Here is a 56,393-nt window from a genome sequence, read left to right on the forward strand (position 1 = left end):
AGAACGTCAGACTCACACCGACGGAATGGCACCTGCTGGAGGTCCTGATCCGCAACCGCGGCCGGATGGTCAGCCAGCGCAGGCTCCTCCAGGAGGTATGGGGTTCCTCGTACGGGACGCAGACCAACTACCTGCGGGTGTACATGGCGCACCTGCGGCGGAAGCTGGAAGCGGACCCGTCGCACCCGCGTCACCTGATCACCGCTCCCGGTATGGGGTACCGCTTCGAGGTGTGAGCGGTACCGGAGTATGTGGAGGCGGGGCGGCCCTCCCGCGTGAGGGCCGCCCCGCACAGAGGCCGGAGGCTCAGCGCTGACCGGGTTTGGAGCCGCGGTTGGCTCCCTTGCGGCGGCGGGCCTTCTTCTTGCGGGAGCGCTTGGACACGGTGGCGTGCCCCTTCAGGCGGTGTGGCCGACGAGGAGGTCGGCGAGCTTGTTGAGGCGCTTGACGGTGCGGTCCTCGGTGGCTGCCGGTGCCGGGGCGACGCGCTCGGAGCGGTCGTAGTACGCGCCGTTGACGATGTCGGTCGCCGGGTCGCAGAGCCGCACGACGTGTCGGGCGCCCTCGGTGGCCGGGGCACCCTCGTGTCCGTAGAGGGGAAGGAGACCGGTCGCGCACACGCCGGGGTTCACGGAGACGGCGGTGACGCGCGGGTCGGCGGCGAAGACGGTCAGGGCCAGCTGCGACTGAGCGTAGGCGGCGAGCCGGGAGCAGCGCCGCAGCCGCTGGGGGTCGTTCCACTGGATGGCGCCGGTGCGGTGGAGCGAGGAGGACACGTTGACGACGCGGCCGCCCGGGTCGCTCGTGAGGGCGGGCTCCAGGAGGTTGGTGAGGAGGTAGTGCGCGAGGAAGTTGACCTGGAAGGCGACCTCGTTGCCGTCGGGCGCGAGCGTGTGGCGCTCGGGTGCGGCGATGGCCGCGTTGTTGACGAGTACGTCGAGGTGCGGGTACTCGCGTACGACGGCGTGCGCCAGGTTCTCGACCTCCTCCAGGCGGACGAAGTCGGCGGCGAGCGGCCGCAGCTGGCCGCTGGCGATGCCGTCGGCGGCGATGAGGCGGTCGGTCGCGGCCTGGGCCTCTTCGGCGGTACGGCCGTGGAGCAGGACGACGGCGCCGCTCCGGGCGAGCAGGCGAGCGGTCTCGTAGCCGATGCCGGCGGTGGCGCCGGTGACGAGGACGGTACGTCCGGACGGGGATGCAGACATGTGGGATTCCTGGAAACGGGCACGGCTGACGCGCCCTGCGCCCCGGCGTCATACAGGGACGTGGGCGGGCTCAGGCCATGCGGTGAAGGTGGGAACGCGTACGGAGCCCCGATGGCCGGAGTCCGTCAGGACGCCGGCGGCGGGTACGCAGAGGACGCGCGGCCGATGTCAGAGGGCCGGGCGGACAGCGGGCGCCGTCGGCTGCACCTGATGAGGTGGCCGATCGTCGTGGCGCGGACCGCTGTTCATGACTCGATCCCACCGCATCGAAGGTGTGGCGGGCAAGCCCGCGGACGCTCTTTGACGACCTTCTGATGCCCGGCGTCAGGCCGGCGTCAAAGATCGATTTCTGAGCGGAAGGAACACGTCAAGGGGCGCTTCCCAGGTCTTTCACCCGGCGCAGACTGATCGTGCGACGGAGCCGGCGACGGGCCGGCGGCACGCGGCGTCGGCGGTGGCCTGAACACCGCGGACGAAGAGCACGGTCCCACCGTGGGGTAAGGGACGGTGCGACCGTGCGCCCGTCAGCTGTCGCGCAACACAGGAGCCGTCCGGCTCTCCGGTGTGGGGATACCGGGGGCCGGACGGCTCGCGTGCGTGGGCGCCCGTACGGAGGATCCGTACGGGGTCAGGTGACCGCCGAGGTCGGGAGTTCCGCGCTGACCGGGGGAGCGCTGCCTGCCACGGGGAGAGTGATGACCATGGTGAGGCCGCCGCCGGGAGTGTCCTCTGCGGTGAGGGTGCCGCCGATGGCTTCCGTGAAGCCCCGGGCGACGGCGAGGCCCAGGCCGACTCCGGCGCCCCGCGGGGCGTCGCCGTGGCGCTGGAAAGGCTCGAAGATACGGTCCTTGGCCTCGTCCGGGACCCCGGGCCCGCGGTCGACGACGCGCAGCTCGACGCGGCTGCCCAGGGCGCTGGCGGACACGTGGACGGGTTGCCCCTCGGGGCTGTACTTCACGGCGTTCTCCACGATGTTGGCGACGGCCCGTTCCAGCAGACCCCGGTCGACGGCGATCATCGGGAGCGTCTCGGAGATGTCCAGGTCGACGCTGTCCTCCGGAACGCCGCCAAGGGCCATCGGGACCACCTCGTCGAGGTCCGTCTCGCGGATCAGTGGGACGACGGTGCCGGTGTTGAGACGGGACATGTCGAGCAGGTTCCCGATGAGGGCGGAGAGGCGGTCGGCGCCGTCCTCGATGCCTTCGAGGAGCTCGGCCTTGTCTTCCTCGGACCATTCGACGTCGGCTGAGCGCAGGGAGGTGACGGAGGCCTTGATGCCGGCGAGTGGGGTCCGCAGGTCGTGGCTGACGGCGGCCAGGAGGGCGGTGCGGATGCGGTTGCCCTCGGCGAGCGCCCGTGACTTCTCGGCCTCGTCGACGAGGCGCTGACGGTCGAGGACCACGGCCGCCTGTGCGGCGAAGGCACCGAGGACGCGGCGGTCCTCGGCGGGCAGGACCCGGCCGGTGAGGGCGAGAGCCATGGTGTCGCCTATGGGCAGGTCCACGTCCGCGTCCTCCGGCCGTCCGACCGGGCTGGTGCCGACGGAAGCCGCCGCGGTCCAGGGGTCGACTTCGCTGGTGCGCTCCAGGAGGGTGACCGACTGCATGGCGAAGGTCTCGCGCAGGCGCTCCAGGAGGGCGTCGAGGGAGTTCTCGCCGCGCAGGACGCTGCCGGCGAGGAAGGAGAGGATCTCGGACTCGGCGCGCAGCCGGGCGGCCTGGTGGGTACGCCGGGCGGCCAGGTCGACCACCGAGGCGACGGACACCGCCACACCGACGAAGATCGCTATGGCGACGATGTTCTTCGGGTCGGAGATGGTGAACTCGTGCAGCGGCGGGGTGAAGAAGTAGTTCAGCAACAGGGAGCCGAACGCTGCCGAGGCCAGTGCGGGGAGCAGCCCGCCGAGCAGGGCCGCCGCGACCGTGAAGGTCAGGAAGAGCAGCATGTCGTTGGCCAGGCCCAGGTCCGGCACGACCAGGTTGAGCAGGACGGCGAGCAGCGCGGGCCCGGCGATGCCGGTGAGCCAGCCCCAGATGATGCGGGAGCGGCCGAGGCGCGCGCCCCGTGTGACGGGCAGGGTACGGCGGCCCTTGGCAGCCTCGTCGTGGGTGACGATGTGGACGTCGAGGTCCGGGCCGGATTCGCGGGCGACCGTGGCGCTGACACCGGGGCTGAAGACGGACTGCCACGACCGTCTGCGGCTGACGCCCAGCACGATCTGGGTGGCGTTGCAGCCGCGGGCGAACTCCAGGAGCGCGTCGGGGACGCTGTCGCCTATGACGTGGTGGAAGGTGCCGCCGAGGTCCTCGACCAGCGTCCGCTGGACGGCCAGCTCCTTGGGTGAGGCGGACGTCAGTCCGTCGCTGGCGGCGATGTAGACGGCAAGGACCTCGCCGCCCGCGCCCTTCTCGGCGAGGCGGGCCGCGCGGCGAATGAGGGTACGGCCCTCCGGGCCGCCGGTGAGGCCGACGACGATGCGTTCGCGGGCCTGCCAGGTGGAGCGGATGTTGTGCTCGCCGCGGTACTCCTGGAGGTACTCGTCCACGCGGTCCGCGACCCACAGCAGCGCGAGCTCGCGCAGGGCGGTCAGGTTCCCGGGCCGGAAGTAGTTCGAGAGGGCCGCGTCGACCTTGTCGGGCTTGTAGACGTTGCCGTGCGCCATGCGACGGCGCAGTGCCTGCGGGGACATGTCGACCAGCTCGATCTGGTCGGCGCGCCGCGCCACCTCGTCCGGGACGGTCTCCCGCTGCCGCACCCCGGTGATCGTCTCGACGACGTCGCCCAGCGACTCCAGGTGCTGGATGTTGACGGTGGACACGACGTCGATGCCGGCCTGGAGGAGCTCCTCCACGTCCTGCCACCGCTTGGCGTTGCGGGAGCCGGGGACGTTGGTGTGCGCCAGCTCGTCCACCAGCGCCACTGCGGGGCGCCGCGACAGGATCGCGTCCACGTCCATCTCGGCGAAGGTGGAGCCCCGGTACTCGATCTCGCGCCGCTCGATGAGCTCCAGGCCGTGCAGCATCACCTCGGTGCGGGGCCTGGAGTGGTGCTCGACGAAGCCGACGACGCAGTCGGTGCCCCGCTCGATCCGGCGGTGCGCCTCGGACAGCATGGCGTACGTCTTGCCGACGCCCGGCGCCGCGCCGAGGTAGATGCGGAGCTTGCCGCGTCCCATGTTCCGTCTCTTCTGTGCTGGGGGGTGTGGTGGGGATCAGGGTTCGAAGCGGTACCCCATACCCGGTTCGGTGATCAGGTAGCGGGGGTGGGAGGGGTCCGCTTCCAGTTTGCGCCGGAGCTGGGCCATGTAGACGCGCAGGTAGTTGGTGTTCTCCCCGTACGTCGGCCCCCACACCTCCAGCAGGAGCCGACTCTGTGTGATCAGACGGCCGGGGTGGGTGATCAGGATCTCCAGCAGGTGCCATTCGGTCGGGGTGAGCCGCACGCTGCGCTCACCCCGCCGCACCTTCTTCGCGACCAGGTCGATGGTGAATTCGTCGGTCGTGACGACGGAGACCTCGGTGGCCTGCGAAGCCGCCGGGGCTTCCTGTCTACGGGTGGCCGCCCGGAGGCGGGCCAGGAGCTCGTCCATGCTGAACGGTTTCGTCACGTAGTCGTCGGCGCCGGCGTCCAGGGCCCGGATCTTGTCCTCGGAGGTGTGGCGTGCGGAGAGGACCAGGATGGGGACCTTGCTCCAGCCGCGGACGCCCTTGATGACGTCGATGCCGTCCATGTCGGGCAGGCCGAGGTCCAGCACGATGACGTCCGGCGTGCGCGCCGCCGCGAGCCGCAGGGCCGATCCGCCGTCGCCGGCCTCCTCGACCTCGAACTTGCGCGCCTGGAGGTTGATCCTCAGCGCGCGGACGAGCTGGGGATCGTCCTCCACCACCAGCACCCGGGTCATCGGTGTGCAGCCTTTCCTTCGGTACGGGCACGGCGGGAGCCGGCGGGCCGGTTGCCGGCCCCGGCCGAGGCCGGGGCCGGGGGAAGCGGCGCGCCCCGCAGGCTCCCGGAGACGTGCGTTGTGGAACATCAGCTCTTGGAGAGCGCCTTCAGAGCGATGTTGAGCTCGAGGACGTTGACACGGGGTTCGCCCATGAATCCGAGGACGCGGCCCTGGGTGTGGTCGGCGACGAGCTTGTCGACCTGCTTGACGTCGATTTTGTTCTGCTCGGCGATCCGGTGGACCTGGAGCTTGGCGTACTCGGGGGAGATGTTCGGGTCGAGGCCGGACCCGGAGGAGGTGACGGCGTCGGCGGGGACGTCTTCCGGCTTGACCTGGTGGCCGGCCGTGGAGTTGTCCGCGATGACGGCTTCCTTCGCGGCGACGACCTGGGCGCAGAGGGTGCCCTCCTCCGCGTCCTTGGTGCAGACCCCGTTCACGGCGCCGTTGTCGGCGGAGCGGTTGGTGGCGCCGGAGAGGATCAGCGAGTACTGGGTATTGACGCTGTTGCTGCCCAGGCCGTTCGAGGGGCGCGGCTGGAACCACTTCAGGTCCGGCCGCGCCGCCTCCTCGGCGTCATCCGGATCGTTCTTCGGGAGGATGTACGTCTGCCCGATGAGGGAGGACCCGACGACCTGGCCACCGTTGTCCTTGATCTCGGAGCCGTTGGCCTTGTCGCTGAACAGGGCCTGGGCGATCCCGGTGACGGCGAGGGGATAGATGACGCCGCAGATCACGGTCAGGACGAGGAGGGCGCGCAGGCCCGCCCCGAGCAACCGTGCAGCGTTCCCTACAGAGTTGTTCATCGCAGATCAGCCGATTCCGGGGATGAGGGAGATGAGCAGGTCGATGAGCTTGATGCCGATGAACGGGGCGACGAGGCCGCCGAGTCCGTAGATCCCGATGTTGCGGCGGAGCATCTTGTCGGCGCTGGTGGGCCGGTACTGGACGCCCTTGAGGGCGAGCGGGACCAGGGCGATGATGATCAGCGCGTTGAAGATGACGGCCGAGAGGATCGCGGACTCGGGCGAGGCCAGGCCCATGATGTTGAGCTTGTCCAGGCCCGGGTAGACCACGGCGAACATGGCGGGGATGATCGCGAAGTACTTGGCGACGTCGTTGGCGATGGAGAACGTGGTCAGTGCCCCGCGGGTGATGAGGAGCTGCTTGCCGATCTCGACGATCTCGATGAGTTTGGTGGGGTTGGAGTCGAGGTCCACCATGTTCCCGGCCTCCTTGGCGGCCGAGGTGCCGGTGTTCATCGCGACGCCGACGTCGGCCTGGGCGAGGGCCGGGGCGTCGTTCGTACCGTCTCCGGTCATCGCGACGAGCTTGCCGCCGGCCTGTTCCCGCTTGATGAGGGCCATCTTGTCCTCGGGCGTGGCCTCGGCGAGGAAGTCGTCGACGCCTGCCTCTTCGGCGATGGCCTTCGCCGTCAGCGGGTTGTCGCCCGTGATCATGACCGTCTTGATGCCCATGCGGCGCAGTTCCTCGAACCGCTCGCGCATGCCCTCCTTGACCACGTCCTTGAGGTGAATGACGCCCAGCACGCGAGCGCCCTTGATGTCCTTCACGGCGACGAGCAGCGGCGTGCCGCCGGCCTCGGAGATCTTGTTGGCCAGAGTGTCGGCGTCGTCGGAGACCTGACCACCCTGCTCCCGGACCCAGGTGATGACAGAACCGGCCGCGCCCTTGCGGGTCTGCTTCCCGTCCACGTCCACGCCCGACATACGGGTCTGGGCGGTGAAGGCGATCCACTCGGCGTGCGCCAGCTCGCCCTGGTGGCGCTCGCGCAGCCCGTATTTCTCCTTCGCCAGGACCACGATCGACCGGCCCTCGGGCGTCTCGTCCGCGAGGGACGACAGCTGGGCGGCGTCCGCCAGTTCCGCCGCCGTGGTGCCCGTGACCGGGACGAACTCGGACGCCTGGCGGTTGCCGAGGGTGATGGTGCCGGTCTTGTCGAGCAGCAGCGTCGACACGTCTCCGGCGGCTTCCACCGCACGACCGCTCATCGCGAGGACGTTGCGCTGGACGAGCCGGTCCATTCCCGCGATGCCGATCGCGGACAGCAGCGCGCCGATCGTGGTCGGGATCAGGCAGACCAGCAGGGCGGTCAGCACGATCATCGACTGCTCGGCGCCCGCGTAGATCGCGAACGGCTGGAGGGTGACGACGGCCAGCAGGAAGACGATCGTGAGGGACGCGAGGAGGATGTTCAGCGCGATCTCGTTGGGCGTCTTCTGCCTGGCGGCGCCCTCCACGAGCGCGATCATCCGGTCGATGAAGGTCTCGCCGGGCTTCGTCGTGATCTTGACGACGATCCGGTCGGAGAGCACCTTCGTGCCACCGGTCACGGCCGAGCGGTCGCCGCCCGACTCCCGGATCACCGGCGCGGACTCGCCGGTGATGGCCGACTCGTCGACCGACGCGACGCCTTCCACGACGTCCCCGTCACCGGGGATGACGTCCCCGGCTTCGCAGACCACCAGATCGCCGATGCTCAGCTCGGCTCCCGGGACCTGCTCCTCGCTCCGGCCGTCCTCGGTCAGGCGGCGGGCGACCGAGTCGGTCTTGGCCTTGCGCAGGGTGTCGGCCTGCGCCTTGCCGCGGCCTTCGGCGACGGCTTCTGCGAGGTTGGCGAAGATGGTGGTGAGCCACAGCCAGGCGGTGATGGCCCAGCCGAACCAGTCGCCCGGGTCCCTGACCGCCAGTACGGTCGTCACGACCGAGCCGATCAGTACGACGAACATGACCGGGGACTTGATCATGATGCGGGGGTCGAGCTTGCGCACGGCGTCCGGGAAGGACTTCAGCAGCTGCTTGGGGTCGAAGAGGCCGCCGCCGACCCGTCCGGCGCCCGTCTTGTGGCCGGTGGGTACGTCCTGGTGCGGAGCCCTGGTGGGCGTGGCGGTGCTCATGAGGCGAGCCCTTCGGCGAGCGGACCCAGCGCCAGCGCCGGGAAGTAGGTCAGTCCGGTGATGATGAGGATCGTTCCGACGAGCAGGCCCGCGTAGAGCGGCTTGTCGGTGCGCAGGGTGCCCGCGGTCTCGGGGACGGGCTTCTGCTCGGCGAGCGAGCCGGCGAGGGCCAGGACGAACACCATGGGCAGGAAGCGGCCCAGCAGCATGGCGATGCCGATGGTGCTGTTGAACCACTGTGTGTCGGCGTTCAGGCCCGCGAAGGCCGAGCCGTTGTTGTTGGCACCAGAGGTGTAGGCGTAGAGGATCTCGGAGAATCCGTGTGCCCCGGTGTTGGTCATCGAGTTCGCCGGGGTGTCCAGCGCCATCGCGGCGGCCGTGAAGCCGAGGACGAGGGCGGGGGTGATGAGGATGTAGCAGGCGGCGAGCTTGATCTGCCGGGTGCCGATCTTCTTGCCGAGGTATTCGGGGGTGCGGCCGACCATCAGGCCGGCGATGAAGACGGCGATGATCGCCATGATCAGCATGCCGTAGAGGCCGGAGCCGACGCCGCCGGGGGCGATCTCGCCGAGCTGCATGCCCAGCATCGCGATGCCGCCGCCGAGCCCGGTGTAGGACGAGTGGAAGGAGTTCACCGCACCGGTGGAGGTGAGGGTGGTGGCGACGGCGAAGATCGACGATCCGCCGATGCCGAAGCGCGTCTCCTTGCCCTCCATAGCCCCGCCCGCGACGTCCAGCGCCGGGCCGTGGTGGGCGAACTCGGTCCACATCATCAGGCCGGTGAACGCGATCCAGATGATGCCCATGGTGGCGAGGATCGCGTAGCCCTGGCGCAGGTTGCCGACCATCCGGCCGAAGGTGCGGGTCAGCGCGAAGGGGATGAGCAGGATCAGGAAGATCTCGAAGAGGTTGGAGAAGGGGGTGGGGTTCTCGAAGGGGTGGGCGGAGTTGGCGTTGAAGTAGCCGCCGCCGTTCGTGCCGAGTTCCTTGATGACCTCCTGCGAGGCGACCGCGCCGGCGTTCCACTGCTGCGAGCCGCCCATGAACTGGCCGACCTCGTGGATGCCGGCGAAGTTCTGGATGACGCCGCACGCGACGAGGATCACCGCGCCGATCACGGAGAGGGGAAGAAGGATGCGGACGGTGCCGCGGACCAGGTCGGACCAGAAGTTGCCGAGTTCGCCGGTGCGGGAGCGGGAGAAGCCCCGTACGAGGGCCACCGCGACGGCCATGCCGACGGCGGCGGAGACGAAGTTCTGTACCGCCAGGCCGCCGGTCTGTACGACGTGGCCCATGGCCTGCTCGCCGTAGTACGACTGCCAGTTGGTGTTGGCCACGAACGACGCGGCGGTGTTGAAGGCCTGGTCCGGGTCGATCGACACGAAGCCGAGCGAGCCCGGGAGGCTGCCTTGCAGTCGCTGGAGTCCGTAGAGGAACAGGACGCTCACGGCGGAGAAGGCGAGGACGGCGCGCAGGTAGGCGGGCCAGCGCATCTCGGCCGAGGGGTTGGCGCCGATGGCTTTGTAGATCCACTTCTCCGGCTTGTAGTGCTTTTCGGAGGAGTAGACGCGGGCCATGTAGTCGCCCAGCGGGCGGTAGGCCAGCGCGAGGGCGGCTATCAGCGCGAGCAGCTGGAGCACTCCAGCGGTTACGGGGCTCATGGCAGTGCTCAGAACCTCTCCGGGTACACGAGGGCGAGGACGAGGTAACCGAGCAGGGAGACGGCGACCAGCAGGCCGACGATGTTCTCGATCGTCACAGCTTGGTCACCCCCCGGGCGATAAGGGCCACCAGCGCGAATATCGCGACCGTGGTGACGACGAAGGCCAGATCGGCCATCGCGAGCTCCTGGATGAAGAAGGAAGTAATGAATCGGCCAGATGGCCAATGACGAGACAACCGTGTCTTCACCCCGGCGTTAAGACGCTTTGACGGGGTCCATACGGACGCCGAGGAACTCTTGACGCCGCCCATACGCGAGGGCTGCGAATCGCCGCTCAGCCCTGGTGGGACAGGCCGGCCGTGTCCAGGGCGGCGCCTGCCTGCGCGGCCGGGGCGACGGCCACCAAGCGGGCCTCTTCGGGCGGCAGGGGGTGTCCGGGGACCGGGTCGAGGAGGAAGCGGCCGTAGCAGTGGCCGCCGCCGAAGCCCCGCAGTTCCGTCTGCCCGTCCGGCCACTCGGCGTACTCGGTGATCCGGTCGCCACGGCGCAGCGAGACGATCCATGAGCAGAGCCCCGTTCGTCGCGGAGAGCTCCGTGCGGAACGGCACGAGCGCGAGCGCCACGAGGAAGGGGGCCACGAGCCCCGCGAGCAGAGCGGCGGGGCCATGGAGTCGGTATCCGGACAGGTGATGCCTCCTGTCCGGAGGGCAGAACCTCGGATCAGAACTTCTCGGGCCTGATCAGAGCGGCCACGAGGTAGCCGAGCAGGGCGAGGGCGACGATGAGCCCGACCACGTTTTCCGCGTCCATCCGCTGCTTCTCCTTCGATGTGTGCGATCGGGCTGCGTCGCCCGCCTTCAGCGTGCACCTGGGGGCGCGGGCAGCAACGCACCCTGGCGGGGTCTTGACGCACCTCATACGGCATTCGGGTCCCGGCGTCAGGAGCGCGTGAAGAGTGGGCCGGTGGGCGTATGGATCGCGCCAATCTCCCTGGTCATCCGGCCACGGCATCAGGACGCTGTCCTCACTTTGTCCAACGGAGGAACCAGCGAAGATGGCTCTACACATGCGAAAGCCGGCCACGACAGGACAGGCGCCGAGCACGGAGGAACCCCCTGATACCGGCGTCACGGTGCCCGCCGAGGGGGACCGGCACCGGCTGACCGCGCTCCAGGGCCTGGCCGCGCTGTCGCTGGACGCGATGGCCTCCGTCGCCTACGGGCCCGAGTCGATCGTGCTGGTCCTGGCGGCGGCCGGCGCCTACGGCCTGGGGTTCACCCTCCCCGTCACCCTGGCGATCGCGGCGCTGCTCGCCGTACTGGTGGCCTCGTACCGCCAGGTGATCGCGGCGTTCCCGGACGGCGGCGGCTCGTACGCCGTCGCGAGGAAGCACCTGGGACGCCGTACGAGCCTGGTGGCCGCGGCCTCGCTGATCCTCGACTACGTCCTGAACGTGGCCGTCTCCGTCACCGCCGGAGTCGCCGCGCTGACCTCGGCCTTCCCCGATCTGCACGGGGAACGGGTGTGGATCTGTCCAGCCGTTCTGGTCCTGGTCACGGCGGTGAACCTGCGCGGCGTCGTCGACTCCGCCAAGGCATTCCTCGTCCCGACGGCCGTGTTCGTCGGGTCGATCCTGACCATGGTCGCGGTCGGTCTCTTCCGTGACGGTCCGGTGAGCACCGCCTCCGCCACCGGGCACGCCTCGGCCCTGGGCGAGGGCGCCACCGCGGTCGGCGCGCTCCTGCTGCTGAAGGCCTTCGCGGCCGGCTGCTCCGCCCTGACGGGCGTCGAGGCGGTTGCCAACGCCGTGCCGTCGTTCCGGGCCCCGGCCGCCCGGCGCGCCCAGCGCACCGAGGTCGCCCTCGGCGCTCTGCTCGGCGTCATGCTGATCGGGCTGTCGGTGCTGATCGGCCGCTTCCACCTCCAGCCCGTCGAGGGCGTCACCGTTCTCGCCCAGCTCGCGGACGCCTCGTTCGGGCACAACGCGGCTTTCTACGTGGTCCAGTTCGCGACCATGGTGCTGCTGGCCCTGGCCGCGAACACCTCCTTCGGCGGGCTCCCGGTGCTCATGAGCCTGCTCGCCCGCGACAACTACCTGCCGCACGTCTTCGCCCTCAAGGCAGACCGCCAAGTGCACCGCCACGGGGTCGTGTGGCTGGCGCTCGTGTCAGCCGCCCTGCTCGTGTTCTCCGGAGGCGACACCAACACCCTCGTCCCGCTCTTCGCGATCGGTGTCTTCGTCGGCTTCACCATCTGCCAGATCGGCATGGTCCGGCACTGGCACGGCGAGCGCCCCAAGGGCTGGCGGGCCAAGGCCGCCCTCAACGCCTTCGGCGCGCTGCTGACCGGTGTCTCCGCAGTCGTGGTCACCGCCACCAAGTTCACCGAAGGCGCCTGGCTGATCGTCCTCGCCCTGCCGCTGCTCGTCCTCGGCTTCGGACGCGTCCGCCGGGCCTACGCGCAGATCGGCGAACGCCTGGAACTCGGCCGGATCCCGCAGCCGCCCCACAGCTCCCGCTCCCTGGTCGTCGTACCCGTCTCCGGGCTTTCCCGGCTCACCTGCCAGGCGCTCACCGCCGCCCGCTCGCTCGGCGACGACGTCGTCGCCGTGACCGTCACGCACTGCGCTCCGGAGGACCGGCAGGCAGCCGAAGCGCTCCGCCGGGACTGGGAGCTGTGGAAGCCCGGAGTCGAGCTGACCGAGATCACCTCGCAGAGCCGCTCGCTCGGCCGGCCCGTGTCGGCCTACGTGCGCGAACTGGCCCGGACGCACCCGGACGCCCAGGTGACCGTCCTCATCCCGGAGACCGAACCCGCCCACCTGTGGCAGCGGATGCTCCAGAACCAGCGAGGCTCCGTCGTCGCCCACGCCGTACGCCGCGACACCGACGCAGTCATCTGCCGACTGCGCTTCCGCATCACCGACGACGCACGCCGGCCTGCGTCGACGCGCCCTTGACGGCGACCTGACGCGCCTCGTGCGCCGCCGTCAAGAAGGTGCCAATTCCCCCGCCCGAATGCGGGACCACCCATGAACGGGCGCTAGTTTCCTGTCTGTTGCGCTGCCGGGGACCTCGATCACTCACATGACGGCCGAGGGGGTCCATGCGAGCCAGTCCCCGGCGGCGACACCCTCTCCCGCACCCCGTTGATCTCGTCAGAAGGTCGCTCCATGCCTCCCGCCGCCACGCAGCACGTACCCCCGGGTCCCGGCACACCTCCACGGACGCCGGTCAACCGTCCGTCCCGGAAACGCTCCGGCCAGGTGAACGTACTGGAGCCCGAGCTCCTCGCCACCTCGGCCCGGGAGGCCGTGGCCAAGCTGCACCCGCGCGAACTGGTCAAGAAGCCGGTGCTGTTCGTCGTCGCCGTCGGATCGCTCCTCACCACGCTCTCCGCAGTGATGCACCCCTCCGTCTTCACCTGGGTGATCAGCGTCTGGCTCTGGCTCACCGTCCTCTTCGCCAACCTCGCCGAAGCCGTCGCCGAAGGCCGCGGCCGCGCCCAGGCCGAGTCGCTGCGCAAGGCGCGTACGGACACGGTCGCGCTGCGCCTGAACCACTGGACGTACGGCGCGAACCTGCGCCATGCCGAGACCGAGGCGGTCACCCCGGCCGAGCTCCAGCCCTTCGACTTCGTGCTCGTCGAGGCCGGCGAATCCGTCCCGGCCGACGGCGATGTCGTCGACGGCGCCGCGATGGTGGACGAGTCCGCCGTCACCGGCGAATCGGCCCCGGTCCTGCGGGAGTCGGGCGGCGACCGGTCCTCGGTGACCGGCGGCACGACGGTGCTCTCCGACTCGATCGTCATACGCGTCACCTCACGCCCGGGAAACAGCTTCATCGACCGGATGATCGCCCTGGTCGAGGGCGCGTCCCGGCAGAAGACCCCGAACGAGATCGCGCTGAACATCCTGCTGGCGGCCCTGACCGTGATCTTCATCCTGATCGTGGTCGGCATCCAGCCCATGGCCGCATACGCGGGCGCCGCCCAGTCGACGACCGTGCTGGTCGCCCTCCTCGTCACCCTCATCCCCACCACCATCGGCGCCCTGCTCTCCGCGATCGGCATCGCCGGCATGGACCGCCTCGTCCAGCGCAACGTCATCGCGCTGAGCGGCCGCGCCGTCGAGGCCGCGGGCGACGTGAACACCCTCCTCCTCGACAAGACCGGCACCATCACCCACGGCAACCGCGAGGCAGCCGAGTTCATCCCGCTCCCCGGGACCGACCACACCAAGCTGGCCGACGCCGCCCAGCTGTCCTCCCTCGCCGACGAGACCCCCGAAGGACGGTCCGTCGTCGCCCTGGCCCAGCGGTACGGACTCCAGCCGGCCGCCTCCGAGGACCTCAGCAACCCCCGCTTCACCGAGTTCAGCGCCCGCACCCGGATGAGCGGCGTCAACCTGAGCTGGGACAACGGTGCCGGCTGCGCCATCCGAAAGGGCGCGGTGACGCAGGTCTGCGACTGGGTGGCGGCCCGCGGCGGCACCGTACCCGCGGAGGCCGCCGCATGGTCGGCGGCCGTCTCCGCATCCGGCGGGACCCCGCTGCTGGTCGCGGTCCACGACTGGGACGGCCCGCGCGTCCTCGGCATCATCCACCTGAAGGACGTCGTCAAGGACGGCATCCGGGAGCGCTTCGCGGAACTCCGGGCCATGGGGATCCGTACGGTCATGGTCACGGGGGACAACGAGCTGACGGCCCGCGCCATCGCCGCCGAGGCGGGCGTGGACGAATACCTCGCCGAGGCCACTCCCGAGGACAAGATGGCCCTCATCAAGCGGGAACAGGCCGGCGGCAAACTGGTCGCGATGACCGGAGACGGTACGAACGACGCCCCGGCCCTCGCCCAAGCCGATGTAGGCGTGGCGATGAACACCGGCACCTCGGCCGCGAAGGAGGCCGGGAACATGGTGGACCTCGACTCCAACCCCACCAAGCTCATCGAGATCGTCGAGATCGGCAAGCAACTCCTCATCACCCGGGGCGCCCTGACGACCTTCTCGATCACGAACGACGTCGCGAAGTACTTCGCGATCATTCCGGCCATGTTCACCGCGGCCCACCCCGGGCTCGAAGCCCTCAACATCATGGGCCTGAGCAGCCCGACCTCCGCGATCACCTCGGCGATCATCTTCAACGCGCTGATCATCGTCGCCCTGATCCCGCTCGCCCTGCGCGGTGTCCGCTACAAGCCCGCTTCCGCCCACGACCTCCTGCGCCGCAACCTCGGCGTCTACGGCCTCGGCGGTCTGGTCCTGCCCTTCGTCGGCATCAAGCTCATCGACCTCCTGGTGTCCACCGTTCCCGGCTTGGGCTGACTGTCCGGTCGAGCCCACGGCTCGGCTCCCGACTGGCGCGTCCGCGTTAAGGACGCGTCAGTATTGCCTCAGACCCGTGCAAAAAGGATCTCGCTGCGTACGCTGACTCAGCCGTCGATGCCGATGGCTGATTCTCTGCCGTACGACAGGAGCACCCACGATGGCCACCCCGGCCCGCTCCACGCGCCTGCGCGCGTGGATGCTGGAAGGCTTGACCGCCGAGAACAGTTCGCCCGCCGCCAAGGAGGCGGCGGCCCAGCCCCACGGTCGGCCGTGGTGGCGGGTCATGTGCCTGACGGGCCTCGACTACTTCTCCACCCTCGGCTATCAGCCCGGCATCGCCGCCCTCGCGGCCGGACTGCTGTCGCCTCTGGCCACCATCGTGCTGGTGCTCCTCACCCTCTTCGGCGCGCTGCCGGTCTACCGGCGGGTGGCCGAGGAGAGCCCCCACGGCGAAGGCTCCATCGCGATGCTGGAGCGGCTGCTGACGTTCTGGAAGGGGAAGCTGTTCGTCCTGACCCTGCTCGGGTTCGCGGCAACCGACTTCCTGATCACCATCACGCTCTCGTCCGCCGACGCGACCGCACACTTGGTGGAGAACCCACACCTCACCAGCACCCTGCACGGCCACGAGGTCCTGATCACCCTCATCATGATCGCCCTCCTCGGCGCCGTCTTCCTCAAGGGCTTCAGCGAGGCCATAGGCGTTGCCGTCGTCCTGGTGGCCACCTACCTCAGCCTGAACGTCGTCGTGGTGGCCGTCGGGCTGTGGCAGGTGATGGCCGAACCCCACGTCATCACCGACTGGACGACCGCGCTGACCACCGAGCACGGCAACCCCTTCATGATGATCGCCATCGCGCTCATCGTGTTCCCGAAGCTCGCACTCGGGCTCTCCGGTTTCGAAACGGGCGTCGCGGTCATGCCGCACGTCAAGGGCGACCCCGAAGACACCGTCGAAAAGCCCGCGGGCCGGATCCGGGGCGCCAAGAAGCTGCTGACGACCGCGGCCATCATCATGAGCGTCTTCCTGATCAGCTCCAGCTTCATCACCACGCTCCTCATCCCCGCCGACCAGTTCAAGCCAGGCGGCGAAGCCAACGGCCGCGCCCTCGCCTACCTCGCCCACGAGTACCTGGGCTCCGCCTTCGGCACCATCTACGACATCTCCACGATCCTCATCCTCTGGTTCGCCGGCTCCTCCGCCATGGCCGGCCTGCTCAACCTGATGCCCCGCTACCTGCCCCGCTACGGCATGGCCCCGCACTGGGCCCGGGCCCTGCGCCCCATGGTCATCGTCTTCACCCTGATCGCCTTCCTGGTGACCTGGATCTTCGACGCCGACGTGGACGCGCAGGGTGGTGCGTACGCCACCGGCGTCCTGGTCCTCATCACCTCGGCTGCCGTAGCCGTGACCATCGCGGCCCGTCGGGCGGGGGAGCGCGGCTGGACCATCGGCTTCGGCATCATCTCCGCGGTCTTCATCTACACGACGGCCGTCAACGTCGTGGAGCGCCCCGACGGCGTGAAGATCGGCGCCTGCTTCATCGGCGGCATCATGGCCCTGTCCCTCCTTTCCCGCCTCGCCCGCGTCTTCGAGCTGCGCGTCACCCACGTGGAACTGGACGACATGGCGCAGCGGTTCGTCCGCGACACCGCCAACCGCACCATCCGGTTCATCGCGAACGAGCCCGACAACCGGGACCGTGCCGAGTACCGCGAGAAGGTCGAGCAGATCCGGGCGGACAACGACATCCCACCCGGCGACGACGTCATGTTCGTCGAGGTCACCGTCCTGGACGCATCAGAGTTCGAGTCCGGCATGCGGGTGCGCGGCGAGGTGCTCCACGACCGCTACCGCGTCCTCACCCTGGAGAGCTCCAGCATCCCCAACGCCCTGGCAGCGCTGCTCCTGCACGTCCGGGATGCGACCGGGCAGCGCCCCCACATCTACTTCGAGTGGACCGAGGGCAATCCGATGGCCAACTTCCTCCGCTTCTTCCTCTTCGGCCAGGGCGAGGTCGCCCCGGTCACCCGCGAGGTCATCCGCGAGGCGGAACCCGACCGCACGCGCCGCCCCCACGTCCACGCGGGCTGACCCCGGCCGTCGACGTCAAGATGCCGACAGGGATCGCGCCGGACCCTCGCCAGGGTGGGGGTCCGGCGCGATCCTCACTACGTGACCATCGACTGGCTCCCCGACCGCGGTATCCGCCGGGCGACCCTCACCCTCGGCGCGGCCGGCCTGCCCGTCATTGGCGCCGGGATCCTCTTGGACGCCATGTGGCTGCTGGGCCTGGGCGTCTGGGCGGTGATCGTCGCGATGACGGTCGAGCTCATCTACCGGCCTTGAGGGCTCAGCAGTACGCGGCGTCACCGAGGGCCGGTGCCGGTACCGCGATCCGGCGGGGCGCGGCGGGAATCGTCGAACCGCGGGGTGAGCCGGTCGGTCACCGAGACGACTCCGTCCACCTGCCGGGCCAGCCGCAGAACGACGGGAATCTGGCTGCCTCTTGCCAGGAGGCCGTCCAGGGTGACGAGCCCGTCCACGACGTGCACCTCCACCGCGCCGGAGGCGATACCCATGGTCTCGCCGAGCACGTCCTCGATCAGGCAGCGCCGTATCTCGTGGTCCGGGCGCAGGAACACCCGGAGCAGGTCCCGTCTGGTCACGATGCCGACCAGGCGGCCCTCCTCGTCGACGACAGGGATTCTCTTCACGCCGCGCCGGGTCATGAGGCGGGCGGCTTCCGTGACGGTCTGCTCGGCATGGATGGTGACGGGGGGCGCCGACATGACTTCCCGGGCGGTGTGGTCACCGCGGACGAGGAGATCGGTTCGCGAGACGACCCCGATGACGCGGTCGTCCTCGTCCACGACCGGCAGCCCGCTGATGTCGTGTTCGACGAGCAGCGCGGCCACGTCCGCGGACGGAGTGCGACCGACGACCGATACGACCTCGTCGGTCATCAGGAAGCCGACTTTGGCGTGCCTCATGTGGGGCCCTCCCATCGGCGCCCAGGCGCGCCGTGCGGAGCGCCTCACCAGCCACCATCCGCCCTGCCCTGCCCGCGGCGCGAGGGCCGAACGGTCCTGCGCCCGGACTGACCGGTCCCGGGCACGGTGCCCGGAGTCGCGCCGTCGCCGAAACGCTGCGAGGCCTGCAAGGGACGTTCGGTCCCTTCGCCGGCCCCTGTGGCCCGCTCCTCGCGCCGGCCCTGGTGACAGCCTGGAGGGACACCCTCGACGTTGTTCGGCAGAGGAGGAAGCCATGGAAGGCGCCACTCAAAAGCGTCCGGACCTCGGCTCGGTCGTCGTCGGCGTCGACGGGTCCGAGACCGCGCGGAGGGCCGCATTGTGGGCCGCGGCCGAGGCAGCCCGACGCAACAGCCCGCTGCGCATCTTCTACGCCGCAGATACCGCCGACCGGATCTTCTACCTGTCGGCGGAGACCGCCGAGCGGGTCCACGTGGCCGGCCGGGACCTGCTGGAGGCTACGGCCCGCGCCGTCTCGGAGCGATTTCCGGCGCTTGGCGTCACCACGGAGTACAGCCGCCGGGACCCGGTGTCCGGCCTGCACCGGGTGGCGGCGAAGCACGGCACCACCGTGGTCGGTCACCGGGGGCTGGGCGGCTTCGATTCGCTGCTGCTGGGATCGGTCGGTCTGGGAGTCGCGGCAGGAGCCACGACCCCCGTCATCGTGGTGCGCGGAGGTGGGGAGCATGATCAGAACGCGGTGGTGCTGGCTGCGGTGCGCGACGAATACGACCTCGAATGCGCCCAACACGCCGCCCGCGAAGCCGAGCTGCGCAAGGCGACGCTGCGCCTGCTGACTGTGTGGAACATCCTTCAGTACGCCGGAAGCGTCGTCACCATGCTCGATGATGTCGACGAGTTCGCCGGCCGCCATTTCCGCAGCCTGGAGTCCGTCGCCGCCCGCGTGCGCGAGGAGTTCCCCACACTGACGGTGGACGCGGATGCCGAGAAGAGCGTGTCGGTGGCTTCCGTCCTGGTCGAGGCATCCGGCCACGCCGCCCTGCTCGTCATGGGAGGCCGCCGATCACCCGGTTGCTTCGGGCCCACCCTGGGCCGCGTCACGCACAGCCTCCTGCACCACGCGCACTGTCCCGTCGAGCTCATTCCACGCCACGATGAGGAGCAGGGGAGCGACGCGTCATGACGGCTGCCGCGGAAAGACGGGACATCGGGGAGGGACGTGAAATCGCGGTGGGGATCGACCCCGCCGGAGGGTGGCTCCTGCCCCTTGCCTGGGGAGCCGACGAGGCACACCGCCGCAAGGTCCGGCTCCGCCTGGTCCTGGCCGTACCCCCGCCGTACGACCCCGGCCTGGCCGACGACGACAGCGCGCGGCACAACGCCGTGCGACGGGCCGACTCGGACGCCCTCGAAGAGGCCGCCGCATGGGCGCGTGAGCGTCATCCCGGCACGGATCTGGCGACCGTCTTGCGTGACGGTGATCCGGTACCCGTCCTCTGCGGGACGTCCAGACACGCCCGCATGGTCGTTTTGGGTTCGAGCCGGCTGAACCGGCCGCAGGAGATCTTCAGTGCCTGCTCCGTTGTTCTGCCCGTCACCGCGCAGGCCTCCTGCCCGGTCGTCGTCGTGGGCGCCGGCGGAGGCGGCAGCCGGGAGCCGTCCCATCTCGTCGTCGGAGTCGACGGCAGCGAGTCCTCGAAGATGGCCGTGGCCATGGCCTTTCAGGAGGCCGGCCTCCGCGGCTGCGAGCTGCACGCCGTGTCGGTGTGGCAGCCACCGGTCTATTCGTTCCAGAACGAGACCGCGGCCGTCAGGGCCCAGCACCGCATGCTGACCGACACGATCCGAGGCTGGGTACAGGAGTACGAGGACGTCAAAATCACCGGCGAGGTCCCGACCGGGCACCCGGTCGAATGCCTGGCCGAGGCAGCGGAGCACGCCTCTGCCCTGATCGTGGGCCGCCGGGGCAGGGGCGGCTACTCGGGCATCCGGCTCGGCTCGGTCGCCCACGGGCTCCTGTACCGCGCGGACTGCCCGGTGATCGTCATTCCGGGCGGGTAGACGGGGGCCGCTCAACCGCCGGGGGGCCGCATGCAGTCGAGATCGGCTCGGGCGTCTCGTGCTCACCGCACACGGTCCGGAAAGTGATGGTCAGCCTGGTGGTAGGACTACGCTGAAGTGGGCGGATCCGCAGAGCCCCTTGATGGCGCCGGAGGTGTCCATGGTCGGGGACGATCGCGAGGCGGCGGAGAGCCACATCCCACAGCGCAGCCTGGACGCGCTCCAGGCCCAGATCGCCGACGCACGGGACAGCCGCGACCGGCTGACCGGGCTGCTTGAAGCAGTCATGTCGGTAGGGCAGGAACTGGACCTGCCCCAGGTGCTGCGCGGGATCGTGGAGGCCGCAGTCGTCCTCGTGGACGCGGAGTACGGTGCGCTGGGCGTGGTGGGGGACGAGGAGCGACTCGCCGCGTTCATCCCGGTGGGCATCAGCGACCAGCTCCGGGCGCGGATCGGAGCCCTTCCAGCCGGCCACGGACTGCTGGGCGAGCTGATCAGGCACCCGCAGCCGCTGCGCCTGGCGGACCTGTCGGAACATGCGGCCTCCTCGGGCTTCCCGGAGCACCACCCGCCGATGCGCTCCTTCGCCGGCGTACCGATCCGGATCAGGGACGAGGTGTTCGGCAACCTCTACCTGACGGAGAAGCGCGGCGGCAAGGCTTTCGACGCGGAGGACGAAGGCGTCCTGTTGACCCTGGCGGTCGCCGCCGGCGTCGCCATCGACAACGCCCGCCTTTACGAGGAGGTCCGGCTTCGGGAGCGCTGGCTGGCCGCGAACTCCGACTCCACCAGCGCCCTGTTGTCGGGCTCCTCGGAGACAAAGGTGCTGGAGGGCATGATGGACCGGGCCCGGTCCATCATCTCGGCCGAGATGTGCGTCTTCTACCAGGTCGAGCCCAGCGGCGAGCTGCACGGCTCGCTGGCCCTGGGCGAAGGCGCCGAGGCGCACCGCGGGGTCGTCCTGCCGGGCAGCGAGGGGATCCTCGCGGGTCTGGCCTCGGCGCGGGACGGCCTGATCACCTTCGCGGATGTGGCCACCGATGCCCGGGTCGCGGTCCAACCGGACGTCTGGACGGGATTCGGGCCGGCTGTGGCGGTCACGGTGGGCACCCGGGACATGCTGAGGGGGGTGCTGATGCTGGCACGGCAGACCGGGCGCCCCTCGTTCGCCGCGGCCGAGGTCGCGCCGCTGCCCGGGTTCGCGGGGCAGGCCGCCCTCGCGCTGGAACTGGCCGACCGGCGCCGGGACACCGAGCAGGTCAGCCTGCTCGCGGACCGTGAGCGGATCGCCCGCGACCTGCACGATCTCGCGATTCAGCGCCTCTTCGCGACGGGGATGACCCTGCAGAGCGCCCAGCGGTTCGTGGAGCACCCCGTGGCGTCCGAGCGGCTGGGCCGCTCGATCGACGACCTGGACGAGACGATCAAGATCATCCGTTCCACGATCTTCGGACTCCGTGACCACGAGGCGCACCCGGACCACCCCGCCAGACTCCGGGTCCGCGCGGTCCGGGCCGTGGGCGATGCGGCGGCTGTGCTCGGCTTTGCTCCCGCCCTGCGGATGGAGGGCCTGATCGACACCGATGTGCCGCCCGAGGTCGCCGAGGACGTGGTCGCCGTTCTCGTCGAGGGGCTCGCCAACATTGCCCGGCACGCGCGGGCGGCTCGGGCGGAAGTCGCCATCATCGTTGCAAAAGGCACGCTTGTTGTGACGGTGAGTGATGACGGTGGCGGTATCACGAACGGTGGCAGCTGGAGCGGACTGCGGAATCTGACGGAGCGCGCCGAGAGCCGCGGGGGCAGGCTGTCGGTCGCGCCGCGACCGGACGGCGGCGGAACCTGCCTGGAGTGGCATGTGCCGCTCGGCCCTTCCGGGTGAGCGAAGGCGTCAGCGGCTCGGTTCGTCACGCTCGCGGACCTCGGCGGCGATGACCGCCGCCTGAACGCGCCGCTCCACGCCCAGCTTGGCGAGCAGCCGCGAGATGTGGTTCTTGACCGTCTTTTCCGACAGGAAGAGCCGCTTGCCGATCTGCCGGTTGGTGAGGCCCTCGCCGACGAGCTCCAGGACGGCGCGCTCGCGCTCGGTGAGAACCGCCAGCCGCTGGTCCTCGGGCGGCTTCCCGGCGGTGGGGTCCCGGAGCGAGCGCATGAGGCGCGCGGTCGTGGCCGGGTCGAGCATCGACTGTCCCGTCGCCACCGTGCGGATGGCGGCGACCAGGTCCGAGCCCCTGATCTGCTTCAGGACGTACCCGGCGGCGCCGGCCATGATGGCGTCGAGGAGGGCGTCCTCGTCGTCGAACGACGTGAGCATGAGGCAGGCGATGTCCGGCATGCGTGAGCGCAATTCCCGGCAGACGGTGATGCCGTCGCTGTCGGGCAGCCGGACGTCGAGCACCGCGACGTCCGGCTGCAGAGCCGGCCCCCGGGCCAGCGCCTGCGCGGCCGTCGCCGCCTCGCCCACCACCTCGATGTCGGGCTCGGCGTCCAGGAGATCGTGCAGCCCCCGGCGGACGACCTCGTGGTCGTCGAGGAGGAACACCCGGGTGGGGGCCGGAGCGGCAGCTGGTGCATCGGACATCCGTGCCACACCCTCGGGTCGGGATAGGTCTGAGGTCAATTGTCTCAGATGCTGCTTCCGCTGCCGTGGGGCGCGTACAGGTCGAGGATCCGGATCTGCGCGGAGACGAGCCGGTGGGCGAGCACCTGACCCACCCACTGCCACATCTCGGAGGCGAGCGCGGGATCGTCGTGCATCAGCTCGCGCACGGCGGCGGCGTCGAACTCGTCGGTGCGTACCGGTGTCATGGCCTCGGCGCCGAAGTGCCAGGTGTAGGGGCGGAACAGCCAGGACCATCCGACGAGCTCGCCGGGGCCGACCGTCTCGACGACCGCGGCCTGCCGACCGGGGACATGGACGTCCATGCCGACGCTGCCCGACCGGATGACCCAGAAGTGTCCGGTGTGCCCGCCCTGGTTGAAGAGCCGCGCGCCGGCGGGGAAGTGCGCCTCGTGGGCCAGTGCCAGCAGGCTGCCGCGGTGCTCCGGGGACAGGGCGCGGGTGAAGCGGTCGGGGGAGGAGGTGAGCCGGTGGAGGGAAGAGGCGCTCATGACGGTTCTCCGTTCGGTTCACGCCCACCCTCTGCCGGTGGCGGCCGACGGGGGAAGGGCCGTTCGGTCCCCATTGCGGCCCGGGCGGCCCACCTGCCCCGCCGCCCCGTCCGTCCCGCCTCGGCCGGCGCTCAGTAGGGCCAGGACCAGTCCGCGACTTCCGGCAGGTCGGTTCCGTGGAGGCGGATCCAGTCGTGGTGGCGGATCCGCTGGTCGGACATGCTCTGCCGCAGCCCCGCCGCCCGCCTGGCGAGGCCGGGGACGCGGTCGATGACGTCCATGACGAGCCGGTAGCGGTCGAGGTCGTTGCGGACGACCATGTCGAAGGGGGTGGTGGTCGTGCCGGACTCCTTGTAGCCGCGGACGTGCAGGTTCGGGTGGCCGGTCCGGCGGTAGGCGAGGCGGTGGATCAGCCACGGATAGCCGTGGTAGGCGAAGACGACGGGCCTGTCGGTGGTGAAGAGCGCGTCGTACTCCGTGTCCGTCATCCCGTGGGGATGCTCCTCCCGCGGCATCAGACGGGCGATGTCGACGACGTTGACCACGCGCACGGCCAGCTCCGGCAGGTGCCGGCGCAGCAGGGCCGTGGCGGCGAGCACCTCCAGGGTCGGCACGTCCCCGGCACAGGCGAGCACGACGTCGATCTCGCCGGACCCGTCGCCCGTTCCGGCCCACTCCCAGATACCGGCGCCCCGGGCGACGTGGGTACGCGCTTCGTCCATGGACAGCCAGTCGTGGCAGGGCTGCTTGCCGGCGACGATCACGTTGACCTGGTCGCGGCTGCGCAACGTGTGGTCGGCCACCGCGAGGAGGGTGTTGGCGTCCGGCGGCAGGTAGACGCGCACGACACCCGGGCTCTTGTTGAGGACGTGGTCGACGAATCCGGGGTCCTGGTGGGAGAAGCCGTTGCTGTCCTGGCGCCAGACGTGCGAGGTGAGCAGGTAGTTGAGGGAGGCGACGGGCGCGCGCCAGCTCAGCTCGCGCGCGCTCTTCAGCCACTTGATGTGCTGGCCGACCATCGAGTCGACGATGTGGGCGAAGGCCTCGTACGTGGAGAACAGGCCGTGGCGGCCGGTCAGGAGGTACCCCTCCAGCCAGCCCTGGCAGACGTGCTCGGAGAGGATCTCCATGACCCGGCCGTCGCGGGAGAGGTTCCGGTCGGTGGGCTCCGTCATGCCCTGCCAGGCCTTGCCCGTCACGTCGTACAGGTCGTCGAGGTGGTTGCTCGCCGTCTCGTCCGGCCCGACGACCCGGAAGTCCCGCCGTCCGGCCGTGTCCCTCATGACCTGTGCGAGGTAGCGGCCCAGGACGCGGGTCGGCTCGTGCAGGGTGCTGCCCGGCTTCTCCACGGGGACGGCCCACGCGTCGAGCCCGGGCAGCGGGAGCGAACGCAGCAGCCGGCCGCCGTTGGCGTACGGGCTGGCGCCCAGACGGCGCTCACCCTCCGGTACGCAGGCCAGCACGGAGGGCGCCGGACGGCCGTCCGCCCCGAAGAGCTCCTCGGGCCGGTAGGAACGCATCCAGCGCTCCAGCTGCCTCAGGTGGCCTGGGTCCTCGCGGACGCCGGCGAGCGGCACTTGGTGCGCGCGCCAGGTGCCCTCCACCGGTTGGCCGTCGACGGCCGCGGGACCCGTCCAGCCCTTGGGGGTCCGCAGCACGATCATCGGCCACCGCGCGCGTTCGCCGCCCGGCGCGGTACCCGCGGCCCGGGCTTCCCGCTGGATGGCGTGGATGCGGTCCAGGGCCTGGTCCATGGCTCTGGCCATGGCGGGGTGGACGAGGGCGGGGTCACTGCCGGAGACGTAGAGGGGCTCGTGCCCGTATCCGCGCAGCAGGGCGTCGAGCTCCGCCTCCGGGATACGTGAGAGCACGGTCGGGTTGGCGATCTTGTAGCCGTTGAGGTGCAGGACTGGCAGGACGGCGCCGTCGTGGACCGGGTCCAGGAACTTGTTGGAGTGCCAGGAGGCTGCCAGCGGACCCGTCTCCGCCTCGCCGTCGCCGATGACACAGGCCACCAGCAGCCCGGGACGGTCGAACGCCGCCCCGTACGCGTGGGCCAGCGAGTAGCCGAGCTCGCCGCCCTCATGGACGGACCCCGGTGTTTCCGGGGCGACATGGCTCGGCACGCCGCCGGGGAAGGAGAACTGTCGGAACAGCTCGCGCATCCCGTCCGCGTCGCGGCCGATGTCCGGGTAGGTCTCGCTGTACGTGCCCTCCAGCCAGGAGTTGGCGAGCACGGCGGCCCCGCCGTGGCCGGGCCCCCACACGCACAGGGCATCCAGGGAGCGCTCCTTGATCACCCGGTTGAGGTGGGTGTGGACGAAGTTCAGGCCGGGCGCGGTGCCCCAGTGGCCGAGCAGCCGCGGCTTGATGTGCTCCGGCCGCAGCGGCTCGGCGAGCAGCGGGTTGTCCAGGAGGTAGATCTGGCCGGCGGCCACATAGTTCGCGGCGCGCCAGTGCGCGTCCAGCTCCGCGATTCGGTACGTGGTCATGAGTGCTCCTTCGGACCGCGGGCCGGGGCATGCGTCGGCTGAGCCGATGCCTGACACGCTGCTCGCACGGGCTCGGGGAGGGAAGGGCAGGACCGGCCCCCGCACGGGGGCCGGTCGGCCCCTTCTGCCGGGGCGCGACGGGGCGGAGTGTGGGGCACCCGGTCGTGTGACGGTTGCGAGCCAGGGGTCCGCTGCGGCCACCACGGGCGAGGGCGGGCTACCGCAGGACACGTGGAAGGGTGGCCGATTTGAGGCGGTGCGGGCTATTGACGCGATGCAGGGGCCTGAACCCCAGGAGGCAGGCCAGGTGAACGGAACTGATACCCGGGCACGGCATCATCCGGTGGTCGTCGCACACCGTACGAGCCTGGCGGCCGACGTCCAGCTGCGTGTCGCCGACGCGATCACGAAGTTCGCCGGCTCCATGCCGTTCGTCTATCTCCACGCGGTCGCCTTCACCCTCTGGATGCTGTTCGTGGAGGCCAACCCCTGGCCGATGCTGACGCTCGCCGTTTCCCTGGAGGCGATCTTCCTGTCGACGTTCGTGATGATCGGCCAGAACCGGCAAGCGGCGTTCCAGCAGGCGAAAGCCGACCACGACTTCGTCGAGCAGGAGCTGGAACTCAAGACCAACACGGAACTCACCCGGGCCATCCACGCGATGACCACGGAACTCCACCGTCGCCTGGTACCCGGAACGGCCCAGGAGAGCGGACCCCTCGAACGCTGAAGACGCCGAGGCCCGCACTGCGTGGAAGCAGGCCGGGCGGGCCAGGGGAGGGGGCCGACCGGCCCTGTCCACGGGCCGGCCGCAGGTACAGCCTGAGGTAGACGCCCACGGGACCTCCTGTGCCGGCTTCGACATGGGAAGGGTGTGACGATCATGGGAAAGACCGCAGCAGGATCATCCCCGATCAAGGTCCCCGTTGCCCGCGGCGACCTCGGACGGCGCGTGACCGCCCGCCGCGAAGAGCTGGGAATCACGCGTGAAGAGCTCGCGGAAAGCTGCGGCGCGGCCGCGTCGTACATCGCCTACGTGGAGGAGCGGGCGGCGGCGCCCAGCATGAGCATGCTCGTCAGTCTCGCGGACGGCCTGGGGACCACCGTCTCCGAGCTGACCGGGAGAACGACCGACAGTCCCCCCGGCATGGGAACCGCGATGCGCGATTCCGAGCTGACGGTGCTGAACGAGCCCGAATGCCACCGGCTGATCTCCACCCACGGCATCGGCAGGATCGGATTCTCCGGCCTGGAAGGACTTGCCGTCTTTCCCGTCAACTACGTCGTCGTGGGAGACGAGATCGCGTTCCGCACAGCGGCCAGCTCCCGGCTCGCCGAGGCAGCCGGGACCGAGGTCGCCTTCGAGGTGGACCACATCGACGACGCGATGCGCGAGGGCTGGAGCGTCATGGCCGTCGGTGAACTGTCCGGCGTCACGGACGGCGCGCGCGTCAGCCACCTGTTCTCGGTCGCCCGCTCGCTCCCCTGGGCCGGCGGACCCCGCACGCACTGGATGTCCATCACCCCCACCCGGATCAGCGGCCGCCGCGCGCGATCGGCGTGACGGCGCTGCGTGCCGTCGTGTTCGACACCGACGGCGTCCTGCTCGACTCGGCACGGCTGCACGCCGCGGCCTGGAAGACCGCCTTCGACCACTGTCTGGAAGCCTGGGCCGCGTCAGGGAAGGCACGTCAGCGGCCCTTCGACGCGGACCGTGAGTACCGCCAGTGGGTCGACGGCAAGCCCCGGCTGGACGGAGCGGCCTCCTTCCTGAACTCGCGGGGCATCGACCTGCCGGCCGGCAGTCCCGACAGCGCCCCGGGCACTGACTCGGTCCGGGCGGTCGCGGCGCGCAAGGAGAAGGAGTTCGTCGGCACCCTGGAGGCCGGCGCCGTCGAGGCCTTCGCCGATGTCGCTCCGGCACTCGCCCGACTGCGGGCACACGGCGTGTCCTGCGCCGCCGTGTCGGCCTCGCGGCACGCCCGGCCACTCCTCGGATCAGCCTCTCTCCTGGGATTCTTCGACGTGGTCGTGGACGGCACGGACGCTGCCCGGCTGGGGCTGGCAGGCAAGCCGGACCCCGCCCTGTTCCTCGCCGCGGCAGCACGGCTCGGCGCGGATCCCGCCCGCTGCGCGGTGGTGGAGGACGCCCTCGCGGGTGTCGAAGCAGGCCGGCGCGGCCGCTTCGGCCTCGTCGTCGGCCTCGACCGCACGAAAAGCCCCGTCACCACGCGGGCACTGCGGGACCGCGGGGCGGACCTGGTCGCCGCCGAACTCATCGCCGTCGCCGACACCGTCTGCGGGGCAGGACCGTGACCGCCCCGTGGACCTGGGAGTACGGCCGCTACGAACCCAAAACGGAGCGGCTCGTCGAAGCCCTGTGCACCCTGGGCAACGGCAGGTTCGCCACACGCGGCGCCGCCCCCGAGACCCCGGCGGGCCCCGTCCACTACCCCGCCACCTACGCTGCCGGCTGCTACAACCGGCTCACCTCGCACGTGGCCGGCCAGCAGGTGGACAACGAAGACATGGTCAACCTCCCCGACTGGACGGCGCTGCGGTACCGCTGCATCGCCGACGGCGGACCCGCGGGGGACTGGCTGACGCCCGACGACCCGGGGATGCTGCACTACAAGGTGGTGCTCGACCTGCGCCGCGGGACGCTCACCCGGCACATGCTCTTCGATGACGGCCAGGGCCGCCGTCTCGGCGTCAACCACGTCCGCATCGTGCACATGGGCGACCCGTTCCTCGCAGCCCAACGGACGACGTTCCGCGCGTACGGCTGGAGCGGCACGGTCGAAGTGGAATCAGGACTCGACGGAGCGGTGACCAACGCGGGAGTGGACCGCTACAGCGGGCTCGACGGCCATCACCTCACGGATCACCGGACGGGCTTCGCACCGCACGGCCTGGCCTGGATCGCCTGCCGCACCACCTCCTCCCGCATCGACATCGCCCTCGCCGCCAGGACGGTCACCCGACCCGCCGCACCCGCCGTGACGAGCCGCACCGCGACCGGAACGGTCCAGGCCTTCACGCTGCCCGTGGACCCCGGGCGATCCGCGGTGGTGGTGAAGACCGCAGCCCTGTACACCTCCCTCGACCGGCCCGCCGGGGACCTCGTGGAGCGCGCGATCGAACACGCCTCACAAGCACCTGGATTCCCGGCACTGCTCGCGACACAGCACTCGGCCTGGGAACGGCTCTGGGAAGAAGGCGAGATCAGCGTCTCGGGGGAGAAGGGCCGGATCCTGCGCCTCCACCTCTTCCACGTGCTCCAGACGCTCTCTCCGCACACCGCCGAGCTGGACGTGGGCGTCCCCGCACGGGGGCTGCACGGCGAGGCCTACCGCGGCCACGTCTTCTGGGACGAACTGTTCGTCCTGCCCTACATCACCCTGCACTTCCCCGACGTGGCGCGGGCCCTGCTCATGTACCGCCACCGACGGCTGCCGGCGGCCCGCACCGCCGCCCGGCACGCCGGACAGAGCGGGGCCATGTTCCCCTGGCAGAGCGGAAGCTCCGGCCAGGAGGAGAGCCAGGCCCTGCACCTCAATCCCCGCTCCGGCCGCTGGCTGCCCGACCACTCCCACCTGCAGCGCCACGTCGGCTCCGCGATCGCCCTGAACGTCTGCCGGTACGGACGCGCCACCGGGGACACCGGCTTCATGCACGGCCCGGGCGCCGAACTCCTGCTGGAGATCGCCGCGTTCTGGGCCGGAGCCGCCGTCTACGACACCGGACGAAAGCGGTACCGCATCCGCGGTGTGCTCGGCCCGGACGAGTACCACGACGGCTATCCGGATGCCGCGAGCCCCGGAATCGACGACAACGCCTACACCAACGTGATGGCCGCATGGGTCATCCAGCAGGCACTCGAACTGCTCGACGCGCTGACCCCCGCGCGCCGGACGGAGCTGACCGGCAGCCTCGCCCTGGACCGCACCGCGCTGGAGCGCTGGGACGAGGTGTCCCGCCGTCTGTACGTCCCGTTCCACCGGGGCGTCATCAGCCAGTTCGAGGGATACGGCGACCTTGCCGAGCTGGACTGGGCGGCCTACCGCGCCCGCTACCGCGACGTCCGCCGGCTCGACCGGATCCTCGAGTCCGAAGGCGACACGGCCAACCGCTACCAGGCGTCGAAACAGGCCGACGTCATCATGCTCGGCTACCTCTTCCGGCCCGCCGAGCTGTACGGCCTCTTCGACCGGCTCGGCTACCGGCTCGACGACGCGACATGGCGGGCCACCGTCGCGTACTACCTGCCGCGCACCAGCCACGGATCCACGCTCAGCAGCCTCGTGCACGGCTGGGTACTGGCCCGCCAGAAGGACCCGGACGCCTGGAAGCACTGCGAAGAGGCGCTCCTCGGCGATGTCACCGACATCCAGGGCGGAACCACCGGCGAGGGCATCCACCTGGGCGCCATGGCCGGCACCCTCGACCTGGCGGAACGCGGAGTCACTGGCCTGGAGACCGGCCCCGCAGGCCTGTACGTCGAACCCGTCCCCCTGGGGCAGATCGAGCCCGTCTCCTTCACGCTCTGCCACCGCGGACACCGCGGCGTCCGCATCCGGCTGCTCCCCGGCAGGCTCGGCATCACCGTCCCCGAATCCCTCGAAGGTCCCGTGAACCTCGTGCTGCCCGGGGAACAGGCCGTCGTGGCGGCGGCCGGAGACGAGCACTGGTTCCGTCTTCCGTCGGACTGACCCCCGCACCGCGGAAGTCCCCCTCCCGGACGGGAACGATCCGTGAGGGCCGAACGGCCCCTACAGGCCCCCCCGTGGGCCTACGGGCCCCGCCGTCTCGGACGGCAGTGGAAAGCACCCGGGCGTACCCCGCGCGGGCGGCTCGCAGGAACGACCGAAGGAGGAGCACATGAAAGCGAAAAGGGTTCTGGTCGCCTACGGAAGCAAGCACGGTGCGACCGCCGGGATCGCGGAGCAGATCGGAACCTCGCTGCGCGAGGACGGGATCGACGCGGTCGTGGCCCCCGCCGGCGAAGTCAACGACGTCCGCGGATACGACGGCGTCGTGCTGGGCGGCTCCCTCTACGCGGGGCGGTGGAACGGACGGGCGAGGCGCTGCGCGCAACGCAACCAGCGGCAGCTGAAGCACTGCCCCGTCTGGCTGTTCAGCAGCGGACCGGTGGACTCCTCCGCCGAACAGCAGGACATCCCGCCGGTGCGGGCCGTAGCCCGGCAGATGCGACGGCTCGGCGCCCGCGACCACATCACCTTCGGCGGCAGCATCACGGCCGGTACCCCCGGCCTGTTCGCCCGCGCCCTCGTACGCGAAGGCAAGGGCGGAGACTTCCGCAACCCCGAGCGGATCCAGGCATGGGCCCACCACATCGGTGCCGAGCTCACCGCGGCCGCCGTCGTCCACCTCCGACTTCGGACAATCGAAGCGCACAGCCTGTCCGCGTGGGAACGGGACTGGAAACGAGTGGAACCCGGCTGGTCCGGACGGCTGCCCACCGAATCGGGCGCCGACGACGACTGAGGCCCTGGCGGGCGGAAAGCCCCACCAGGGCCTCAGCCGTTGTCCGGTGTGCAACGCCCCGTCGTGCGGGGGTCACTCGTGGGCGATGACGGCGACGGGCGCGGCGGCGTGGTGCAGGACCGCGTGGGTGATCGCGCCGACGTGGGTGCCGTAGGCGGACCGCCTGATGCGCCTTCCGACCACGACGAGCGCGGCATCCTTGGAGGCGTCCACGAGCTGGATCGCGGGCCGGCCGATACGCACCTCGGGGGTGACTTCCACCGTGGGGTACTTGTCGCGCCAGGGGCGGATCATGTCGGCCACAGCCGTGGCCATCCCGCGCCCGATCTCCTCCTGGGCGCCGAGGCTGAGCACGGAGCCGTAGTCGATGACCGGCGGCGGTGCCCAGCCGTGGAGGACCTTCAGGACGCACCCACGTCGCGATGCCTCATCGAAGGCGAAGGCGAGGAGCGCGTCACAGGGGCGGCCCGTGTCCACGCCCACCACGATCGGGCCGTCGCTACCGACTCCCTTGTCAGGCGTTGCCGGGCCGTGGGCTTCGCGTACGAGGACCACCGGCTGATCGGCTGCCGCAACGGTGTCGGCGCCGACGGACCCGAGGAGGAAGCCGGCGACGGCGCCGAGTCCGCGGGAACCGAGGACCAGCACGTCCGAAGACGCGGCCGCGTGAGCCAACGCTGTGGCCGCAATCCCCGACAGCCGGCTGGAGGTGACTTCCAGATCCGGATACAACCGCTTGATCCCCGCAGATGCTTCACGCAGCAGTCCCTCCGCCCACTGGCGCTGGACCTCGGTGGTCGCGACGGTAAGAGGGGGCCGCTCCAGCCACTCCTCCACGTGGACCAAGGCCAGAGGCACTCCTCGCAAGTCGGCTTCGTGCGCAGCCCATCGGGCCGCCGCGAGGCTTTCGCGTGATCCGTCCAGTCCGGCGGTCACAAGGTGGGTCATGGTGCTCAACTCCCTGAGGTGGCATGTGAGTTCCAGACTCCGCCCCGGACACGGGTTCCGAGAGGGGCCGAGAGGCTCGTTGTGGAGCCGACCGGCCCTTACGGGGCGACGTCCGGGGTGAGCAGCGGCTCTTGACCGCCCTGGTCGAGTCGGAGGGGCGGGTGGTCGTCCGTCATGAGCGCGGCGTACGCGATGACGCGCAGCACCTGGCAGGACGAGGCAGCGGTCGGCCGGGAGGTCAGTCGTGGGCGAGCACGGCGACCGGCGCGGCCGTGTGGTGGAGGACCGCGTGGGCGACCGGCCCGAGGTGTGCGCCCATGGGCGTGCGGCGGATCCGGCGTCCGATGACGACGAGGTCCGCGCCCGCGGTGGCCTGTACGAGCTCCCGTCCCGCTGATCCGATGAACGTCTTCTCCTCAAGCCGCACGTCCGGGAACTTCAGCCGCCACGGCATTAGCATGTCGTCGAGCATCTGGGCGACGGTGCGGTCGACCTCCCGCGCGACCGAGGGCCTGAGGACCGGCGAGTAGCCGGATGCGGAGGGGAGTTTCCAGCCGTGCACCGCCCGCAGCGCGCAGTCGCGGCGTGAGGCTTCCTCGAACGCGAAGGCAAGGACCCTGTCGCAGGCCTGGTGGACATCGACGCCCACGACGATCTCGCCGTACCCGGTGGGGGCAGCGTGCACCCAGCCGTCTCCCGCCCGTACGAGGACGACGGGTGTCTCGGTGGCCGCGAGGGTGGACAGGCTCACGGAGCCGACGATGAACCCCACCACACTGCCCAGCCCGCGGGAGCCGAGGACCAGGAGGCCGGCGTCCCGGGCCTCGGCCGCCAGAGCCGTGGAAGGCCTTCCCGAGAGGCGACGCGTGGAGATCTCCAGACGGGGATACGCCTGCTTCAGCTCGTCGGTGGCGGACGCCAGGACCTCATCCGCCCAGCGGTCGCGCGTCCCGGGATCCCGCTCGGGCACCAGTGTGCCGGAGGACCAGTCCTCGGCGTGGACGATCCGCAGCGGGGCCTGCCGGAGCGTAGCCTCGCGTGCTGCCCAGCGGGCTGCGGAAAGGCTCTCGGGAGTGCCGTCGACTCCGACGGTTACGTGGCGGTTCATGATGGTGGCCTCCTCAGGCTTCGCGGAACACCTCGCTGTCACCAGATGACGGGGCGCGCCCCGCGCTCCGGCGGGATCAGACGGGAACCGTCCGTGCGGCCGTCATCACCGGGCCGACCTGGGTGTGCCTCACCAGCGGACCTCCTGTACGTCGTCTTGCAGGGGCGCGAAAGGCTGGTCAGCACCATCCGTACCAGCCACCATCCGCCCCGGCCGGCGACCGTAACGAGGGCCGAACGGACCTGTGAGGGGGCCGACCGGGTCCGTCTCGCAGACTCACGCCCGCAACCGGGCGCCGGGGAGGGACCAGTCGGCCCGTGAACTGGCCTCTATGGCCCTCCCAGACCATGCGTCCGCGATGCCAGCGTGAGAGGAGAAGCACGATGGCCCTCGATCAGGAGAAACCATGGAAGGCACCACCGCCGGTCCGGAACTCGGGACGGTCGTCGTCGGCGTCGACGGGTCGGAGCCCGCACGCGGGGCAGCCCTGTGGGCAGCGGCCGAAGCCGAACGCAGGCAGACGACCCTGCGCATCGTCCACGCCGCCGACACCGACGGCAGAGCCGTCTACGCATCGGCGGAATCCGTCGAACGGACCCGCGCAGCGGGCCGCGAGCTGCTCCAGGAGACTGCCGCCGCCGTCACGCAACTCCATCCCGATCTGCACGTCACCACGGAGTTCAGCCGCAGCGCACCAGTACCCAGCCTCCACCGGTCCGCCGGCAACCACGGCACCGTCGTCGTCGGCAACCGCGGTCTCGGCGGGTTCACCTCGCTGATGCTCGGCTCCGTCGCCCTCAAGGCCGCAGCCGGCGCCACCACGCCCCTCGCCGTCGTTCGGGGGACGCACCGGGATGTCGAGAGGGGCAGCGTGCTGGCCGGCGTCCGCGACGAACACGACCTCGACTGCGTCCGGTACGCCGCGTGCGAAGCAGAGCTGCGCAAGGCCTCGCTGCGGCTGATGCACGCATGGAACCTGCTCCAGTCCGTCGGCAACGTCGTGAGCATGCTCGACGACGTCGAAGAGATCAGCGAACGCCACGCACACCGCCTGACGGCCATGGCCGACCTGATCCGCGAGGAGTTCCCGGATCTGCACGTCCAGGCGGACGTCGAGCAGAACTTCTCGGTGGCCGGGGCACTCGCCGAGGCGTCCCGGCACGCAGACCTGCTGGTCGTCGGGGGAAGACGCTCCCCGGGCTACATCGGCCGCACGCTCGGGCACGCGACCCACAGCCTCGTGCACCACGCCCACTGCCCCGTGCTGCTCATTCCGCGGCACGCCAACGACCAGGGGAGCGAGTCGTGATCGAGAACATGACAGGCCACGAGATCATCGTCGGCATCGACCCGGTCAGGGACTGGCACATGGCCCTGGCCTGGGCAGCCGACGAGGCACACCGCCGGTCGCTCGGGCTGGGTCTCGCCCTGGCAGTCCCACCGCAACACGACACCCAGCACGTCGACGGAACCGACCACCGCGTCGACCTGCGCCGTTCCGGAGCGGAAATCCTCGAGGCAGCCGCCGCGTGGGCGCGCTCGCGGCACCCCGAACCGGAGGTGTCCACCCACCTGCTCGACGGATTCCCGGCGCCCGCCCTCGGCCGGCTCTCCCACCAGGCGCCCATGGTGGTGCTCGGCTCACGACACCTCAGCCGCACCGAGGAGTTCCTCAGCGCCGGCTCCCTCGTCGTGCCCGTGGTCGCCCAGGCGCACTGCCCGGTCGTCGTCGTGGGCGATGCCGAGCACGTCAGCCAGGAAGCGCCCTACCTGGTGGTCGCAATCGACGGCAGCGAGTCCTCGAAAGCGGCCCTGGCCGTGGCGTTCGAGGAGGCGGACCTACGCGGATGCGCTCTGCGGGCGATCTCGGTGTGGCACCAGCCGCTCCTCTCGTTCCAGGACGAGAACGTCGGGGTGCAGACGCAGCGCCGTGTGCTGTCCGAGACCGTCGCCGGGTGGTCGGAGAAGTACCCCGACGTCGCGCTCACCCACGAAGTGCTGGCCGGTCACCCGGTCGAGGAGCTCGCCGAGGCAGCAGAACACGCCCTGGGTCTGGTTCTGGGCCGACGGGGAAACGGGGGCTACACGGGCATGCGGCTCGGTTCCGTCGTCCACGGACTGCTGCACCGGGCCCACTGCCCGGTCATCACGGTCCCCGTCCCGCGGGGGACCTGATGTCCGCGCCCGCGGCCGGCCAGGCACCCTCGACCACACAGCCGTCCACCGGACTCACCGAGCGCGAGGCCGCACACCTGCTCGCCGAGCACGGCCGCAACGAAGTCGCCGCCCAGCCGGCCACCCCCCTTTACGCGAGGATCCTCGCGCAACTCCGCGACCCCCTCATCATGGTCCTGATCGGCGCGGTCCTGCTCACGATCGCCATCGGCGACCACGCCGACTCCGTCGTCATCGGTCTGGTGATCCTCTTCAACACCACCGTCGGCGTGACCCAGGAGATCCGTGCCGACAACGCGGTGGCCGCCCTCTCGGCCATGTCCGCCCCGGGAGCACGCGTACTGCGAGACAGCACGCCACGTGAAGTCCCGGCCACCGACGTCGTCCCCGGCGACGTGCTTCTCCTCGGCGAAGGCGACATCGTCGCCGCCGACGCCGACCTCACCGAGGCCTCGGCCCTCCTCGTCGACGAGTCCATGATCACCGGCGAGTCCCTCGCGGTGGACAAAGATCCCGGTACGGCCTTGAGCGCCGGAACCGTCGTCGTCCGGGGGAGGGGCGTGGCCACCGTGACGGCAACCGGCGCGGCCAGCGCCCTCGGCCGCATCGCCGCCCTCCTCGACGGGGGGCGCGAGCCGACCCCGCTGCAACACCGCCTCGCCTCCCTCGGCAGGCTGCTTGCCGCCGCCACCCTCGGACTCTGCCTCGTCGTCTTCCTGCTCGGTCTCCTGCAAGGCCTTCCCGTTGGGATCATGGCCGTCACCGCCATCAGCCTCGCGGTCGCCGCGGTACCGGAATCCCTGCCCGCCGTCGTCACCCTCGCCCTCGCACTCGGCGCCCGCCGCATGGCCACCCGCCACGCCCTCGTCCGCCGCCTGCCCGCCGTGGAAACACTCGGCTCGGTGTCGGTCCTCGCCACCGACAAGACCGGCACCCTCACCGAAGGCCGCATGGTGGTCCAGCACGTCTGGACACCCCACTCGACAGCTGACCTCTCCGGCGTCGGCTACGAGCCGAAAGGTGACATCCAGATCGCCAACCGACCCCCGACACGGACCGAATGGGAACCGCTACGCGAACTGCTGACCGCTGCGGCACTCTGCAACGACGCCTCGATCCGGCCCCCGACGGGCCCCGCCCCGCCCGACGACCGCTGGACCGCGATCGGCGATCCCACCGAGGCAGCGCTCCTGACAGCCGCGGCCAAAGCAGGCTGCGCCGCCCAAGCCGACCTCCACGCAAGCCACCCGCGCACGGACGAAGCGCCCTTCGACAGCCTGCGCAAACGCATGACCACCCTGCACACCACGGCCGATGACCGGGTGCTCGTCTGCCTGAAAGGCGCACCCGAGGCGGTCCTGGTCCCCGCCGTCCTCGCCGATGGCACCGGCCTGCTATACACGGCGGAACAGCAGGCCGCGCTGCTGGCAGCACGCGGCTTCCGCGTCCTCGCCATCGCCTCCGGGACACGGGACGCCCTGCCGGACGACGCCGCTCACGCCGAGTCCGGCCTCCACCTGCTCGGCCTGGTCGCCATCAGCGATCCTCCCAAAGCGGAAGCAGCGGGCACCCTCGCCGCCTGCCGGGCCGCAGGCATCACCCCCATCCTCATCACCGGCGACCACCCCGCCACCGCCCGCGCGGTGGCCGCCCAGGTTGGGCTCCTCTCGGGCGGTACCTCGTCCGAGGATGTGGTCACCGGCGCGGACATCGCCGCCGGGCGGGTCGAGGACCTCACCGCCGTCCGGGTGTTCGCGCGTACGAATCCGCAGCAGAAGCTGGACATCGTCGAAGCCTGGCGCTCTCACGGCGCCGTCACCGCGATGACCGGCGACGGCGTGAACGACGGCCCCGCCCTGCGCCAGGCCGACATCGGCGTCGCCATGGGCGCACGCGGCACAGAAGTAGCCCGGCAGGCCGCCGACCTCGTACTCACGGACGACGAACTGTCGACCGTGGTCACAGCCGTCGAGGAGGGACGACGCGTCTACGACAACATCCGCCGCTTTCTCATCTACGGCCTCGCCGGCGGAACCGCCGAGATCCTCGTCATGCTCACCGGCCCCCTCATCGGCCTCCCCCTGCCCCTGCGGGCCGGACAGATCCTCTGGATCAACCTCCTCACCCACGGCCTCACCGGCGTCGCCATGGGCGCCGAACCCGTCTCACCCGGCGCCATGAACAGACCTCCCCGCCCCACCGGACAGCACATCCTCGGAGCCGGCGCCTGGCAGCGACTCCTCCTGCTCGCCACCGTCGTCACCGCCTCCTGCCTCGCGGCAGCCCTCACCGCACGCGCCTGGGACCTGCCTTGGCAGAGCGTGCTCTTCCTCGCCCTGCTCGCCGCCCAGCTCGGAGTCGTCCTGGGCCTTCGAGCCCGTCTCATGACGAGAGAGAACCTGTTCCTCCCCTTGGCCGTCCTCTCCTCCGCACTCCTCGCGGTGGCCGCACTCTACGTACCGGCACTCCGGTCGATCCTGGAAACCGAACCGCTCGACTGGACCGGCATCGGGCTCGCGGCAGCCACAGCCCTGATCGGCTTCATCGCGGCCCGCGTCGCACGGTCAGCGTTCCACAAGCAACCCCGGACACCGCCGCTCACCCACGGCTGAAGCGAAACGGCCTCGGCTGCAGGACTTCGCCTATCAGGCATGGGGAGTCAGAGAGCTCATCAACATGCCAGCTCTGAAGTGCCGCAGTACGGCGCGAGGACAACTGTGACGCCGAACCGGCACCGATGAATGCACCGTAGGCAGGATCGACGCTGCCAACGGCGATCGGGGGAATGGTCAAGACTTGTGGATGAGGAGTGGCTGCCTGCCGGCAGGCGAGTGGACTTGAGTCTCCAGCGTAGAACTACAAGATCACATCAGCCGGGGCGTGTGCTCGTATTAGCGGGGCCCGCTGCCGTGCTGGTGGCGGCCGCCTCGACTCGTGCCCGTTCCGGTCCGGCTCGGCAGCACGGTGGGGCTCTACGCCGGCCCCGACAACCAGCCTCGCGTCCAGCGCCGCCGTGAGGCCGCAGTGACCAAGGCCGCCGCGATACGCCGGGCCCGAGCCGAGAGTGCAGGCCGGAAGGTGGCTGCGCCGCGGCGCCTGAAACAGACGGCGTAACGGCCGATGCCGTCAAAGGCTGGAGCCCTCGTCCTTCAAGCCCCCGCACCCGTCGTCGCCCGGGCCCTTGGCTACCACGACAGGACCACCGTCCACCTCGTCACGGAGGCCGGCGGAACCTGGTGGCGATGCGCCCCCGTTGACCACGCACGGTGACGCCAGGGCCGGCCTCACCGAGTCCAGTTGTGGAAGCGCGCCCGCTTGGGCCCGCACGCACCGTCGGCGAGGGCCTTGTCGTAGCGCCGCTGCACGGCGGCGTCGATCTCGGCCTTCGGCGCCTTCATGGGGACGTAGGCCCCGGAGTAGACGACGCACGATGAATCGTAGACCGGCCACAGCAACCACGACCCGAACGCGACGACGGTGGCCGTCACGGTGAGCACGGCTGCGACTCGGCGGCGTGGCGTGGCGAGAAGACGGAACATCACCAGCGGATGGTACGGAACGACGCGCAGGCAGCGGACGACCGGGGCCTTGCCGGCAACGATGGCACCCTCGGAGACCGCACACGGTGACACCACGACTGACCTCACCGAGGAACACACGGCGCGTCAACATGCGAGCTCACCAGTCCATGGGCTCATGTATGCAGCCGGCACTGACATCCAAGGCGGATGTTCGGTCACACCCGCTCTCTCACTCAGGGAACGAAAGGCCCAGCTCACGCAGGCGGGGCAAGCACACTGCGAGGCATTGCTCCACAGACGCGGCATCGGTTCGCACAAGGACGTCCTCGCGCAACGGCGCTCCACTGGCGACGAAGGTCCAGGGCTTGTCCCTCTCTGTCATCCGCTCAGCGTCGGCCTTGAGCAGCACCGTTACGCCCTGTTCAGCCAGTGCTTCCATCATCGCGACGACGTTCACCGGCACTCTCCCCTCCCCAAGCGCTTCGAACGCGCCATCGGACGAACATACTCACTCCGGGCCGGACCCTGGACACCGCCCGCATTCGACGACACCCCCTGGCGCGGCGCGAATCCCCCTCGCGGAGCGGGCCTCCAACCCGCAGACTTCACACCGCACTTCGTCGACCGCACCCGGCAGCCGTGCGATCGCCCTCGGCGGAGCCGGGCCACGGCTCGCTCGTTCAGGTGACGTCCCTCCTCTCCGCCCCGGCGGGGAGGGGGCCCGGTGCCAGGATGTGGCTCGAAACAGACGTGTGAGCGGCGGGGGATCCACCGAGACCGGGGAGGGGTTCCACCGCGCCGAACAGGGAGGACCGGCGGTGACCGACTCCGTAACGGACGTCCAGGGCCGGACCGTCGGCGCCGTGCTCCTGGTGATCGGCTGGCTGGTCATCGCCTGGGCGCTGACGGCGGCCCACGACGCGGCCTCCGCCGCGTACGCCGGACCGCCGGCCTGTGACGGGCAGCCCATGCGCCCGGGCGACGCGTGCCCCGGCACCGGCTCCCGCAGCGGTACGTACGAGGAGATCGTCAGCCGTGGGACCGTGCACGCGAAGGCGGACGCCTGGAACACCGTCGAGACCGCCGGGTTCGTCGGCGCCGGCCTGGTCTACGCCGGGGCGGCCACCGCCGGGGCCTCCGGCCGGCTGCGGGAGCCGCTGCGCACCGGCCTCGTCCTCGGCGCCGGTACGGTGCCGATGCTGGGCGTCGCCGCGGCCCTCTGGCCGCTCCAGGCCCGGGTGGAGGCGGCGTCGACCGAGCCGGTCGGCTTCTCGGGCGTCCCGGCGGCGGCCCCGACGGCCGCCCTGGTCGTCTTTGCCACGTCGGCCTACCTGGTGACCCTCTGGGCGGGACCCGGCAAGGGTGCGCTCCCGCCGGCGGAGGAACGGCTCGCGGCCCGGCGGCGGGCCGCGACGGCGGCCTTCGACCGGGGCGGGACGGACGACCCCTGGGCCGCCCGGCGGATCACGGATCCGCTCCCGGCGCACTACCCGGTGTTCGTCGTACGCGGCTCACAGGCGCTGGGAGCCGCGCTGTTCGCGGTGTCCTGCCTGCTCGGCGCCGCCCTCCGTACGGGCTCGGCCGACCTGCCCGGCTGGCTCCCCGCCCTCGGCGCAGGTGTCGGCGGGCTGCTCTTCACCGTCCACGGGGTGCGCTTCCCGCGCCGCGGCGCCGGCCCGGTCCGCTGGGGCTACGCGGCGGCCGCCCTGCTCGCCCTCGCCGCCGCGGCGGGCGAACTGGCGGCGCTGTCCGCGGTGACCTGGTCCGGCCTGCTGAACGCCGTCGCCTTCGCCGGCGCGTTCTGGACGCTCGCCTCCTGGTTCGGCACGACCCTGCCGAACCCGCCGGTCGCGGGCCGGATCGTGTACGCCGCCGTGGGCGTCACCCAGCTCCAGACCGCGGCCGTGGTGGCCGCCGCGGCCGGTGCGCCCGCGTCGCCGGTGGCGGCCGAGGTGGCCGCGTACGTCACCACCGTCGTCGTCCTCGCATGGGCCTGCACGTCGTTCGACCGCGCGTCGAAGACGGAGGCCCTCGGCGCGGTGCCCCCGGGCGTCTCCGTCGCCTGCTGTGCCGCTTCGTCGCTGCTGCTGGCCGTCACCGCCTACCGCGCCGCCGTCGCGGACGCGGGGTGGTTCGTGTGGGCGATCGCGGCTGCCAGCGCGCTGGTCGGCGCCGCCCACGCCTACGCGGCGGCCACCCGGGTGGCCGCCGCGGTCCGGTCCTCGCCGTCGAACAGCGGCTGAGCACGGCCAACAGGGCCTGAGGCGCGAGGGGTTGCCTCGACCCCGGTCGAGCCGGATACGGGCCGGGCGGATGCCGCGGGCGTCGGCGGGCGTCGGCGGGCGTCGGCGGGCCGGTCAGGACCGCCCGAAGCGGTCCCTGCGCTCGACCCGGTCCCATCCGGCCGGGGCCGGCGGGCGGGGCACCGTCCGGCCCGCCAGCACCCACTCCCGCTCCAGGCGGTCGTAGATCGGAGAGTCGGACTCGGTCCATGCCGCCCGGAGCGGTCGCGGGCCCCCGGTGGTCGCCCGCGCTGCGAACATCGTCTCCTGCATGCCGGACCAACGATTCCGCTCCCCGGGACGTGGCGGCACGTGACCGTTTCGTCACCACGGCCCGCACCACCCGCCCGCACCGCCCGACCGCCCGCACCGCCCGCCCATGCCGTCCCACGCCGCGCCGCCACGCGCCGCCCGGCACCGTGCGGATCCGTGACAGTCGCCCCGCAGGGCCGTCCGATGGGAGATCATGCAGGCGCCGGGACGATCGCGGGGACCGAAGGGACGCCGATGCCCACCACACCCGACGCCGAAGGGGCCGACCTCGGCGAGCTCGTCGCGCACGCCGCCGCCGGGCAGGGCGGCGCGCTGTGGCGGCTGCGGGACGACGGCCGCCAGCTCGACGCCAACGTGGTCCGGCTGCCTCCCGGGGCCGAAGTCGCCCCCCACACCGAAGCCCACCTCGACGTCCTGCTCGTCGTCGTCGCGGGCGGTGGCCGCCTCAGCCTGGCCGGCGGCGGGCGCGAGGTGCGCCCCGGGTCCGTCGCCGTCCTGCCGCGCGGCGCTCCGCGGGGGCTCGCGGCCGGTCCGGAGGGGCTGGTCTTCCTCACCGCCCACCGGCGCCGGGCCGGGATGGGCATCGGCCGTCGCCCCGGGCCCGACGACGCCGCCCCGTGCGGCCTGCACCTGGTCTGCGGACAGTGCTTCCACCACGCGATCGAGGCCGCGGCACGCTTCTGCAGCCGTTGCGGCACCCCTCTGCCGCGGCGGACGCCGGGCGGCTGACCGGCAGCGACCCGGTGACCGGGACGAGCGTGCGCCTGCGGTGCGCGCCGGCGCACGCCGGAGCGTCAAGAGAATGCTTTCTTCGCGGAATCCCGAGACTTGTGCTGTCCGGGTGGGCTGACGCGAAGCAGGAGAAGTGCCACGATGATCCGTGCTTCAACAGAGTGCCGGGGCGGTGCGTGCGGTAAGCGGCGGCGCAGCGCGCCCTGGCAGCCCTACGCCACGAAGGGGCGGACATCACATGAGCGTTTCACCATTCGTATCGTCCTTAGGCGGCGGTCAGTCCGTGAGCGACGACGACAAGGTGCGGCTCTACTACAGCCGTAAGACCAAGGACATCCTGTACAAGTACGGCCCGGGTCCGCGCGTGCACTTCCACATGGGACTGTTCGCGCCCGGGGCCCACCCGTACACCACCGTGGCCCAGGGTGAACTCAAGCAGCGCATGGTCGACTCGCAGGAGGCGATAGTCGAGCACGCCGCCCGCTCGTGGGGCGCGTACGAGAAGCCTCCGCGCCGGATGCTGGACATCGGCTGCGGCCTCGGCGGCAGTTCCCTCTACTGGGCCCAGGAGCACGGTGCCTCCGTCACCGGGCTGACCATCGCCGCCGAACACGTGCCGATCGTCTCGCGCTTCGCGGCCCAGGCGGGGGTCGGCGACCGCGTCACGCCCGTTCTGAGAGACGTGCACGACCTGGACGAGACGCACGCGTACGACGCCGCCTACGCGAACGAGAGCAGCGGCTACACCGACCGCGCCCGGCTCTTCGAAGTCGTTGCCCGGGCGCTGCGGCCCGGCGGGTGGTTCGGGATCCAGGAGCACTTCGTGGTGCGTCCCGAGACGCGCGCGTTCATCGACGGCTACTACCGGACGCGGCTGGGGACGCGGGCGGAGTACCTGGCCGCCGCCCGGGCGGCCGGATTCGAACTGGAGCAGGACGAGGACGTCACCGACCGGGTGGCGGAGTTCTGGGTGCAGTCCATGGCGTGGAACACCGCCGAACTCGACCGGCTGCGCGCCGGCGCCCCGCCGTCGACCTGGACCGCCGAGCGGCTCGGGGAATCGACGATCGTGCACAGCAAACTCTTCCGGATCTGGCGCGACCACGCGATGGAGACGCGGCTGCTGCGCTTCCGGATCGGAGGCTGAGCCGTGGAGATCGGCAAGCCGGTGCGCCCGTCCCGCCTCGGAGTCGAACTGCCGCCGTTCTACTGCCCCTTGGAGCGTGACCTGGTCCACCCCGACGCCAAGGAGGTGGAGGCCCGGGCGGTCGGGTGGCTCGACGCGTTCGGCCTCTATCCCGACCCGGTCGAGCGCGCCTGGGGACTGGCCACGCACAGCGCCGACTTCTCCTGCCGCATCGTTCCCCGCGGCGACACCGAGGCGGTCCTGCTCTTCACCGAGTGGAACTACTGGGCCAACGCGGTCGACGACTGGCAGGACTCGGGGGCCGCCGAGGTGCGGACGGCCGCGGTCACCGACCACGGCGTACGGCTCCTGCGGACCCTGGAGAACCCCGGCGCGGGGGTCCTGCCGGACGGGCCCGCGACCCGCGCCCTGGCGGACCTGGTGCGGCGCACCCACGCCATGCTCAGCCCGTTCGAGCTCCGCAGGTTCGTCGAGGGGACGCGGGACTGGCTGCTCGGGGCCGCGTGGCAGGCCGCGCAGGCCGAGCGCGGGACGATGCCCGCGCTGAACGACTTCGTCGCCATGGGAGGGCTCGCGAACGGCACCCGTTTCTCCCTGACCTGGTCCGACGTCGCGGGCCGGGTCCGGCTCCCGGCGGACACGCTCCACGGGCCGGCCCTCCAGGCGCTGACCGATGCGGCGGGCTTCGTCGTCAGCGCCGACAACGACCTGTTCTCCTACGACAAGGACGACCACCTGGAGCCGCGGGAGGTGAACCTGGTCAACGTCATCGCGCACGAGCAGCGCTGCCCGCCGGCCGAGGCGGTCGCGCTCGCCGTGGCCCTGCGCGACCGGGTACTGGGTCTCTTCCTCAGGCTGCGGGCCCGGCTCGCCGACGGGGCCGACGAGCCCCTCGCCCGCCATCTGGAGGCGCTGGGCCACTACGTGGCGGGCTGCATCGCCTGGCAGAGCCGGGCGCCCCGGTACGCCAGCCCGCGCAACCGGTACGAACTCCCCGTACCCGGGGCGCGGTTCACGGTCCGGTACGCCGAGGTGCCCAGCCACGCCGGTACCGGGCCGCCGCCGCTGCCGGCGCTCGCCCGGTGGTGGGACCAGGAGCACGCCTGAGGAACGCCGAGGGCCCCGGCCGGCAGCGGCCGGGGCCCTGGGGATCGGAGCCCTCGCGATCCGGGCCGGCGCGGGCCCGGGTTCCGGTCAGCCGAGGCCGATGAGGCGCCGCCACCAGCTGGACTTGCGCCGGTGCTGGGCCGGTACGTGGGCCGGCCCGGTCACGGGCCGCGGCGGGACCGGGACGTGCGCGGGATGGCCGGAGGGCTGCTCCGGGTACGGGTACGGGTACTCGCCCGCGTCCTGGACGGGGCGGGCGGCGAACCGCACCGGCAGCGCCAGCAGGTGACGGGACATCAGGGTGCCGCGCCAGCGCAGGTCGTCCGCGGGGACGGCGAGCTGGAGGTCGGGCAGGCGGTCGAGCAGCACCTCGATGCCGGTGTCCGCGATGGCGCGGCCGATGTCCTGCCCGGGGCACTCGTGCGGTCCGCTGCTGAACGCGAGGTGCGAGCGGTTGCCGTGGACGGACGCGTCGGGGTCGGGGCGGATCTGCGGGTCGGCGTTGCCCGCGGCCAGGCCCAGCAGGACCATGTCCCCGGCCTTGACCTGCTGTCCGCCGAGCAGGGTGTCCCCGGTGGCCCAGCGCCCGATGATCGTGTTGATCGGCGGTTCGTCCCACAGGACCTGTTCGAGTGCGTCGGGCAGGGTCAGGTGGCCGCCGGAGAGGCTGGCGCGGAACCGCCGGTCGGTCAGCACGGTCCGCAGGGTGTTGGCGATCAGGTTGGCGGTGGTCTCGTACGCCGCGATCAGCACCACCCGCAGGTGCATGAGCACCTCGGTGTCGCTCAGGTTCGCGGGGTGCTCCAGCAGCCAGGAGGCGAGGTCGCGGGCCGGCTTGGTCTTCCGCTCGCCGACGAGCTGCTCGAGCGTGGCTGTCACGTACCGGTCGCTCTCCAGGGCCGTCTCGGTTCCCTGCAGCATGTCGCGTGCCGCGTTGACGAGGCGGGGACCGTGCTCGTCGGGCGCTCCGACGAGCTGGGTCATCACCAGCATCGGGAGCTGGTCGGAGAAGGCGGACACCAGGTCGGCGTGCCCGTCGGCGGCGATCCGGTCGACGAGCTGGTTGGCGAAACGGGTCACGTAGCGACGGATGCCGCGCTTGTCGAAGCGCTGCAGCGATTCCACGACCGCCCCGCGCAGCCGCTCGTGGACCGGGCCGTCGGTGAAGTTGCACACCGGCACCCAGGTCACCATGGGGCCCAGCGGGGTGTGGGCGGGGACCCGACCCTCCTTCAAATCCCGCCAGACCCGCGGGTCTCGGGCGAACCGCGTCGGGGTGCGGGCCACGTCCAGGTTCTCGCGGTGGCCGAGGACCAGCCAGGCCGGGAGGTCCCCGCTGACCAGGACCGGGGCCACCGGGCCGTGCTCGGCCCGCAGCTTCTCGTACAGGCCCATCGGGTCGGCTTCCGCCTCCGGCCCGTGCAGCCGGCGCAGGCCTCCCGGGGTCGCCGGGGCGTGGGCCGGGCACTGGGGCGGCGGGATCGGGTTGGTGCTCACATTGCCTCCGGGGTTGCTGCCTGGGAGTGCAGGTAGCGCATGAGGGTCAGCAGGACGTCGCGGGACGAGTCGCGCCGCCTGGCGTCGCAGGCGAGGATCGGGACCGCGGCGGGGAGGTCGAGGGCCTGGCGCAGCTCTTCGACCGGATGCTCGGGCGCGTCGGGGAAGGAGTTGACGGCCACGACGAAGGGCACGCCCCGCTCCTCCAGCCGGCCGATGACGTCGAAGCTGATTTCGAGCCTGCGGGTGTCGAGGAGCACGACCGCGCCGAGGGCGCCCTCGAAGAGGCCGCGCCACAGGAACCAGAAGCGCTCCTGGCCGGGCGTGCCGAAGAGGTAGAGCACCAGCTCGTCGTTGATGCTGATGCGGCCGAAGTCCATGGCCACCGTCGTCGTGGTCTTGCGCGCCACGCCGCTCGTGTCGTCGACACCGACACCCGCCTTGGTCATGGTCTCCTCGGTCGTCAGCGGCTTGATCTCGCTGACCGCACCGACCATGGTCGTCTTGCCGACGCCGAAGCCGCCCACGACGACGACCTTGACGGCGGCGGCCGCCGACTGCGGGAGTATGTCCTCGCTCCGGGGCCCGGCGGGCGCGTCAGAGCTTCTGTAGTCCATCGATCACTGCCTCGATCAGAGCAAGGTCGGGAAGTTGGGCGGCGGGCACCGGCGGTCGCACGAACACCCGCTTTTCGGTGAGCAGGTCGCTGACCAGCACGGTGACCGCGCTCACGGGCAGGCCGGCGTACGCGGAGATCTCGGCCACCGACAGCGGCGCGTGGCACATCCGCAGGATCGCGGCGTGCTCCGGCTGCATCCCGGGCCGGGCCGCGGCCTTCGCCACCACCAGGGTGACGAGGTCGATGCGGGTGGTGCTGGTCGGCCCGCTGCGGCCGCCGGTGATGACGTAGAGCCGTTCCGGGCTGGCTTCCTCCCAGCTGGGCGGCGGCTGCCTCACGCGAGCTGCCCGTCGTGTCGGGGCGGGCTGCTCAGGTGCTCTCCAATCCGGCTCACGAGGGCCCGCATCTGCGCCCCCATCAGGCCGGCGTCCACGCCCTCGTCGGCCAGGACGGCCAGGTAGGACCCGTCGCCCGCGGCCATGAGGTAGAAGAACCCGCCGTCCATCTCGATGACGACCAGGCGCATCCGCCCCTTGGAATGGGGCAGTTCCGCGGCCACGGCCCCGGCCAGGCTCTGCAGGCCCGCGCAGGCCGCCGCCAGGCGGTCGGCCGTGTCCGTCTCGGCTCCGAACTGCGCCACGCACAGGCCGTCGGCGGACAGCACGATCACGTGCCGCGTCTGCGGCACCCCCGCCGCCAGGTCCTTGAGCATCCAGTCCATGCTGCTTCGCTGTGTCATCACTGCTTACGTCCCTTTGGTCGCTGTGCCCGACGGGTCTTCGCCGCCCTGGCCGGGCAGGCCGGACAAACCGCTGTGGAAGGCCTCCAGCCACATGCCGGGAGCCGCGTCCGGCGCGGTCCGCGGCGCCGCGGCGAACGGGGCGTCCGGAGTGTTGGCACGGTCCTTGCGGCGCCGCTGCGGCAGGCCGCCCGCGGTGCGCTCGGCGACCCGTACGGTCTCTTCCTCGACGGCCGGCCGGGACCTGGCGGGCCCCATCGGACCGGCGGCCGGCGCGCGCACCGCGGGATGGTCGGCGGGGTGCTCCCGCGGCGCGGGGGCCGCGGCCCTCGGACCGGAGGAGGCGCCGATGCCGTGGGCCAGACCGGTCGCGGCCGAGGCGCTGGTGATCAGGTCCTGCGGCACGATGAGCACTGCCCGGACCCCGCCGTACGCGGAGGAGCGCAGGGCGACCTGGAAGCCGTACGCCTGCGCCAGGCGGCCGACCACCGCGAGGCCGAGCCGGGGCGTTTCGCCCAGGTCGTTGAGGTCGATGCCGGTCTGGGCCTGGGCGAGCATCTGCTCGGCCCGCTTGCGGGCCTCCTCGCTCATGTTCACCCCGCCGTCCTCGATCTCCACGGCGATGCCGGACTGGACCTCGACGGCCGTCAGGTGGACGCGGGTGTGCGGCGGGGAGTAACGGGTGGCGTTGTCCAGCAGCTCTGCGAGCGCGTGGATCAGCGGCTCCACCACCGGTCCCACGACGGCGACTTCGGAGACCGAGTGGAGTTCCACCCGCTGGTAGTCGATGATCCTCGACATCGCCCCGCGCAGGACGCTGTACAGGGTCACCGCCCTGCTCCACTGGCGGCCGGGGCGGGCCCCGCCCAGGACGGAGATGGAGTCGGCGAGCCGTCCGACGAGGGCGGTGCCGTGGTCCAGGCGCAGCAGGTCGCCGAACACGTCCGGATTGCGGCCGTGCCGGTCCTCCATCTCCCGCATTTCCTGGGCCTGCTGGTGGACGATCGCCTGTACCCGGCGGGCGATGTTCACGAAGGCCCGCTGCGCCGAGTCGCGCAGGTTCTCCTCGGCGTCGACGGCGTCGACGACCCGGGCGAGCACGCTCTGCAGGGCCGCTCTGAACTGTGGGGTCAGGGCGGGGTCGTTGCCCCACCGGTTGCCGTACCCGCCGCGGCCGCCTAGGGAGTTCAGCACCTCTTCGGGGAACTCGCCCTTGCGGAGCCGCTCGATGGCCTCGATCAGTACGACCTCGGACAGGTGCACGGTCTCGGCTTCCTGCCGGGACAGTGCGTGGTGGAGGGCGGCGACCTGGTCGCGCTGTGCCTCCATGGCCCGGCCGCGGCGCAGCGCCTCGCAGAGGGCCACGACGGTGCAGGCGGTCCCGATGGCGACCCAGGCGGTCCGGGAGGGGCCCGAGGAGGTGATGAGGGCCCCGGCGAGGGAGGCGACGGCCACGGCCGCGATCGCGGGCAGGAGCCGGCTTATCCCTGTCTCCGAGCGGGCGGCTTTGCGTCGGAAGTTTTCTTGCGCCATCAAGTTCCTCGAACCGTCGAAAGGGGGGATTCCTATGACCGGTGGGCGAGCATAACGGCGTCCAACTCGCGTTTTCCGGAGTTTCGTTGGAGTTCATCGGACCGGAGGAACGAATACGGGCCATTGTCGACACGCGGATGATTCGCGGTGGCCCCGCACGCTTCGGTGACGGCGGAGAAGTCCGTGGTCCGGGGTGTTTCGATCGAACGCGGGAATTGCATTCGAACGAAATTCCCGAACCATTCCGGCCGCAAGTCGGCCACGCCGGCGGGTCCGGGGTGGTGCGCACGCGCACCGCTTGTGCATACCGGTCCGGCCGGGCGCCGTTCCGTGCCGCGGGACGACGTCGCCACAGGCCGGGGGCCGCCCGCCATGATCCGAAAGACGGCCTGACCCGGGCGCGTGCCGCGGGCCGGCCGGGTCACGCAGTCGGCTGGCCGAGGCCGTCAGGCGGCAGGCCGGGACCCTGCGCCGGGAGGCGGTCGTGCGCCGGGAGGCGGACGACGAGCCGGGCGCCGCGGGCCGCCGGTTCGGCGGTCACCGAGCCGCCGTGGTGGGCCGCCAGGTCCCGGACGATCGCCAGCCCCAGGCCGGCCCCGCCGTCGTCGCGGCTCCGCGCGTCGTCGAGGCGGGTGAACCGCTCGAAGACCCGTTCCCGTTCTGCCGTCGGTATGCCGGGCCCGTCGTCGACGACCTCCAGGACGGCGGTCCGCCCTTGCGGCCCGTCGGACGCACGCAGGACGACGTCCACCCGGCCCTCGGCGAACCGCTGTGCGTTGTCGAGGAGGTTGGTGACGATCCGGGTCAGCCACGGTCCGTGGCCGGTCACCCGGATCCCGGAGGCGAGGTCCGTACGGACCCCGACCCGGTCGCCGGCCCGGGCCGCCACGGTGTCCCGGACCAGAGCGGTCAGGTCAAGGGGGACGGCCGGTACGGGCTGGGCGGCATCGATCCGGGCCAGGAGCAGGAGATCGGCCGCGAGGTGCTGGAGCCGCTCGACGTCCTGCAGCGCGCCGCCGATCAGCTCGGGCCACAGCTCCGGGTCGCGGACGGCGAGGGCCACCTCCAACTGCGTCCGCAGCACGGTGACGGGACTGCGCAGCTCGTGGGACGCGTCGGCGATGAACCGCCGCTGCCGGACCCCGGAGGCCTCCAGCCGGTCCAGCGTGGCGTTCATCGTCTCGGCCAGGCGGGCGACTTCGTCGCGGGTGTCCGGGACCGGAACCCGCCGGCTCAGGTCCCGGTCCGAGATCGCGGCGACCTCCGCGCGGATCTCCTCGACCGGACGCAGCGCCCGGCCGGTCACCCGCCAGGTCACGAGGGCGACGGTGGCGAGGAGCAGCGGCACCCCGAGGGCCAGCGCGGCGGTGGTCGTGTCGTCGGCGGCGTCGACGTCGCGCAGCGAGGCGCCCGCGTAGACCATGACGATCCCGTCGGGTGTGTCGACGACGACCTGGGCCACGCGGTGGCGGTGCCCGTCCGCGAGCGGGACGACGTTCCTCGTGCGCAGACGGGTGCCCGGGCGGATCGTTCCGGCGGTGGCGAGCGGGGGAGCCCCGATCATGTTGGGGCTGGACAGCAGGACGCGGCCGTCGGCCGAGACCACCTGGAAGAACTCGACGCCGGGGGAGGGGGCCCGGACCCTCCCGAGGTTGCCGACGGCCGCGAGCCGGGCCACCGACTCGGCCTGGCGCCGCGCGTCGTTCTCCGCGTTGCGCAGCAGGTCCCGTTCCAGCAGCCCGACCAGGGCGAAGGACGCCAGGGCCAGCGCCGTGGCCACCACGGCGGTGGCCCCGATGGTGGCCCGGGCCCGGACCGTGGCCGGCCACCAGCGCTGCCGCGGCAGCCGTCGGAGCACGCGGCGCGGCGTACGGAGCCCCGGGACGCGAAAGCCGAGCGTACGGAGCCCCGGGCGCGGCGTGCGGGGGCCACTACCGGTCGCGTGGTCAGCCACCGTCGGCCGCCAGCCGGTATCCGGCGCCGCGCACGGTCTCCAGGGCGCACCGGCCGAAAGGGGCGTCGATCTTCCGGCGCACCGCGCTGACGTGGACCTCCACGACGTTGGGGTCGCCGTCGAAGGCGCTGTCCCACACCTGCTCCAGGATCTCCCGCTTGGGCACCACCTCGCCCGGCCGCCGGGCGAGGTACTCCAGGACGGCGAACTCCCGTGCCGTCAGCCTGATCTCCGTACCGGCGCGGGAGCAGACGTGCCGGGCCGGATCGAGCGCGAGGTCGCCGAACTCCAGGACCTGCGGGCTCCGTCGACCCGTGCGGCGGCCGAGCGCGCGGAGGCGGGCGACCAGGACGAGGTAGGAGAACGGCTTGGAGAGGAAGTCGTCGGCGCCGGTGTCCAGGGCCTCCGCCTCGTCGTACTCCCCGTCCTTGGCGGTGAGCATCAGGATCCCCGCCTCGTTGCCCGCCGCGCGCAGCCGGGCACAGACCCGGTAGCCGTTCAGGCCGGGCAGCATGATGTCGAGGACGATCAGGTCGTAGGCGTGCTCGGTGGCCATCCACAGCCCCTGCGGTCCGTCGAACGCCACGTCGACGGTGAAGCCCTCCGACTGGAGGCCCCGCTGCAGTGCCACGGCCAGCCGCCGTTCGTCCTCCACCACCAGTACGCGCATGCCGAACAGGGTCTCAGGCCCGGCTGCGCGCCGGCTGAAGGGGTCTTCAGGCGGCTTCAGGTGGGCTTCAGGGTGCGCTCCGCACGCTCTGCACGACCGGGCGCGGTGCCCGGGTGGTGTCCTGAGGAGTCACAGGTATGTCCGAGTCCGTCCCGCCGTCGCAGCAGCCCGAACGCGCCACCGAGCCCCCGCCCGTGCACGTCCCCGGGGAACACGGTCCCGGGGAGCGCGCCCCCGGCGAACACGGTCCCGGAGCCGGCTTCCGGGGCCGGAAGGGGCTGGTCCGCCTGGTGCCCCGGGGCAGGGGAGCCCGCTGGGCGGCGCTCGGGGCCGCCGTGGTGATCGTCGCCGGCGGTGCGGCGGTCGCCGGGGTGGCCGTCGCCGACCGGCACTCCGACCGTCGCCCCGTCGGGGCGCGCGAGTTCCGGCTCTCCTACGAGGACGGCGCCCGGCGCGCCGGCCCGGGCCCGGGCGAGTACCGCGCGGGCGAGCGGCACCAGCGGACCGAGCGGGGTGTACCGGTGCCGCACGACGGGTCCGGCGACGGCGGCCCGCGACCGGCGCTGCCGAAGGCGGCTCCGGCGCCGCTGCCGTCGCTGGGGATCGCGGAGGCGGCCGGCAAGGCGGCGGGAGCGGTCAGCGGCGGCACGGTGGAGAGCCTGCGGGTGGTCGGTCAGGAGGGCGGCGGCAGTGCGTGGGCGGCGGTCGTCATCGGACCCGACGGCGTCCGGCACGCCGTCACCGTGTCCGGCGCGGACGGCACGGTCACCGGCAACACCGTGATCCCGGGACGTTAGCGACGGGCGGTGCTCCGGCGGTGCTCCGCGGCTCGACGGCGGTTCGACCGCGGTTCGACCGCGGTTACGGAGGCATACGGACTCCAGCGGGCCCCGGAGCCGCCGCACGGCCCCGGGCCCGTACGTGACCGGTGCGGTGCGGCGGGCGAGGGGGAGGACACGTGGACAAGCAGGTGCTGGTGGGGGTGGCGGCGATCGTCATGGGGCTGGTGGTGCTCGGCGGAAGCGGCTTCCTCGCCCGCAAGGCGGCGGAACCCGACCACGTCTTCGGCCGGGCCAACGCGGCGCACCCCGTCTTCGCCCGGGTGATGCCCCTGATCGTGGGCACGGCGATGACCGTGATGGGCGTCCTGGTGCTCACGGGTGTGCTCGGCGCCCGCTGACGTGGAGCCCTGCAGGGCACCCGCGGATGTGGTCCCCGAGGCGGCGGCCCCTCCGGGGTGCGCGGCCCGGGCGCTGCGTGCCCCCGCGCCTTCGTCCGGGGGCTCCGTTCGGCGGATCCGGGGCGGGTTCGGGGTCCGCGGCGCCCGCAGTGGATACGGATGGAGGAGTCGATTCGTGTCCGGCCGACCCCAGGGAGACTCCGATGAGCTGCATCAACCGACGTGACCTCGCATTGCTGGCGCTGCGGGCCGGGACCGGGGCGGTCCTGATCGCCCACGGTACGCAGAAGCTGTTCGGGTGGTTCGGCGGCGGCGGCCTGGAGCAGACTTCGGCCGCGATGGAGCACATGGGGTTCACCCCGGGGCGGCACAGCGCCGTCGCCGCCGGTCTCGGGGAGGCCGGCGGCGGGGCGCTGCTGGTGCTCGGCCTGGCCACCCCGGCCGCCGGAGCCGCGGCGGCGGGAGCCATGGCGGGAGCGGTGGCCGTGCACGCCCCCGCCGGGTTCTTCGCCCAGGGCGGTGGGTTCGAGTACCCCGCCTTCCTCGGGTTCACCGCGGCCGCCATCGGCCTCGCCGGCGCGGGCAGGTACTCCCTCGACCACGCCACCGGCCACACCTTCGACCGGTCCTGGATGCTCGCGCTGGCCTTCACCGGCAGCGCGCTGGCGGCTGCCGCGGTGGTCACCAAGCGCGCGCAGACCGTGGCGCCGGACCCCGGGCCCGAGGCCTGACCGCGCCGGAGCGCCCCCGCCCACGCCCACGGCGGCGTCGGTGACCGGGCCGGCCCGGTCAGGCCGTGGTCCCGGACTCCCGCTTCAGGCGGAGCTCCGTTTCGTCGGCGCCCGTACGGCCGGCGCTGCGCGCCTTCGGCCCCCCGGCGGCGGGATATGCGACGGTCGTGCCGGCAACGACGGCCCGTCAGTGCCGGGCTGCTCGCGGACGAGGCCGCAGTTCCTCAGGACACCGGAACCGGCAGATGGGCAGGTGGCGGCATGACGGGTACGGCGGCGCCGGGAGCCGAGGGGGGTGCGGGGGCGCGGCGCGTGCTCGTCCCGCTGGCTTTGGCGCAGTTCATCTGCAGTTTCGCCGGCTCCAACATGAACGTGATGATCAACGACATCAGCAAGGACCTGGACACCACCGTGCAGGGTGTCCAGGTCGCGATCACGATCTTCCTGCTGGTGATGGCGGCGCTGATGATCCCGGGCGGAAAGCTGACCGACAAGTGGGGGCGCAAGCGCTGCCTGCTGGCCGGGCTGGTGATCTACGGGGTGGGGGCGCTGCTCAGCGCGGTCGCGCCGGGACTGGGCGTGCTGATCCTCGGGAACTCGATCCTGCAGGGTGTGGGCACGGCGCTGCTGATCCCGCCCGTCTACATCCTGACCACGCTGCTGTTCACGGGCACGGCGGCGAGGGCGCGTGCGTTCGGCGCGATCATGGCTCTGGGCGGGATCGGGGCGGCCGCCGGTCCGCTGATCGGCGGGCTGATCACGAGCGCGATCAGCTGGCGGGCCGCGTTCGTGTTCCAGGCGCTGGTGATCGTGGTGATCGCGCTGCTCAGCCGCAAGATCGACGATCCGCTGCCGCCCGACCCGGCCCAGCCCTTCGACACCGTGGGTGCCGTGCTGTCGGCGGCGGGCCTGGTCCTGCTGGTGACCGGCATCCTGGCGGTCGACGACAACGGCTGGCTGGCGCTCGGCCTGCTGCTGGCCGGTGCGCTGGTGCTGGTCGGCTTCTTCGCCTGGGTGCGCGGACGCGAGCGCGCCGGCCGGGAGGCGCTGCTGTCGACGGACCTGTTCCGCAACCGCACCTCCAACCTCGGCCTGATCACCCAGAACACGCAGTGGCTGATGTTGATGGGCGTCTCGTTCACCGTCGCCGCCTACCTGCAGGTTGTCCGCGGGTACGACGCGATCGAGACCGGCGTCATCTTCACCGCCGCGACCCTCGGCATCCTCGCCACCTCGCTGGCCGCCGAGAGGCTCGCCCGGCGCCGTGCACAGCGCACCCTCATCATGGCGGGCTTCGTCACGACGAGCGCCGGCATCGCGGTGCTGCTGGTCCTGGTCGCCTGGAAGCCCGGTGCCTGGGCGTTCGCCCCGGGCCTACTCCTGATCGGCCTGGGCCTGGGCCTGATGCTCACCCCGTCGGTGAACGTGGTCCAGTCGTGCTTCCCGGAGACGCAGCAGGGCGAGATCTCGGGCCTCTCGCGCAGCATCTCCAACCTGGGCTCCTCCCTCGGCACGGCCGTCGCGGGCACGATCCTGGTCTCGGGGCTCAGCGAGGGCGCGTACGCGGCGGCCATGGTGGCGCTCGCGGTGGTCGGCCTGGGCGGGCTGACCGCCGCGGCACTGCTGCCGCGCACCGGCCGACCCCCTGCCGCCTGAACCGAGATGAGGACACCGCCGGGGCCGCCGCAGCGACAGTGATCTTGTCGCGGCATGCGCGGGGGCCGGTCCTGCCCGAGCCCGTCACCTGTCCGGGCCCGGGCGCCGCCGACCGGGCCCGGGTCTCCTGCTCCTCCTGGGAACGGGGATAGGCGGGGCCCGTCCTGCCGCGCCCCCGTTACCGGGCCGTGGGCGTCACGGGGCGATCGGCAGCCGGCGCTTGTGCTCGGTGAGGCGGTAGCGGCGGACGATCGTCTCGAAGGCCCGCTCGGCGATCGGCTTGCCCTCCAGGAAGTCGTCGATGTCGTCGTACGTGACACCGAGGGCGTCCTCGTCGGCCTTGCCCGGGGCGAGGGTCTCCAGGTCCGCCGTGGGGACCTTCCACACCAGCTCCGCCGGTGCGCCCAGCGCGTCGGCGACGGCGCGCACCCGGCGCTTGGTCAGGCCGGTCAGCGGGACCAGGTCGGCCGCGCCGTCGCCGAACTTGGTGAAGAAGCCGGAGACGGCCTCGGCCGCGTGATCGGTGCCGACGACCAGGCCGTCGTGCGCGCCGGCCACCGTGTACTGGGCGATCATCCGCTGGCGGGCCTTGATGTTGCCCTGGACGAAGTCCTGGTGCCCCGCGTCCCGGAAGGCGGTGCCGCCGGCCAGGGAGGCCTCCAGGGCGGCGTCGCTCGCGGGCTTGACGTCCACGGTCAGCACCCGGTCGGCCCCGATGAACCCCAGGGCGAGCTGGGCGTCCTTCTCGTCGGCCTGGACGCCGTAGGGCAGCCGCATGGCGTAGAACGTCGCGTCGTGGCCGGCCGCGCGGGCCCGCTCCACGGCGAGCTGGCAGAGCCGTCCGGCGGTGGTGGAGTCCACACCGCCGCTGATTCCGAGGACCAGGGAGCGCAGACCGGTGGAGGTCAGCCGCTCGGCCAGGAAGGCCGTACGGCGCTCGATCTCCTGCGCGGCGTCGAAGGTCTGCGCGACCTGGAGTTCCCGGGCGATCTCCTGCTGCAGGGCGGTGGATGCCGGCCGGCTCACGGCTGCTCCTCGTGGTCGTTCGTCGATGGTGCGTGGTGCGCTGTCCCGTCGACCCTAGTCGAAGGCGCCGGTCCGGTTTCCGGCGACCGCCGCCCACGGCTCCGGCGGCTGCGGGACGACCGCCCGTCGGCCGCCGCCCGACGCACGTCGGCCGCCGCCCGCCGCCCGCCGCCCGACGTACGACGGCCGGTGACGGCGCCGTCCGCCCGGCCCGCGGCGCGGCCGGTCTCAGGCGCCGGCCGCGATCAGCGAGGCGGCGAGCCGCATCCGTTCGTCGAGC

Annotated in this window: 52 protein-coding genes (2 of these 52 cut by a window edge); 24 read left to right on the forward strand and 28 right to left on the reverse strand. The window is 71.6% G+C overall.

The genetic code is table 11. The annotated features are described in order from the left end of the window. On the forward strand, positions 1-236 hold the 3' end of the coding sequence (locus tag ACZ6S8_RS30035; RefSeq protein WP_469460559.1) for a response regulator. It extends 451 nt beyond the left edge of the window; 236 of the gene's 687 nt are visible here — the last part of the coding sequence; its start codon lies beyond the left edge, outside the window; the stop codon is at positions 234-236. Positions 237-398: 162 nt separating this feature from the next. On the opposite strand, the gene ACZ6S8_RS30040 is transcribed toward ACZ6S8_RS30035, so the two are convergent. The 10 genes from ACZ6S8_RS30040 to kdpF (ACZ6S8_RS30085) form a co-directional block, all read right to left on the reverse strand. Next, on the reverse strand, positions 399-1,205 hold the full coding sequence (locus ACZ6S8_RS30040) for an SDR family NAD(P)-dependent oxidoreductase (protein ID WP_469460560.1): 807 nt from the start codon (positions 1,203-1,205) through the stop codon (positions 399-401). Between the two features lie 628 nt (positions 1,206-1,833). Beyond that, on the reverse strand, positions 1,834-4,380 hold the full coding sequence (locus ACZ6S8_RS30045; protein WP_469460561.1) for an ATP-binding protein: 2,547 nt from the start codon (positions 4,378-4,380) through the stop codon (positions 1,834-1,836). Positions 4,381-4,416: 36 nt separating this feature from the next. Next, the gene (locus ACZ6S8_RS30050) at positions 4,417-5,106 is read right to left on the reverse strand and encodes a response regulator (RefSeq protein WP_469460562.1); all 690 of its coding nucleotides are present in this window, start codon (positions 5,104-5,106) and stop codon (positions 4,417-4,419) included. Positions 5,107-5,234: 128 nt separating this feature from the next. Then, positions 5,235-5,951, reverse strand: a complete 717-nt coding sequence (locus tag ACZ6S8_RS30055) for a potassium-transporting ATPase subunit C (RefSeq protein WP_469460563.1) — start codon at positions 5,949-5,951, stop codon at positions 5,235-5,237. A 6-nt stretch (positions 5,952-5,957) separates the two neighbouring features. Beyond that, complete coding sequence (gene kdpB, locus ACZ6S8_RS30060) at positions 5,958-8,063, reverse strand: potassium-transporting ATPase subunit KdpB (protein ID WP_469460564.1); 2,106 nt, start codon at positions 8,061-8,063, stop codon at positions 5,958-5,960. Continuing rightward, positions 8,060-9,724 (reverse strand): potassium-transporting ATPase subunit KdpA, encoded by a 1,665-nt coding sequence (gene kdpA / locus ACZ6S8_RS30065; RefSeq protein WP_469460565.1) that lies wholly within the window; start codon positions 9,722-9,724, stop codon positions 8,060-8,062. Before kdpA ends, kdpB (ACZ6S8_RS30060) begins: the two co-directional genes overlap by 4 nt. 8 nt (positions 9,725-9,732) lie before the next feature. Further along, positions 9,733-9,822, reverse strand: a complete 90-nt coding sequence (kdpF, locus tag ACZ6S8_RS30070; protein ID WP_388893622.1) for a K(+)-transporting ATPase subunit F — start codon at positions 9,820-9,822, stop codon at positions 9,733-9,735. After that, entirely contained in the window at positions 9,819-10,037 is a 219-nt protein-coding gene (locus ACZ6S8_RS30075) for a hypothetical protein (RefSeq protein ID WP_469460566.1), read from the reverse strand. The genes kdpF (ACZ6S8_RS30070) and ACZ6S8_RS30075 overlap by 4 nt, the downstream gene beginning before the upstream one ends. Positions 10,038-10,060: 23 nt before the next feature. Continuing rightward, positions 10,061-10,393, reverse strand: a complete 333-nt coding sequence (locus ACZ6S8_RS30080) for a hypothetical protein (protein WP_469460567.1) — start codon at positions 10,391-10,393, stop codon at positions 10,061-10,063. Between the two features lie 53 nt (positions 10,394-10,446). Further along, positions 10,447-10,536, reverse strand: a complete 90-nt coding sequence (gene kdpF / locus ACZ6S8_RS30085; RefSeq protein ID WP_267724319.1) for a K(+)-transporting ATPase subunit F — start codon at positions 10,534-10,536, stop codon at positions 10,447-10,449. A gap of 256 nt (positions 10,537-10,792) precedes the next feature. Between kdpF (ACZ6S8_RS30085) and ACZ6S8_RS30090 the strand changes: the two genes are divergently transcribed. The 4 genes from ACZ6S8_RS30090 to ACZ6S8_RS30105 all read left to right on the forward strand — a co-directional run bounded on the left by ACZ6S8_RS30090 (position 10,793) and on the right by ACZ6S8_RS30105 (position 17,402). After that, positions 10,793-12,685: an APC family permease gene (locus ACZ6S8_RS30090; RefSeq protein WP_469460568.1), complete on the forward strand. Its 1,893-nt coding sequence runs from the start codon at positions 10,793-10,795 to the stop codon at positions 12,683-12,685. A 213-nt stretch (positions 12,686-12,898) separates the two neighbouring features. Then, positions 12,899-15,049 carry a potassium-transporting ATPase subunit KdpB gene (kdpB, locus tag ACZ6S8_RS30095; RefSeq protein ID WP_469460569.1) on the forward strand — a complete coding sequence of 717 codons (2,151 nt, stop codon included), beginning with the start codon at positions 12,899-12,901 and terminating at the stop codon, positions 15,047-15,049. Between the two features lie 160 nt (positions 15,050-15,209). Then, the gene (locus ACZ6S8_RS30100) at positions 15,210-17,147 is read left to right on the forward strand and encodes an APC family permease (protein ID WP_469460570.1); all 1,938 of its coding nucleotides are present in this window, start codon (positions 15,210-15,212) and stop codon (positions 17,145-17,147) included. An 81-nt stretch (positions 17,148-17,228) separates the two neighbouring features. Continuing rightward, on the forward strand, positions 17,229-17,402 hold the full coding sequence (locus ACZ6S8_RS30105) for a hypothetical protein (protein ID WP_469460571.1): 174 nt from the start codon (positions 17,229-17,231) through the stop codon (positions 17,400-17,402). A 20-nt stretch (positions 17,403-17,422) separates the two neighbouring features. On the opposite strand, the gene ACZ6S8_RS30110 is transcribed toward ACZ6S8_RS30105, so the two are convergent. Beyond that, complete coding sequence (locus tag ACZ6S8_RS30110; RefSeq protein WP_469460572.1) at positions 17,423-18,046, reverse strand: CBS domain-containing protein; 624 nt, start codon at positions 18,044-18,046, stop codon at positions 17,423-17,425. Between the two features lie 274 nt (positions 18,047-18,320). Between ACZ6S8_RS30110 and ACZ6S8_RS30115 the strand changes: the two genes are divergently transcribed. The 3 genes from ACZ6S8_RS30115 to ACZ6S8_RS30125 all read left to right on the forward strand — a co-directional run bounded on the left by ACZ6S8_RS30115 (position 18,321) and on the right by ACZ6S8_RS30125 (position 21,986). Continuing rightward, a complete protein-coding gene (locus ACZ6S8_RS30115) occupies positions 18,321-19,229 on the forward strand; it encodes a universal stress protein (RefSeq protein ID WP_469460573.1) in 909 nt (302 codons plus the stop codon). Beyond that, positions 19,226-20,107: a universal stress protein gene (locus ACZ6S8_RS30120; RefSeq protein ID WP_469460574.1), complete on the forward strand. Its 882-nt coding sequence runs from the start codon at positions 19,226-19,228 to the stop codon at positions 20,105-20,107. The genes ACZ6S8_RS30115 and ACZ6S8_RS30120 overlap by 4 nt, the downstream gene beginning before the upstream one ends. A 160-nt stretch (positions 20,108-20,267) precedes the next feature. Beyond that, positions 20,268-21,986: a sensor histidine kinase gene (locus ACZ6S8_RS30125; protein WP_469460575.1), complete on the forward strand. Its 1,719-nt coding sequence runs from the start codon at positions 20,268-20,270 to the stop codon at positions 21,984-21,986. Positions 21,987-21,995: 9 nt separating this feature from the next. Here the strand turns inward: ACZ6S8_RS30125 and ACZ6S8_RS30130 are convergent, their stop codons facing one another. From ACZ6S8_RS30130 to ACZ6S8_RS30140, 3 genes are all read right to left on the reverse strand, one after another. Then, positions 21,996-22,685, reverse strand: coding sequence for a response regulator (locus ACZ6S8_RS30130; protein ID WP_469460576.1), 690 nt, complete (start codon positions 22,683-22,685; stop codon positions 21,996-21,998). Between the two features lie 44 nt (positions 22,686-22,729). Beyond that, positions 22,730-23,215 (reverse strand): Crp/Fnr family transcriptional regulator, encoded by a 486-nt coding sequence (locus tag ACZ6S8_RS30135; protein WP_469460577.1) that lies wholly within the window; start codon positions 23,213-23,215, stop codon positions 22,730-22,732. A gap of 131 nt (positions 23,216-23,346) precedes the next feature. Then, positions 23,347-25,707 carry a phosphoketolase family protein gene (locus ACZ6S8_RS30140; protein ID WP_469460578.1) on the reverse strand — a complete coding sequence of 787 codons (2,361 nt, stop codon included), beginning with the start codon at positions 25,705-25,707 and terminating at the stop codon, positions 23,347-23,349. 307 nt (positions 25,708-26,014) lie between these two features. On the opposite strand from ACZ6S8_RS30140, the gene ACZ6S8_RS30145 reads away from it, so the two are divergent. The 5 genes from ACZ6S8_RS30145 (at position 26,015) to ACZ6S8_RS30165 (ending at position 31,215) form a co-directional block, all read left to right on the forward strand. Beyond that, positions 26,015-26,437, forward strand: a complete 423-nt coding sequence (locus ACZ6S8_RS30145; RefSeq protein WP_469460579.1) for a DUF1003 domain-containing protein — start codon at positions 26,015-26,017, stop codon at positions 26,435-26,437. Between the two features lie 153 nt (positions 26,438-26,590). After that, on the forward strand, positions 26,591-27,271 hold the full coding sequence (locus ACZ6S8_RS30150) for a helix-turn-helix domain-containing protein (RefSeq protein ID WP_469460580.1): 681 nt from the start codon (positions 26,591-26,593) through the stop codon (positions 27,269-27,271). Then, positions 27,268-28,023, forward strand: coding sequence for an HAD-IA family hydrolase (locus ACZ6S8_RS30155; protein ID WP_469460581.1), 756 nt, complete (start codon positions 27,268-27,270; stop codon positions 28,021-28,023). Before ACZ6S8_RS30150 ends, ACZ6S8_RS30155 begins: the two co-directional genes overlap by 4 nt. Next, positions 28,020-30,419 (forward strand): glycoside hydrolase family 65 protein, encoded by a 2,400-nt coding sequence (locus ACZ6S8_RS30160; protein ID WP_469460582.1) that lies wholly within the window; start codon positions 28,020-28,022, stop codon positions 30,417-30,419. Before ACZ6S8_RS30155 ends, ACZ6S8_RS30160 begins: the two co-directional genes overlap by 4 nt. A gap of 169 nt (positions 30,420-30,588) precedes the next feature. Beyond that, positions 30,589-31,215, forward strand: a complete 627-nt coding sequence (locus ACZ6S8_RS30165; RefSeq protein ID WP_469460583.1) for a flavodoxin domain-containing protein — start codon at positions 30,589-30,591, stop codon at positions 31,213-31,215. A 72-nt stretch (positions 31,216-31,287) separates the two neighbouring features. On the opposite strand, the gene ACZ6S8_RS30170 is transcribed toward ACZ6S8_RS30165, so the two are convergent. Both ACZ6S8_RS30170 and ACZ6S8_RS30175 read right to left on the reverse strand, forming a co-directional pair. Further along, on the reverse strand, positions 31,288-32,163 hold the full coding sequence (locus ACZ6S8_RS30170) for a universal stress protein (protein WP_469460584.1): 876 nt from the start codon (positions 32,161-32,163) through the stop codon (positions 31,288-31,290). Between the two features lie 238 nt (positions 32,164-32,401). Further along, positions 32,402-33,271, reverse strand: coding sequence for a universal stress protein (locus ACZ6S8_RS30175; protein ID WP_469460585.1), 870 nt, complete (start codon positions 33,269-33,271; stop codon positions 32,402-32,404). Positions 33,272-33,677: 406 nt separating this feature from the next. Here ACZ6S8_RS30175 and ACZ6S8_RS30180 point away from each other — a divergent pair, with 406 nt between their 5' ends. The 3 genes from ACZ6S8_RS30180 to ACZ6S8_RS30190 are packed head-to-tail and all read left to right on the forward strand — an operon-like array spanning position 33,678 to position 38,058. Continuing rightward, positions 33,678-34,580, forward strand: coding sequence for a universal stress protein (locus tag ACZ6S8_RS30180; protein ID WP_469460586.1), 903 nt, complete (start codon positions 33,678-33,680; stop codon positions 34,578-34,580). Beyond that, positions 34,580-35,446 carry a universal stress protein gene (locus ACZ6S8_RS30185; RefSeq protein WP_469460625.1) on the forward strand — a complete coding sequence of 289 codons (867 nt, stop codon included), beginning with the start codon at positions 34,580-34,582 and terminating at the stop codon, positions 35,444-35,446. Before ACZ6S8_RS30180 ends, ACZ6S8_RS30185 begins: the two co-directional genes overlap by 1 nt. Beyond that, positions 35,446-38,058, forward strand: coding sequence for a cation-translocating P-type ATPase (locus tag ACZ6S8_RS30190; protein WP_469460587.1), 2,613 nt, complete (start codon positions 35,446-35,448; stop codon positions 38,056-38,058). The genes ACZ6S8_RS30185 and ACZ6S8_RS30190 overlap by 1 nt, the downstream gene beginning before the upstream one ends. A gap of 672 nt (positions 38,059-38,730) precedes the next feature. Here the strand turns inward: ACZ6S8_RS30190 and ACZ6S8_RS30195 are convergent. Next, entirely contained in the window at positions 38,731-38,988 is a 258-nt protein-coding gene (locus ACZ6S8_RS30195; protein WP_469460588.1) for a hypothetical protein, read from the reverse strand. 208 nt (positions 38,989-39,196) lie between these two features. Further along, on the reverse strand, positions 39,197-39,424 hold the full coding sequence (locus ACZ6S8_RS30200) for a hypothetical protein (protein ID WP_469460589.1): 228 nt from the start codon (positions 39,422-39,424) through the stop codon (positions 39,197-39,199). Positions 39,425-39,785: 361 nt separating this feature from the next. On the opposite strand from ACZ6S8_RS30200, the gene ACZ6S8_RS30205 reads away from it, so the two are divergent. Beyond that, complete coding sequence (locus ACZ6S8_RS30205) at positions 39,786-41,210, forward strand: hypothetical protein (protein WP_469460590.1); 1,425 nt, start codon at positions 39,786-39,788, stop codon at positions 41,208-41,210. A gap of 114 nt (positions 41,211-41,324) precedes the next feature. On the opposite strand, the gene ACZ6S8_RS30210 is transcribed toward ACZ6S8_RS30205, so the two are convergent. Next, positions 41,325-41,522, reverse strand: coding sequence for a hypothetical protein (locus ACZ6S8_RS30210; RefSeq protein WP_469460591.1), 198 nt, complete (start codon positions 41,520-41,522; stop codon positions 41,325-41,327). A 234-nt stretch (positions 41,523-41,756) separates the two neighbouring features. Between ACZ6S8_RS30210 and ACZ6S8_RS30215 the strand changes: the two genes are divergently transcribed. From ACZ6S8_RS30215 to ACZ6S8_RS30225, 3 genes are all read left to right on the forward strand, one after another. Continuing rightward, positions 41,757-42,251 carry a hypothetical protein gene (locus tag ACZ6S8_RS30215; protein ID WP_469460592.1) on the forward strand — a complete coding sequence of 165 codons (495 nt, stop codon included), beginning with the start codon at positions 41,757-41,759 and terminating at the stop codon, positions 42,249-42,251. A gap of 286 nt (positions 42,252-42,537) precedes the next feature. Further along, the gene (locus ACZ6S8_RS30220) at positions 42,538-43,401 is read left to right on the forward strand and encodes an SAM-dependent methyltransferase (RefSeq protein WP_469460593.1); all 864 of its coding nucleotides are present in this window, start codon (positions 42,538-42,540) and stop codon (positions 43,399-43,401) included. A 3-nt stretch (positions 43,402-43,404) separates the two neighbouring features. Continuing rightward, a complete protein-coding gene (locus tag ACZ6S8_RS30225) occupies positions 43,405-44,508 on the forward strand; it encodes a terpene synthase family protein (protein ID WP_469460594.1) in 1,104 nt (367 codons plus the stop codon). A gap of 87 nt (positions 44,509-44,595) precedes the next feature. Here ACZ6S8_RS30225 and ACZ6S8_RS30230 read toward each other — a convergent pair whose 3' ends face one another. From ACZ6S8_RS30230 to ACZ6S8_RS30260, 7 genes are all read right to left on the reverse strand, one after another. Further along, positions 44,596-46,005, reverse strand: a complete 1,410-nt coding sequence (locus tag ACZ6S8_RS30230) for a cytochrome P450 (RefSeq protein WP_469460595.1) — start codon at positions 46,003-46,005, stop codon at positions 44,596-44,598. Continuing rightward, positions 46,002-46,622: a GTP-binding protein gene (locus ACZ6S8_RS30235; protein WP_386529296.1), complete on the reverse strand. Its 621-nt coding sequence runs from the start codon at positions 46,620-46,622 to the stop codon at positions 46,002-46,004. The genes ACZ6S8_RS30230 and ACZ6S8_RS30235 overlap by 4 nt, the downstream gene beginning before the upstream one ends. Then, positions 46,603-46,962 carry a DUF742 domain-containing protein gene (locus tag ACZ6S8_RS30240; protein ID WP_469460596.1) on the reverse strand — a complete coding sequence of 120 codons (360 nt, stop codon included), beginning with the start codon at positions 46,960-46,962 and terminating at the stop codon, positions 46,603-46,605. The genes ACZ6S8_RS30235 and ACZ6S8_RS30240 overlap by 20 nt, the downstream gene beginning before the upstream one ends. After that, positions 46,959-47,363, reverse strand: a complete 405-nt coding sequence (locus tag ACZ6S8_RS30245) for a roadblock/LC7 domain-containing protein (protein ID WP_383919524.1) — start codon at positions 47,361-47,363, stop codon at positions 46,959-46,961. The genes ACZ6S8_RS30240 and ACZ6S8_RS30245 overlap by 4 nt, the downstream gene beginning before the upstream one ends. 6 nt (positions 47,364-47,369) lie before the next feature. Further along, positions 47,370-48,896 carry a sensor histidine kinase gene (locus ACZ6S8_RS30250; RefSeq protein WP_469460597.1) on the reverse strand — a complete coding sequence of 509 codons (1,527 nt, stop codon included), beginning with the start codon at positions 48,894-48,896 and terminating at the stop codon, positions 47,370-47,372. 421 nt (positions 48,897-49,317) lie between these two features. Further along, positions 49,318-50,754, reverse strand: a complete 1,437-nt coding sequence (locus tag ACZ6S8_RS30255) for a sensor histidine kinase (RefSeq protein WP_469460598.1) — start codon at positions 50,752-50,754, stop codon at positions 49,318-49,320. 88 nt (positions 50,755-50,842) lie between these two features. Next, positions 50,843-51,520, reverse strand: a complete 678-nt coding sequence (locus ACZ6S8_RS30260; RefSeq protein WP_469460599.1) for a response regulator transcription factor — start codon at positions 51,518-51,520, stop codon at positions 50,843-50,845. A 137-nt stretch (positions 51,521-51,657) separates the two neighbouring features. Between ACZ6S8_RS30260 and ACZ6S8_RS30265 the strand changes: the two genes are divergently transcribed. The 4 genes from ACZ6S8_RS30265 (at position 51,658) to ACZ6S8_RS30280 (ending at position 55,087) form a co-directional block, all read left to right on the forward strand. Further along, on the forward strand, positions 51,658-52,317 hold the full coding sequence (locus tag ACZ6S8_RS30265; RefSeq protein ID WP_469460600.1) for a hypothetical protein: 660 nt from the start codon (positions 51,658-51,660) through the stop codon (positions 52,315-52,317). Positions 52,318-52,478: 161 nt separating this feature from the next. After that, positions 52,479-52,700 carry a hypothetical protein gene (locus ACZ6S8_RS30270; RefSeq protein WP_469460601.1) on the forward strand — a complete coding sequence of 74 codons (222 nt, stop codon included), beginning with the start codon at positions 52,479-52,481 and terminating at the stop codon, positions 52,698-52,700. 203 nt (positions 52,701-52,903) lie between these two features. Then, positions 52,904-53,431: a DoxX family membrane protein gene (locus ACZ6S8_RS30275; protein ID WP_469460602.1), complete on the forward strand. Its 528-nt coding sequence runs from the start codon at positions 52,904-52,906 to the stop codon at positions 53,429-53,431. A gap of 261 nt (positions 53,432-53,692) precedes the next feature. Further along, complete coding sequence (locus ACZ6S8_RS30280; protein ID WP_469460603.1) at positions 53,693-55,087, forward strand: MFS transporter; 1,395 nt, start codon at positions 53,693-53,695, stop codon at positions 55,085-55,087. A 195-nt stretch (positions 55,088-55,282) separates the two neighbouring features. Here the strand turns inward: ACZ6S8_RS30280 and nadE are convergent, their stop codons facing one another. Together nadE and ACZ6S8_RS30290 are read right to left on the reverse strand one after the other, a co-directional pair. Further along, positions 55,283-56,113, reverse strand: coding sequence for an ammonia-dependent NAD(+) synthetase (gene nadE / locus ACZ6S8_RS30285; protein ID WP_469460604.1), 831 nt, complete (start codon positions 56,111-56,113; stop codon positions 55,283-55,285). Positions 56,114-56,341: 228 nt separating this feature from the next. Continuing rightward, on the reverse strand, positions 56,342-56,393 hold the 3' end of the coding sequence (locus ACZ6S8_RS30290; RefSeq protein WP_469460605.1) for a hypothetical protein. It continues 902 nt past the right edge of the window; 52 of the gene's 954 nt are visible here — the last part of the coding sequence; its start codon lies beyond the right edge, outside the window; the stop codon is at positions 56,342-56,344.

The organism is Streptomyces sp. NPDC048461, from assembly GCF_055587105.1.

What these genes read in the sequence shown, in the direction of transcription:
- ACZ6S8_RS30040 (WP_469460560.1), bottom strand. Translation starts at nt 1,205, where the DNA reads ATGTCTGCATCCCCGTCCGGACGTACCGTCCTCGTCACCGGCGCCACC.
- ACZ6S8_RS30045 (WP_469460561.1), bottom strand. Translation starts at nt 4,380, where the DNA reads ATGGGACGCGGCAAGCTCCGCATCTACCTCGGCGCGGCGCCGGGCGTC.
- ACZ6S8_RS30050 (WP_469460562.1), bottom strand. Translation starts at nt 5,106, where the DNA reads ATGACCCGGGTGCTGGTGGTGGAGGACGATCCCCAGCTCGTCCGCGCG.
- ACZ6S8_RS30055 (WP_469460563.1), bottom strand. Translation starts at nt 5,951, where the DNA reads ATGAACAACTCTGTAGGGAACGCTGCACGGTTGCTCGGGGCGGGCCTG.
- kdpB (WP_469460564.1), bottom strand. Translation starts at nt 8,063, where the DNA reads ATGAGCACCGCCACGCCCACCAGGGCTCCGCACCAGGACGTACCCACC.
- kdpA (WP_469460565.1), bottom strand. Translation starts at nt 9,724, where the DNA reads ATGAGCCCCGTAACCGCTGGAGTGCTCCAGCTGCTCGCGCTGATAGCC.
- ACZ6S8_RS30075 (WP_469460566.1), bottom strand. Translation starts at nt 10,037, where the DNA reads ATGGGCGGCGTCAAGAGTTCCTCGGCGTCCGTATGGACCCCGTCAAAG.
- ACZ6S8_RS30080 (WP_469460567.1), bottom strand. Translation starts at nt 10,393, where the DNA reads ATGGCCCCGCCGCTCTGCTCGCGGGGCTCGTGGCCCCCTTCCTCGTGG.
- kdpF (WP_267724319.1), bottom strand. Translation starts at nt 10,536, where the DNA reads ATGGACGCGGAAAACGTGGTCGGGCTCATCGTCGCCCTCGCCCTGCTC.
- ACZ6S8_RS30090 (WP_469460568.1), top strand. Translation starts at nt 10,793, where the DNA reads ATGCGAAAGCCGGCCACGACAGGACAGGCGCCGAGCACGGAGGAACCC.
- kdpB (WP_469460569.1), top strand. Translation starts at nt 12,899, where the DNA reads ATGCCTCCCGCCGCCACGCAGCACGTACCCCCGGGTCCCGGCACACCT.
- ACZ6S8_RS30100 (WP_469460570.1), top strand. Translation starts at nt 15,210, where the DNA reads ATGGCCACCCCGGCCCGCTCCACGCGCCTGCGCGCGTGGATGCTGGAA.
- ACZ6S8_RS30110 (WP_469460572.1), bottom strand. Translation starts at nt 18,046, where the DNA reads ATGAGGCACGCCAAAGTCGGCTTCCTGATGACCGACGAGGTCGTATCG.
- ACZ6S8_RS30115 (WP_469460573.1), top strand. Translation starts at nt 18,321, where the DNA reads ATGGAAGGCGCCACTCAAAAGCGTCCGGACCTCGGCTCGGTCGTCGTC.
- ACZ6S8_RS30120 (WP_469460574.1), top strand. Translation starts at nt 19,226, where the DNA reads ATGACGGCTGCCGCGGAAAGACGGGACATCGGGGAGGGACGTGAAATC.
- ACZ6S8_RS30125 (WP_469460575.1), top strand. Translation starts at nt 20,268, where the DNA reads ATGGTCGGGGACGATCGCGAGGCGGCGGAGAGCCACATCCCACAGCGC.
- ACZ6S8_RS30130 (WP_469460576.1), bottom strand. Translation starts at nt 22,685, where the DNA reads ATGTCCGATGCACCAGCTGCCGCTCCGGCCCCCACCCGGGTGTTCCTC.
- ACZ6S8_RS30135 (WP_469460577.1), bottom strand. Translation starts at nt 23,215, where the DNA reads ATGAGCGCCTCTTCCCTCCACCGGCTCACCTCCTCCCCCGACCGCTTC.
- ACZ6S8_RS30140 (WP_469460578.1), bottom strand. Translation starts at nt 25,707, where the DNA reads ATGACCACGTACCGAATCGCGGAGCTGGACGCGCACTGGCGCGCCGCG.
- ACZ6S8_RS30150 (WP_469460580.1), top strand. Translation starts at nt 26,591, where the DNA reads ATGGGAAAGACCGCAGCAGGATCATCCCCGATCAAGGTCCCCGTTGCC.
- ACZ6S8_RS30165 (WP_469460583.1), top strand. Translation starts at nt 30,589, where the DNA reads ATGAAAGCGAAAAGGGTTCTGGTCGCCTACGGAAGCAAGCACGGTGCG.
- ACZ6S8_RS30170 (WP_469460584.1), bottom strand. Translation starts at nt 32,163, where the DNA reads ATGACCCACCTTGTGACCGCCGGACTGGACGGATCACGCGAAAGCCTC.
- ACZ6S8_RS30175 (WP_469460585.1), bottom strand. Translation starts at nt 33,271, where the DNA reads ATGAACCGCCACGTAACCGTCGGAGTCGACGGCACTCCCGAGAGCCTT.
- ACZ6S8_RS30180 (WP_469460586.1), top strand. Translation starts at nt 33,678, where the DNA reads ATGGAAGGCACCACCGCCGGTCCGGAACTCGGGACGGTCGTCGTCGGC.
- ACZ6S8_RS30190 (WP_469460587.1), top strand. Translation starts at nt 35,446, where the DNA reads ATGTCCGCGCCCGCGGCCGGCCAGGCACCCTCGACCACACAGCCGTCC.
- ACZ6S8_RS30210 (WP_469460591.1), bottom strand. Translation starts at nt 41,522, where the DNA reads ATGCAGGAGACGATGTTCGCAGCGCGGGCGACCACCGGGGGCCCGCGA.
- ACZ6S8_RS30215 (WP_469460592.1), top strand. Translation starts at nt 41,757, where the DNA reads ATGCCCACCACACCCGACGCCGAAGGGGCCGACCTCGGCGAGCTCGTC.
- ACZ6S8_RS30235 (WP_386529296.1), bottom strand. Translation starts at nt 46,622, where the DNA reads ATGGACTACAGAAGCTCTGACGCGCCCGCCGGGCCCCGGAGCGAGGAC.
- ACZ6S8_RS30245 (WP_383919524.1), bottom strand. Translation starts at nt 47,363, where the DNA reads ATGACACAGCGAAGCAGCATGGACTGGATGCTCAAGGACCTGGCGGCG.
- ACZ6S8_RS30250 (WP_469460597.1), bottom strand. Translation starts at nt 48,896, where the DNA reads ATGGCGCAAGAAAACTTCCGACGCAAAGCCGCCCGCTCGGAGACAGGG.
- ACZ6S8_RS30260 (WP_469460599.1), bottom strand. Translation starts at nt 51,520, where the DNA reads ATGCGCGTACTGGTGGTGGAGGACGAACGGCGGCTGGCCGTGGCACTG.
- ACZ6S8_RS30265 (WP_469460600.1), top strand. Translation starts at nt 51,658, where the DNA reads ATGTCCGAGTCCGTCCCGCCGTCGCAGCAGCCCGAACGCGCCACCGAG.
- ACZ6S8_RS30275 (WP_469460602.1), top strand. Translation starts at nt 52,904, where the DNA reads ATGAGCTGCATCAACCGACGTGACCTCGCATTGCTGGCGCTGCGGGCC.
- ACZ6S8_RS30280 (WP_469460603.1), top strand. Translation starts at nt 53,693, where the DNA reads ATGACGGGTACGGCGGCGCCGGGAGCCGAGGGGGGTGCGGGGGCGCGG.